This is a genomic window from Deinococcus malanensis (assembly GCF_014647655.1).
GTDB classification, from domain to species: Bacteria; Deinococcota; Deinococci; order Deinococcales; family Deinococcaceae; genus Deinococcus; species Deinococcus malanensis.
Genome location: NZ_BMPP01000019.1, coordinates 9143 through 66813 on the forward strand (window position 1 = coordinate 9143; position 57671 = coordinate 66813).

The window sequence follows — 57671 nt, forward strand, 5'->3', positions numbered from 1 at the left end:
AGTGCCGTTCTACACGGCGGCGGAACCCGCCGACTGAGAATCCTGGGACGGTTGCCCCGGCTGCCGCAGTTTAGCGAGCAGGGGTTCCAGAGGCGCAGCCCGGCCCTGGTTCAGGGCCGCCTCCAGCGCGTCAGAGGGAACGAGCGGACGTAGGGTGTCGACAGCCTGAGTGGCCAGGCGATGCTGGAAGACGCCAGCCGAACGGCGACCCAGCACCACGCCGAGGAGCCGCGCGGCTTCTTCCCACTGGCCAGTACGGGCCCGGACCTCGCCCAGGCCTCGCAGGCCAACCAGAATCCAGGCGGCCGAGTTCCCACTCAGGGACTGCCGGTAGAACTGCTCGGCGCGCCCCAGGTCTCCCAGCGCGAGTGCCGCGTCGCCCAGCACCCAGGCGGCCGCCGCCTGGTGGTAGAGGTCCTCGTCCTTCTCGTTCAGGGCCTGGCCTTTCTCGAGGGCTTGCCGGGCGTCCTGAGTCCGGCCCAGGCGCGCGTAGCACCAGGCCAGACCACCCCAGGAAAACGGCAGGACAGCGTTTGCCTTCTCGAAGGCCGCCAGGGCCGCCTCGCCCGCCGTGAGGGCTCCGAGCACGTCGTCCTGCTCCGCCGCGATGTAGGCACGCATCCCCAGGACGTTCGCGGCGACACGGCCCAGCCCGCTCTGCTCCGCCCAGGCCGCCCACTCGTCAACATGCCGCCTGGCGGCCTCATAGTCTCCTAACCGCAGACACGTGTAGGACAAGGCCGCAAGTGAAGTCATGACCGGCTGGGGTTTGCCCAACTGAATCCGCCGCCGGAGGACCTCTTCCTCCTGTTGCCGGCCGCCTTCTGGGTCGTCATGCCCGAAGGTCTGCACGGCGGCGAGCTGCTCGCGTGCGTCCAGGGCGAGGAACTCGTCCTCTGCCTGGCTGGCCCTGGTCTGGGCGTCCTCCAGCAGGTGTTCGGCGGCAGTCCAGTCGCGCCGCTGTACTGCCAGATCACCCAGGATGTACACGCTGTAGGCGGCCATCCTGGGGTGGCCGGCCTCGCGTGCAGCGTCGAGGGCACGCTCTGCCGCTTCCCTGGCTTCAGGGTGACGACCCTGGCGGGCCAGTGAGGCCGCAAGTTCCCCCAGTGCGAAGGCTGCTTCGCTGACCAGTCCGGCTGCCTGCGCGGTCTCGGCAGCCACCTGCCAGCGGTGGAGGATGGCCGCGAGGTGATGGCTGTCACGGAAATACAGCGCGTTCTGAATGAGGAGAAGAATGTCGCGGCGCTCTGCGGCGTACTCAGGCCGGGCCGGGGTGAGCTCGAGCGCCTGTTCGAACGCCGCCGCCGCCGCCGGGTACGCGCCGAGCTTCATGGCCTCGTGGCCGGCCTGCTGAACTTGCCTGGCCGCCTCGCCCGTCAGCCCGGCCCCAAGCGCATGGTGAGCCAGCACCTCGGGGGACGCGTCGCCTGCCTTCAGGGCATCCAGCGCGCGCTGGTGAAGCAGCATGCGCCGGGGGCCACTCAAGGCGTCCCGCAGGGTCTCCCGCACCCGGTCGTGCGAGAGGAAGGCATCCCGTCTGCCCTCCACTTCGCGCAGCAGCCCCGCCCGGAGCAGTTCCTCGTAGCCTTGCAGCGCGGTGTCCTCGCCCAGGTCAGCCACGGCCCGCAGGCGGCGGAACTCCAGGCCCTGGCCCAGCACCGCTCCTGCTTGGGCGAGCGCGAGGGCAGCGGCCGAGAGCCGGCTCAGCCGCTCGCCGATGACCGCCCGCACGCCCTCGCTCCCCTGGTCCAGACCGGCTTCGAGGCTGGCCTCATTCACCACGATGCCGTTGTCGCCGAGCGTGAGTGCTCCCTGCTCCACCAGTCCACGCAGCGTTTCCGAGATGTAGAGCGGCTGACCGCCCGTCTCCACGAAAAGGCGCGCGGCCAGATCTTCGAGAGCGCCGCTCACGGTCACTCCCGCGAGTCCCTTCAGCAGCCCCAGCGTCTCGGGCAGCTCCAGCAGCCCGAGGTTGAGCCGCGTGACGGGCAGCTCCCTGCTAAGATTCGCCGCCCACCCAGCCAGCCCCGACCCGGGCGTCAGGGCCTCGCCCCTGGCCGTGAGCATCAGCAGGACCGGCGCCTCCTGCTCCGCGGCCCGTCCGGCAAGGTGCCGCAGGGCCTCCAGCGTGCCCGCGTCGGCCCACTGGACGTCATCCACGAGCAGGACGAGGGGTTCGCGCCTCGTTGCCACGTGCCGGGCGAGCGCGAGGATGAGGTGCGTCAGGGCGGCCAGGGGGCGGCCTCGGGAGTCCTCTCCCGGTGAAGGCGGCGTCAGCTGCGGGAGCTCCTCCAGTTCGGGCAGCAACCGAGCGAGTGGGGCGAGGTCGTGCCGTGAGAGCAGCGCCTCGGGCCGGGGTTGCGCGGTCAGCGGGCGGCGCACGGCGTCGATGAGCGGGCCGTAAGGCGACCCACCTGCCTCGAAGGCTCGGCCGCGCAGCACTTCGCCTCCGCGTTCTTGAACCCACTTCAGAAATTCTCCGGCCAGCCGGGTCTTCCCGATGCCGGGTTCGCCGACGATCAGGGCAACACCCGGATGGCCATCCGCAGCGCTCTGATAGGACGCGGCCAGTCGCGCAAATTCCGCGTGACGCCCGACGAATGGCGCCTCGCGCAGTAGCGTGGGAAGGTCCGGCACCACTTCAGGCCGGCTCCGGAGAGTGGAGTCCAGCAACTGTGGTTCGAGGGCTAGCGTCTCAGGAGCGAGCGCGCAATCCACCTCGTCCCGCAACACCCGGCGGCAGGTGTCGAGGGCCTCCCGCGCGAGCGCCCGCTGCCCGGACGTCAGCCGGGCCTGCACGAGACGTCGCCAGGCGGCCTCGTTCAGGCGGTCCACAGCCACCCAGCGCTGAGCCGTCTCTGCCGCGCGGCCCGCGTCGTGCTCCAGTTGAGCCGCGGAGAGCTGGTCGAACACGAGGTTCACCGCGGAGCGTGTCACCTCGCGGCGTTCTTCCAGCCAGGCGTCGAAGCCGCTGCCATCCCCGAGGGTGAATCCGTCGAGCAGATCGCCGCGCCACAGGGACGCTGCCTCCTGAAGCTCAGGCAATACGTCAGCAGGTGGCAGGCAACGCGCTGCCTTCGCCGCACGCTCCAGCGCCGTCACGTCACATTCGTGTGGTTCGGTCACCAGGCAAACCGTGGTCCGGTTGGCTTCCAGGCGGCAACGGAAGGGCCCAAGGGCTTCGCGGGCGTAGACGAGGGTGCTCCGCAGGCTGGCCCGGCCCGCTTCAAGTCCCGCGTCGGGCCAGAACAGGGCGGCCAGCTTCTCCCGGGACTGCCGGCCGGGTTCGAGGGCCAGGTAAGCGACCAGGGCCTGGGCCTTCCGCGTTTTGAAGGTGACGGGGCAGTCCCCCACCCGGCATTCGGGCGGGCCGAGGAACTGGAGAGCGAACATGGTGTGCCCTTCACCTTACCACTTACCCCACCTCGCCCACCGGTACGTTAAACGTGGGACTGAACAACATGGCCGGCGCGGCGCCCGGCCCGATGGATGGGAAGAGGCGCGTTGGGTGACGAAGCAGTCGACGTCGTCTCTGCTCCTTACGGTTAGACCGAGGTGCGCAACGCTTTGCCTTCCTCCTAGCCTTCTGCCTGGGCGTGTGCTGGTGCGGGATACGGGGGAGGAGTGGGGTGGGAATGGGGAGGAGGGGTGAAGGGAGCGGAAGGTGATCCTTCGACAATACATTCTCACGTCTACTAAGACCAACGAAAAAAGCGACCCGGAGGCCGCCTTTGATGCTGAGCATTGTAGCGCGGTATACGCCGGGAGACGCAAGTATGCGTGGAGTCCACACCGCGGCGCGTAGCTACTGAAGCAGCGGCCGCATCCTCACCGGGTTCGTCGGCACCCCCTCACCGGCGAGCCGACGCTCAGGTGTGGGCAGCGCGCTCCTCATTCAGACGGTCGAACAGTGCAGCCACTTCGGGCACCAGCGCCTTGCTTTCCACGGAGAAGGACAGCACCAGGTCCAGGGGAAGTTTGCTGACCCCACTCCCGGGTTTCAGCATTCCCGCCAGTGGCGGGTGCGCCTGAGCGAGCGCCAAGAGTTCCCGGGTGGCTTCCTCGTCATCCCACACGTCAATCAACGGCAGATCCAGTGACAGCGGAGGCAGGGGCTGGCGCGGCGGCTGGTACCCGTACGACCAGTGATGCTCGCCCGCCGTGACCTCCAGCGGTGCGTGTTCCTGACCCGGTAGCGTCACGGTCGCGGTCGTGTTGGGCGGGACAGTCACGTTCAGGGTGAACGTGTTGTTCTCCAGCGTCCACGCCACGCGCGCTTCACCGTAAGGGGTGAGGTGGGTCGCCCACGCGGACGTGAGCCCGCCGCCAGGACGGGGGTGGACCGCGAGCCGCCGGTATCCCGGCTCGGCCGGCGCGAGGCCCGCCACGGTGCGGTGCAGCCAGTCAGCCACCGCGCCCAGGGCGTAATGGTTGAACGAGGTCATCTCACCAGGGTTGATGCTCCCGTCGGGAAGCATGCTGTCCCAGCGTTCCCAGATGGTCGTGGCGCCCATGCTGACCGAGTAGAGCCACGAAGGGCACTCGCGTTGCAGCAGCAGGCGGTACGCAGCGTCTGTCCGGCCGGCCGCGACAAGCGCGTCGCAGATGAGTGGGGTGCCGACGAAACCCGTGAGGATGCGGTACCCGCCGTCCCGGACGATTTTCGCGAGGCGCGCCCCGGCTTCCGCGCGCTGGGTTTGTTCGGGCAGCAGGTCAAAGCTGATCGCCAGGGCGTACGCGGTGGCGGCGTCGTTCATCATGCGGCCTGCGGGCGTGACGTACTGCCGCAGGAACGCCGCGCGAACCTCGGCCGCCAGCGCGTGGTAATGCCGGGCGCGGTCCTCGTGACCGAGCACCCCGGCAGCCTGCGCAACAAGTTGTGCGGACCGCGCGAAGTACGCGGTGGCCACGATTTCAGCGTTGGTTTTCGCGGCGCCCGGCTGGTTGGGTGGAGCAGTCGGATCAAGCCAGTCACCGAACTGGAAGCCCTGATCCCACAAGCGGCGCGGGCCGCAGTGCCGGTCGAGGAAGTCCACCCACGCGCTCATGCTGGCGAACTGCCGGGCGAGAATGTCTCGGTCGCCGTACCGTTCGTACAGCACCCACGGCACAATCACGGCCGCGTCGGTCCAGGCGGCGGCAGGTTTCATGGCCCAGTCGCCCTGAATGTTCGGCACGATGAACGGAGGCACCCCGTCCTCGTTCTGCTCGGCAGCGAGATCCGCCAGCCACGACGCGAGGAAGCCGCTGACGTCATACAGGAAACTCGCGGTGGGCGCGAACACCTGAATGTCCCCGGTCCAGCCGAGCCGCTCGTCCCGCTGAGGGCAGTCGGTGGGCAGATCGAGGAAATTGCCGCGCATGCCCCACACGACGTTCTCGTGCAGCTGATTGACCAGCGGGTCCGAGCAGCCGAACTGTCCGGTGCGCGTCAGGTCACTGTGTACCACGACCGCCACGAGATCGTCGGTGGTGAGAGCGCCGGGCCAGCCGTCCACCTCGACGTACCGGAACCCGTGAAACGTGAAGGTCGGCTCCCAGGTTTCGGTCCCGCCGCCGCGCAGAACGTACCGGTCGGTGGCTTCGGCGGTGCGCAGGGGCCGGGTTCCGAGTTCACCGTTCTCCAGCACTTCCGCATGCCGCAGCGTGATGGTGTGACCGGCTTCACCGCTGACCGTGAGGCGCACCCAGCCCACCAGGTTCTGGCCGAAGTCGACCAGCGTTTTGCCGGTGGGGGAGGAGGTCACGCTGAGGGCCGGGACGTCCTGCGTGCGGCGCACCGGCGGACCGTCCGGCGCGACGAGCGTGGCGAGGTCACGCCCGGTCACCTGCACGGCCAACCAGGTCCGGTCATCGAATCCGGCGGTCGACCAGCCGGGCTGTTCGAGGCGCGCGTCATACGTTTCGCCGTCGTACAGGCTGGAAGTCACAACCGGTCCGCTTGAGGCGCGCCAGGATTCGTCGGTGATGACGCGTTCGACCGTGCCGTCGGCGTACGTGATTTCCAGCTGCGCGAGCAGGGCAAGGTGGTCGCCGTAAATGTTGCGCTGCCCCCCGCTGAACCCGAGCCGGCCGCGGTACCACCCGTCGCCGAGGGCGGCACCAAGCGCGTTGGGGCCTTCTTGCAGCAGTCCGGACACGTCGAAGGTCTGGTAGCGCAGTCGGTGATGGTAACTGGTCCAGCCTGGAGCGAGCACTTCGTCACCGACCCGCTGGCCGTTGAGATGCGCCTCGTACACGCCGAGGGCCGTCACGTACAGCCGCGCGGTGGCAACGCCGGGCCGCACGATGAATTCGCGGCGGAACAGTGGCAAGGGGCCGTCCGGCACTTCAGGCGTGACGAAGCGGGCGCTCCAGTCGTCAGGACCCAGCAGCCCAGCTTCCACGTCCAGTGGAGCGCTCCAGGGGGTGGGGACGTCGTTGGTGTCCCACGCACGAACGCGGATCTGGACGCGGGCGCGCGACGTCAGGGCGGCGAACGGCCAGGGCAGCTGCACGGAATCCCGGGACGCCACCCGTCCGGTGGTGTGCACGCCGTCCGCGCCACGGCACTCGATCTCGTAGGCCGATTGCTGCCAGCCTGGCGCTGCATCCGTGATCTGCCAGCTCAGAGGCGGCGTGGGCGACGCGACCCCGAGCGCATCGTCGCGCCGCCCGGCCCGGAGGTGCGAGACGGTCGCGGCGTTGACGGTGGTCGATTCGGAAGGAACAGCTGGGTAGGTCATGACAGGACTCCTGGGGGCCGCGGGACGGTCCGCGTGGACGTGAGCCGGGCTGGGTGGGGGTGAGGGGAGGCCGACAGCCGTGGGGCCGTGGGTGCTGCGTGGCTGGAGCAACGTGCCTTCACTGCTGGACGAGCCTCGCCAGACCCGGGCGCAGGGCCGAGGCGGCGTCCACCGGGCTGACCCCATGGAAGGGCTGCTGACCGGTCAGGGCACGCACGACCGCTTCCTGTACAGGCAAGACTGCGGAGTAGGCGTTGACGAGCGTCTGACAGCGAGGCGCCTGATACGCGTAGTACGGCGTACCCAGCGAGATGATCGCCGTGGGCAGCACGTCCCAGAAGCGCTCCATGGCCCGGAAGGGGCTGCCGTGCAGTTCCGTCCAGTTCAGGCGCAGGTCATCACGGACCATCAGGCCTTCCTCAGCCAGCACGTACAGCAGCACGTCGAACTGCTCCGCGCTCACCTGGGTCTGCGGGGTGTACAGCGTGACCTCGAATCCCGCTTGTTGCAGCAGTTCAGGAATCCGCAGGTCCGCGAGCGGGAAGCCCAGACCGTTGGTACGGCGCGGCTGACGGATGATCAGCACCCGGCGCTGCCGGGACGGATCGAGCGGCAGGAGGCGCTGGGTGTCGCTGACCAGCGTGACGGCCCGCTCGGCGCATTCCTGCGCCCATGTCAGGTGGTCCGGAGCGCGCAGGGCATCCGCTCCAGGCAGTTCGGCACTCACGTGTAGTCCGAGGGACGCTTTGAGCGCCAGGACCCGCGTGACCGCTTCGTCCACCCGCGCCGTGCTCAGGCGCCCGTCGAGCACCCCCTGGCGCAGGAACTCCAGATCACGCGCCGCGTCGGTGGGGAACAGCAGGATGTCGCAGCCGGCAGCGATGACCTGCGGCACCAGATCCTCGCGCCTGCCCTGCGAGGTGAAGCCGCCCATCTCGGTGGCGTCGGAGACCACCACGCCGTTGAAGCCGAACTCGCCGCGCAGCAGGGTGGTGATCAGCAGGGGGGAGAGCGTGGCGGGCAGGTGCGCCTCGTCTGGCCTGTCCTGGGCGTGCGCGTAAGCGGGAAAGGTGATGTGGCCCGGCATGATGGTCTTCACGCCTGAGGCGATCAGCAGGCGATACACCTCCCCGTAGCTTGCTTCCCAGGCGGGGAGATCCAGCGTGTTCTCGCTGGTGACCAGGTGCTGGTTACGGTCGTCCACGCCGTCACCTGGCCAGTGCTTGGCGCAGGCCGCCACGCCTTCTGCCTGAAATGCCGCGATGGTCGCTGCACTGAACGCCGTGACGCGCGTCATGTCGCTGCCGAACGACCGGGTGTTCACGATGGGGTTGCGGGGGTTCAGGTCCAGATCCGCCACGGGGGAGAACGTGCAGTTGAAGCCCACCGCGCGGCCCTCCCGGCCCATAACCTGTCCCAGGCGCCGGGCAAACAGAGGATCGGCTGTTGCAGCCACCGCCATCTGATTGGGGTACGGGGTACCTGCGGCACCGCCGACGGAGGCCAGTTCCCCGCCTTCCAGGTCGGTGCTGAGGAGCATCGGCACGCGGCTGCGTTCCTGGAGATAGGTGGCCGAATCCCGCAGGGCCTGAGGATCGAGGGTCGCAAAGCGGGACACGCCCCCGACGCCGAGTTCAATGAAGCGGTCGAGCTCCTCACGCTTGAGGAACATGCTGAGGGGCACCAGCAGCTGCGCGAGTTTCTCTTCAAGGATCAGGGCGTCGCGGGTGTCGTGAACCCAGTTCTGCGCATCTTCATCAAGAAAAAAGGGGGAGGCACTTAAATCAGGAGCTGTCATGAACGACCTCTTGGAACCTGGGAGAGAGTCAAGGCCGGCATGAAGGGGCGTCATGCCGACCGGGGAAGAGGGGTCGCTGGTACTCAGCCCTTGACGGCTCCACCCAGCACGGCGGACGTGAAGAGCCGACGGGCGAAGACGAACAGCAGCAGGACCGGCAGCGTCGTGAGGGACACGCCCAGCATCATCGCGCCGTAATCCACGGTATTCCGGTTGGACATGGCGCTGAGGTACAGCGGCAGGGTGAAGCTTTCAGGCGTGTTCAGCACCACCAGCGGCCAGAAATAGGAGTTCCACTGAAACAGGAACACGAACACCGCCAGCGAAGCCAGGGTAGGCCGCACGGCAGGCAGGGCGATATGCCAGAACACCCGCCACTCGTTGGCACCGTCGATCCGGGCGGCTTCCGCGAGTTCCTGCGGGAAGCTCAGAAAGCCCTGGCGCATGTAGAACAGCCCGAAGGGTGAGGCGATAGCGGGAAGAATGACGGCCCAATAGCTGCCCAGCAGTTGCATGCCGGCCAGCAGTTTGAAAATCGGGATGATGGTGACCTGAGCAGGCACGAACAGCGTGATCAGAATGATGCCAAACAGAAGTCCGCCCAGGCGGGACTTGAAGGTCATGGCGTAGCCGCCCAGGGCGCTGAGTAGCAGCGTCAGTACCGTCGTGAAGACCGCCAGCAGGACAGAGTTGAATGCCGCGCGCAGGAAGCCGTCCTCGAGCAGGGTGCGCAGGTTGGGCAGCAGCGAACTGCCGATATTCCAGCGTGGCGGGATGGCCAGCACGTCACTTGCTGGACGGGTGGCGGACGCGAACATCCAGAAGAAGGGAAACAGGGCCGCCAGAGCGCCGAGGGCGATCACGATGAAGAGCACCCACTGCGCCGGGCCGTACCGTCTGTGGCTCATGCGTTCCTCCGCGCAGCCAGCCCCTGGAGGCCAGCCACCAGGCCCGCGATCAGCACGATCACCCAGGCGATGGCACTGCCGTAGTTATGGTCGAAATTCTGGAATGCCACCCGGTACAGGTACAGACCGAGGGTGAGCGTGCCGTCTGCCGGTCCGCCTCCAGTGAGCACCATCACCTCATCAAACAGGTTGATGGTGGCCAGCGTCGACATGATGGCGGTGAACAGCAGCACCGGCCGGACGGCGGGCAGGGTGATGTGCCAGAACTTCTGACGATCGGTGGCTCCGTCAATTTCGGCAGCTTCGTACAGTTCCTTGGCAACGCTCTGGAGTGCGGCGAGGTAGATGATGACGTTGAAGCCAACGGCGCGCCACAGCAGCACGGCGCTAATGGACACCTTCGCCCACCACGGATTGGACACCCACGGAATTCCGGCCAGCCCCATCGCCCCGAGCATGTAATTGATGATGCCCAGGTCCTCGTTGAGCAGGGTGCGGAACAGGATGCCGGCGGTCGCGAGACCCATCACGGTCGGCAGGAAGAACGCGCTCTGGAACAGGCCACTGAGCGGGAAGCCCGGGCGGTTGAGGACGTACGCGATTCCGAGCGCGATGGCCAGGGTCAGTGGAACCTGCATGATGAAGAACAGGGCGGTGTTCACGGCCGCCGTGCGGAACACCTCGTCATTCGCGAGGCGCTGGTACTGAGCCAGACCCGCGAACTTGTCCACGCCGTCAAGGTTGCGCTGGAATGACAGGATCAGCGACTGCGCGATGGGGTACAGCATGAACAGCGTTAGCAGCACCAGCACCGGTAGCGCGAAGAGCCACGGGGCCATGTTGAAACGCTTCCTGCGGCGTGGGGGTCGCGTGGGGTTGGCCTTGAGGGACAGGTCAGTCATGACAGGCTCCTGTGAGTGAGGCGGGACCGCTGAAATGCGCGGTCCCGCCTCTCCCGGGGGTTACTTGGCGATGTCGCGGCCGGTCTGGTTGGCGACGTCGCGGGCTGCCTTGTTCAGAGCGTCCGTCAGGGAGGCGCCGTTGAGGACCGCACCCTGAGCGGTCATGACCGCCTGGCGCGCAGCATTGGCATCCGAGGTGTAGCGCAGGTACGGCAGCTTGCTCTGGCCGCTCTGGAATGCCGCCGCGTAGTTCGGGGTGGCGAAGTAGCTGTTGCGCAGGTTGAGCTTGTCACTGCCGGGCAGGTAGGCGTTCAGTGCGCCAGGGTTGAAGCCGCGCCGCTGGCCGCCAACGGTGGCGAGCCATTCCGTGAAGGCCCAGGCAGCGTCTTTGCTCTTGCTGGCCTGCGCGATGGTGGCGTAGGTCGTGCCGAAGTCGGCCGGCTGGGGCTTCCCGAAGCCGGGGAGGGGCATGACACCCCACAGGCCTTTCTGCTCAGGCACGATGACTTGCAGCAGGCTCGCCATGAAGGCCGGGGCGATGATGGTGGCGGACCGGCCAGCTTTCCACGCGCCGACCACTTCAGGAATGGCCTGGGCTTGCAGGATGAGCTTCTTGTCCCACATCTCCTTGAGTTTCGCGAGTGCGCGCTGCGAACCGGGGGAGTTGATGGTGATGTCGCCGTCCTTGTTGAAGTAGTACCCGCCGTTGGCCTGCTGCATCAGGGCGCGCAGCATCAGGTCGTCGGAGAAGACGTTGGTGGACGTGATCTTGATGTCCGGGTTCATGGCCTGGAGCTTGACTCCGGCGGCGATGTAGTCGTCCCAGGTCTTGATCTTGGAGGGATTGATGCCGGCCTTCTTGAACAGGTCTGTCCGGTAGAACATGGCGGCGGTGCTGTTGTCCAGCGCGAGACCGTAGACCTTGTTGTTGACGGTGCCGCCCTGCCAGTGGGCCTGCGAGAAGCCACGCTGGTACTTCTTCGCTTTGGACGTCAGATCCATCAGCAAGGTCGGGAAGCGGCGTGCGATGAACTCGAGGTCAACGCCTTCGATCTGCATCACGTCGGCCGGCATCTGATTCCCGGAGGCGGAGGTCGTGACCTTCTGGCGGAGGTCAGAGGCGGCCACCGGAATCAGGGTGACTTTCACTTTCGGGTAGAGCTTCTGGAAGGCGGGCAGCCAGTCTTTCATGACGTCACCTTTGTTGGTCATGTAGGTGATCTCACCAGTCAGGTTGGGGTTGCCTTTGATGGGGTCGGTGGTCTGGGCCGCGGCGACGCTCAGCAGCAGGGTCAGGGGCAGGGCAAGCACGACATGCTTCATAGTTTTCTCCTGGTTTTGATGGGTGTAAGCCATCGAACGTGGGTGGTGGAGGTGCCCATCAGGCACATGACTGTTAACGCTTGAGGTGTGAGATGCGGTGGGACTAAGAGTCAGTTCGAGATCAAGGTCACGGGCAGTTCCCGGTACTCGGTGGTGTTGGATTGTGCATGTAATCTAACATGATCACTCAAAAAACCGCAAGCCCTTGTAAAGTTATGTTTGAATGGTGTTAGATTCAGGTATGACCACAGACACCCTCAAGGTAGGCAGCGAGCGCCAGCACCAGATCCTGCGCCGCGCGCTGTCAGAGCGCGTCGTGAAAATCAAAGACCTCTCCGCCGAACTCGGCGTCCACGAAATGACCGTCCGGCGCGACATCGACCAGCTGGCCGAACAGGGCCTGCTCGAACGCATTCATGGCGGCGCCCGCATCCTCGAGAAAACCAGTGAGGAAGTCGCCCACCAGCTGCGCGCCACCAAAAACACCGAAGCCAAGGACGCCATTGCCCGCGCCGCGTTGAACCTCATCGAAGACGGAGACGTCGTCGCCCTGGACGCCAGCACTACCGCCCTGGCCCTGGCGCGCATCCTGCACGCCCGCAACGTCAGCGCCATCGTCAGCAGCCTCGACGCCGCGAATGTCCTCGCCGCGACTGGCGTGCCCTTCCTGATGGTCGGCGGGAACTTCCACGCGCCCGCCCGCTCCTTCGTCGGTGCCTTCTTCATGGACACCATGACCCGCCTGCACCCGGACAAAGTGTTCTTCTCCGCCAAGGCCTTCTCGCCCGACACCGGCTTCACCGACCCGCACCTGCCGGAAGTCGGCGCCAAACAAACCCTGATCCGCTCAGCCGGCACGGTGATCGCCCTGCTCGACAGCTCCAAGGTCGAACGACGCGCCCTGGCCACCATCGCCACCCTTGATGAGGTCGATGTGCTGATTACGGACCAGACCCCCTCCGATCGCATCCGTTCCGCCACCGAGTCGGCGGACATCCTACTTATCGTCACCCGGGAGGACCAATGAACCAGGACCTGTACGACGCCCTCAGTACCCAACGCATTGAAACGCCCTCCTGGGGATACGGCAACAGCGGCACCCGCTTCAAGACCTTCACCTCCGCCGGCGCCGCACGTGACGTGTACGAGAAAATCACGGACGCCGCCGAAGTACAGCGCCTCACCGGCATCGCCCCCAGCGTCGCCCTGCACATCCCCTGGGACGAAGTCGACGACTACGCCGAACTGCGCCGCTTTGCGCAAGGACGCGGAGTCACCCTCGGCGCGATCAACCCGAACGTATTCCAGGACGACCGGTACAAGCTCGGTTCGATCGCCCACCCCGACGCTGAGGTTCGCGCCCAGGCGGTAGAGCACCTGCTCGACTGCGTGTCGATCATGAAGCAGACCGGTTCGCGTGACCTGAGCCTGTGGTTCGCCGACGGCACCAACTACGCCGGACAGGACGACCTGCGATCCCGCAAACGCCGCGTCCGCGAAGCCCTCGCCCAGGTTCACGACGCCCTTCCGGACGGCAGCCGCATGCTGGTGGAGTACAAACTGTTCGAACCGGCCTTCTACGCCACCGACCTGTTCGACTGGGGGGCGGCGTACGCCCACTGCCTCGCCATCGGCGACAAAGCGCAGGTGCTCGTCGACCTGGGCCACCACGCGCAGAGCGTGAACATCGAGCAGATCGTCGCGTTCCTCCTCGACGAAGGCCGCCTGGGCGGCTTCCACTTCAACGCTCGACGTTACGCGGACGATGACCTGATCGTCGGCACCACCAACCCGTTCGAACTGTTCTGCATCTACGCTGAACTCGTCGCGGCCGCACGGGCCGAGGACGACCTCACGCGCACCACCGCTCAACAGGTGGCGTACATGATCGACCAGAGCCACAACATCGAACCCAAGGTCGAAGCGATGGTGCAGAGCGTCCTGAACTGCCAGGAAGCGTACGCCAAAGCCCTGCTGATCGACCGGGAACGCCTCGCGGCCGCCCAGCAGGCCGGTGACGTCCTGGAAGCCCACCGTACGCTGACCGACGCTTTCCGCAGCGACGTCCGTCCCCTCCTCGCCGACTGGCGACGCTCCAAAGGCCTCCCTGAAGATCCCATCGCTGCCCACCGCGCCAGCGGTTACCAGCAGGACGTCGCGCGCGAGCGTGGCACCGCTACTGCCGGTGGTGGCTTCCCCGTCAAAAGCTGATCCCGTCGTCCCCGAAAAGCCCGGCCCACAGCCACCCCTCACCCCTGTTCCCGGAGGACCCCATGACCGCAACGCAATCCAAGACCATCATCACCAACCGCTGGAACGACACCGACGCGCCCCAGAGTGACGGACTGGCCGCGCTCACCTACCGCTCCAACCTGCTGGGCGCCGACCGCACCCTTGTGAACATCTACGGCGGCAACACCAGCACCAAAAGCGTCGAGAAAGACCACCTCGGCCGGGACGTGACCGTCCTGTGGGTCAAAGGCAGCGGCTCGGACATCGCCAGCATCACCGAGAAGGGTTTCGCCGGGTTGAAACTTGACGAGGTCCTCCCCCTGTTCGACCGCCCGGAGATGTCCGACGAGGAAATGACCACCTACCTCGAACGCACCACCTTCGAACCCGGCCGGCCCCGGCAGAGCATCGAGACGCTGCTGCACGCCTTCGTGCCTGCCAAGCACGTGGACCACACGCACCCGGACGCCATCATCTCCATCGCCTGCACCCCGAACGGCCCGGACATCATGCGTGAGATCTACGGCGACCGCGCCGCCTGGGTCGACTACATCCGCCCCGGCTTCACGCTCTCCCAGCAGATCGGCGCGGCCGTGCGCAACAACCCGAACCTGGAAGCCGTCGTGATGGGCAAGCACGGCCTGGTCACCTGGGGCGACACCGCCAGGGAAAGCTACGAAACGACCCTACGCATCATCGGTGAAGCTCAGGCGTACCTGGACGCCCGTCAGGAAGCGCAGCCGTTCGGAGGCGCCCAGGTTCAGAACCTTCCAGAAGACGAAGCGAATGCCCTGCTCGCTGAAGTCCTGCCGGTCCTCCGCGGCGCGATGAAAGGCGCCCGACCGGTCATCCTGAATGTCGACCGCAGCCCGGAAGTGATGGAGTTCGTGAATTCCAGAGCGGCTGCTGAACTGTCTCAGGTGGGTGCCGCGTGCCCGGATCACCTGGTGCACACCAAACGCACCCCGCTGTTCCTCAACTGGACCCCGGATCAGGGTAAGGAAGCCCTGCTTACCGCGGCGAAAGAGAGCGTCGAGCGTTTCAAAGTCGAGTACGCCACGTACTTCGAGGGGAACAAAGGCGAAGGGGACGTGATGTTCACGCCCAGCCCGCGCGTGGTGCTGATTCCCGGTCTCGGCATGGTGAACAGTGGCCCCGACGCTCAGGGCGCGGACGTCTCCCGGCAGCTGTACGTGCGGGCCATCCAGGTGATGAAGAGTGCCAGCAGCCTCGGCGGGTTCGTTTCGCTGACGGCCCCGGAATCCTACGCGGTGGAGTACTGGCCGCTGGAACTGTACAAACTCGCCCAGAAACCCGCCCCGAAAGTCCTCGAAGGGCACGTCGCCCTCGTCACGGGCGCCGCGAGTGGGATCGGCCGCGCCATTGCGCGTCGCCTCGCGCAGGACGGCGCGCACGTCGTGATTGCGGACCTCAATGCTGAGGGTGGCCAGCAGGTTGCGCAGGAGATTATTCAGGAACGCGGGTACCAGCGGGCGGCCAGTACCGGCATGAACGTCACCAGCGAGGAGCAGGTGCTGGCCGCGTACCAGACGGCGATCCTCCAGTACGGGGGGGTGGACATCGTTGTGAACAACGCCGGCATCGCGTCCAGCGCCCCGATCGAGGAAACCAGCCTGGAGATGTGGAACAAGAACCAGAGCATCCTCTCCACCGGGTACTTCCTGGTGGCGCGCGAAGCGTTCAAGGTGCTCAAGGCGCAGAACACAGGCGGGAACCTGGTGTTCATCGGCAGCAAGAACAGCCTCGCCGCCGGCAAGAACGCCGCCGCGTACAGCACCGCCAAAGCCGCCGAGATCCACCTCGCGCGTTGCCTCGCCGAAGAAGGCGGCGCGCATGGTATCCGCGTGAACAGCGTCCTGCCCGACAGCGTGCTGTCCGGCTCCGCCATCTGGGACGGCAAGTGGCGCGCTGAACGCGCCGCGACGTACGGCATCCGCGAGGATCAGCTGGAGGACTTCTACCGCCAGCGCAACACCCTCAAGGTGAACATCCTGCCTGAGGACATCGCGGAAGCCACCTTCTACTTCGCCACACCCGCAGCGAGCAAAACCACCGGCGGCATCCTCACGGTGGACGGCGGGGTGCCCATCGCGTATGTCCGCTGACGTCTCCCGCCACGTCGCCATCGACCTCGGTGCGTCCAGCGGCCGGGTGGCCCTGGGGACCGTGCAGGCCGGGAAGCTCACGGTGGACGTCCTCCACCGCTTCCCGAACGGCGGGGTCCCCGTGCAGGGCGGGCTGTACTGGGACGTGCTCGGACTGTGGCGGGAAATTCTGCACGGCCTCAAACTCGCCGGCAGCTACGGACACATCGACAGTGTCGGCGTCGACTCCTGGGCCGTAGATTACGCGCTGCTGGACGAGCATGGCCTGCTGCTGGACGGCGTTCACCATTACCGTGATGCCCGCACTACCGGCGTGATGGACGATGTTCATCGCACCCTGCTGAAAGACGCCATGTATGACGCAACGGGCATTCAGTTCCTGCCGTTCAACACCGCATACCAGCTGATTGCCCATGAACGGCAGGCCCCCGGGATCCTGAGTCGCGCCCACAGCCTGCTGATGGTGCCGGACCTGCTGCACTACTGGCTGTCCGGCCGTCAGGTGACCGAGCAGACGAACGCCAGCACCACCCAGTTGTACGACCCGCGGCTGGCCACCTGGTCCCGCCGCGTGCTGGACGCGCTTGATCTCCCCGAGGGGCTGCTTCCTGAAGTCATCGCACCTGGGACGGTGATCGGCGAAGTCTCACCAGGAATCGCGCTTGAAATGGGTCTCAAAGGGACCCGGGTTATCGCGCCGGCCACGCATGATACCGCCAGCGCCGTCGCGGCTGTCCCGGCTCAGGGGCCGCACTGGGCGTACCTGTCGAGTGGCACCTGGTCCCTGGTGGGGGTGGAAACATTAGAGCCGGTGATCACGCCCGCTGCCCTGCGGTTCAACCTGACCAATGAGGCCGGCGTACACGGCACCACCCGCCTTCTGAAGAACATCATGGGCCTGTGGATCCTTCAGGAATGCCGGCGGTCATGGTCGTTCAACACGCCGACGTTCGAGATGCTGTATGCGGAGGCGGAAGGTGTTCCTCCGAGCGGCCCGCTGATTGATCCGGACGACCCGCGGTTCCTGGCCCCGGGTCTGGACATGCCTGCCCGGGTGCAGCAGTACTGCCGGGACACGGACCAGGCGGTCCCTGAGTCGCGGGCCGCCATTACCCGCTGCGTGCTGGACAGCCTCGCGCTCCGGACTGCGGAGGTGCTGACGCAACTTGAAGCGGTCACCGGAAACTCAATTTCTACCCTGCATGTGGTGGGCGGCGGTTCACAGATCCGGCTGCTGAACCAACTGATCGCGGACGCGTCAGGCTGCACGGTGATCGCCGGACCGGTCGAAGCGACGCTCATCGGGAACCTGCTGGTTCAGGCGGAAGCCTGCGGCCGCATTCCACAGGGCGGCGTGCGTGACGTGGTCCGGGCGTCCGAAGCGGTCCTCACCCACCGGCAGCAGACGGTCGTTCCCGCGGAACGGCGTGCCTTGTTCGCCCGGCTGGGCGAGCGTGCGACGGTCCCGTCATGAAGGCGGCGCAGCGGATCTTCCCTGTCCGGCCTGAGTGCCCCCTTCACGCGGTTGCCGGGAGCCAGGAGTGTGGAGGACCAGCATGAAAATCGACCTGTTCATTACCTGCCTGAATGACGCGATGTTTCCCCGCACCGGTGAAGCCACGGTCAAGCTGCTCGAGCGTCTCGGCCATCAGGTGCACTTCAACGACCGTCAGACCTGCTGCGGGCAGATGCATTTCAATTCCGGGTACCAGGGAGAAGCACTCGGTCTGGTGCGCCATTTCGTGGAGACCTTCCGGGATGCCGACGTGGTCGTGGCGCCCAGCGGCTCGTGCGTGGGCATGGTCCGCGACCTGTACCCGCGCGCTGCCGAGTGGGCGGGAGACGATGAGCTGCTCGCGGAAGTGAACGCCCTGATCCCCCGTGTGTTCGAACTCAGCGAATTCCTGGTTCAACACCAAGGCCTCGAGGATGTCGGTGCGTACTACCCGCACCGCGTGACGTACCACCAGACCTGTCACGCCATGCGCGTCCTGCGGGTCGGGAACGCCCCCCTGCGGCTGCTCCAGAAGGTCCGGGGCCTGAGTCTGGTGGAACTGCCTGCCGTGGACCAATGCTGCGGGTTCGGGGGAACGTTCAGCGTGAAGAATCCGGAGACCAGCACCGCGATGCTGGCCGACAAGGTGCAGAACGTCATGAGCACCAAAGCCGAAGCGTGCACCGCAGGAGACAACTCCTGCCTGATGCACATCGGTGGTGGGCTCAGCCGCCTGCAAAGCGGCACCCGCACCGTACACCTCGCAGAGATCCTGGCGAGCACGGAACAGGAAGTGTTCGCGTGAGCGCCGGAGGCATCAGACCCGCCCGCACCTTCCAGGACGCGGCGCGTGACACGCTCTCGAACCCGCAGATGCGCCGCAACCTGCGGCACGCGACCACCACCATCCGCGAGAAACGCCTTCGGGCAGTCGACGAGTTGCCGGACTGGGAAGCGCTGCGTGACGAAGGCGCCGCCATCAAGGACCACGTGATGGCGAACCTCAGCGAGTACCTGCTGGAACTCGAAGCGTCGGTCAAAGCCCGCGGGGGGCACGTGCACTGGGCACGCGACGCGGAGGAAGCCCGGGAACTCGTCGCACAAATCGCCGGGTCCCACGGGGCCCGCGAAGTCATCAAAGTCAAGTCCATCTCCACTGACGAGATTGAGCTGAACGCGGCCCTCGAACGGCACGGCATTCATGCCATCGAAACGGACCTCGCCGAACTGATCGTGCAGCTCGCCGAGGACCGGCCCAGTCACATCCTGGTGCCGGCGATCCACCGCAATCGCGCGGAGATCCGGGACCTGTTCCGCCGCAAGCTCGGCGCCGAGCTGCTGACCGACGAGCCGAAAGTCCTGGCCGAAGCGGCCCGGGTGTACCTGCGGGAGAAGTTCCTCACCACAAAGGTGGCCGTCAGTGGCGCCAACTTCGCGGTGGCAGAAAGCGGCACCGTCTGCATCGTCGAGTCTGAAGGGAACGGCCGCATGTGCCTGACCATGCCGGACGTGCTGATCAGCGTGATGGGCATCGAGAAGGTCCTGCCCACCTGGGAGGACCTTGCCGTGTTCATGCGGCTGCTGCCGAGAAGCAGCACAGCCGAGCGGATGAATCCGTACACCAGCTTCTGGTCCGGCGTGACCCCCGGGGATGGACCGCAGGAGTTCCACCTGGTGCTGCTGGACAACGGCCGCACCGACGTCCTCGCAGACGAGGTCGGACGACAGACGCTGCGCTGTATCCGCTGCTCGGCGTGCCTGAATGTCTGCCCGGTGTATGAACGCGCAGGCGGGCATGCGTATGGGAGCGTGTATCCCGGTCCGATCGGCGCGATCCTCACCCCGCAACTGCTGCACCTGGAGGACAAGAACGCGAACACCCTGCCGTGGGCGAGCAGTCTGTGCGGCGCGTGCTATGACGCCTGTCCGGTCAAGATCAACATTCCGGAAGTGCTGCTGTACCTCCGGGGGAAGATCACGGAGGACAAACCCCTGAACGCTGAAGCCGTGGCGTTCAAGACGGCTGCCTGGGTGATGAGTGAACCGTTCCGTTTCGAGGGGGCTATCAAGCTCGCGCGGACCGGGCAGGGGCCCCTGGTGAAACACGGTGCGATCCACGCTCTTCCCGGGATGCTGAGTGGCTGGACCGACACGCGGGACCTTCCGGCCCTCCCCAGGCAGTCCTTTCGGGAATGGTGGCGCCACCGTCCCGCACCACCAATTCGCGCGACGGATGGGGATGCGCAGACCAGCGAGGGTGAACCTATCGCGCCGCAGCGGGATGACCGGGGGACCGTATGAGCGCAGAAGCGAAACTCGAAATTCTGACCCGCATCAACCGCGCCGGACAGCACGCTGAAGCTTCGTTCGTGCGGGCACCAGTTGGGCTGTCCACGCGTACCCGTCAGGACGTGGTCGAGCAGTTCGCGGAGTACGCCGCGGAGTACCGGGCGAACGTCATTCGTGTGGACTACGCTGGGCTCGCGCAGGCGATTCAGGACCGGCTCGACCTGTGTGGGAGTGAACGCGTCGCCATTCCACAGGACCTGCCGGCCGGGTGGTTGCCGCAGGGAGCGTCCTTCACGGCAGATCAAGCTGGGGTGACGGACCTCACGGACATCCAGTCCGTCATTACCGCCTGTGCGGTGGCCATCGCGGAAACCGGCACGGTCGTTCTCGATCATGGTCCAGGTCAGGGACGGCGCGCGCTTACCCTGGTGCCGGACCACCACATCTGTGTGGTGCGGGAAAGCCAGGTGATGGACAGTCTTCCTGAAGCGGTGGCGCAGCTCAAAGCCAGTGTGGGCCTCGGGTTGCCCCTCACGTGGATCAGCGGGCCGAGTGCGACCTCCGACATCGAGCTCAGCCGCGTGGAAGGCGTACATGGTCCCCGCGTCCTGGACATCATGCTCGTGCACGAACACCCTGACGGCACGGCCTGAGCTCAGTGGTTGACTGACAGGCGATACTGAGTATTCAGAGGAACATCTCACGTGGTCATGAGCGGGCTTGCCTCCGGGCAAGCCCAGCGCCATTCCTGAGTCCGGGGAGCATCTGAAGTCACAGGGGAGGTGGAAACACTGACCTGAAAGAAACAAGGGCTGGTCAGAAACTACAGGAAAGTGGGTTCCTGATCGTGATGGCTTGTCTCCGTACACTGCGCTTCTGCTCGGCGTGCCAGGCGGACGTGGTGCACGGCGAAGCGCAGCTGCGCTACCCGGCACGTGAGGCAGTAGCGCAACGGCGGTAAAGTCAGGAGGTCATGACCAGTCCTGATCGAAAGGCCGCTGACTTGCGGATGTACCGGCATGAGAATGGGTCAACCTCCGGCGCTCCGCTGCGGGAGGGCAGGAATCGGGGTCTCTCCTGCACTGCCGCCCTGTAAACGGAGCAGGGTGGGCGAGAGGAACCCGGCGAGGCCCACCAAGGTGCCCAGCACGCCCATGGCCACGAACAGCCAGCGAACACCGAGCATTTCGCCCAGAGGACCAGCGATCGCCAGGCCTGCGGGCCCTGCCAGCCCCATGACGGTGCTCAACAGCGACAGTGCCCGGCCTTGCAGCTGATTCGGGATGGTGGTCTGAAGGAGGGCGGTCATGGGAGCGTTCGCCATGATGAAGCTCATTCCGCTGACTGCCCACCACACGACGGCCAGCCAGAACATCTGGCTCGGGGCCAGAGCGGTCAGCGCGATGGTCAGACTTGACGCGGCGAGTCCCAGCAGAATCCACGGCATCTGCCGTTTCGGAGCGATGGCCGCGATCAGGAGGCCACCCAGGATCATGCCCGCCCCGGTCAGCACCTCCATCAGGGCCACGTCGCCTACCCCTCTTCCGAAGTGGTTCTTGACCAGCAGGGGCACCATGGTGAACGACGGCATGACCACCAGCACCACGGCGCCGAGCAGGCCATAGAGGCGCCGGAGACCCGGGTGCTGCCAGACCAGCTCGAACCCTTCTCGAAACTCCGCCCACATGCTCGTTTGCTGCTCTTCTGACCTCTTGATCTGGGGAATGCGGAACAGCAGCAGAGGAATGATGCCGAGCAGCGCCGTGACCACGTCGATGCCCAGGGCCAGACCCAGAGGCATCACCCCGATGGCGAGGGCGCCCAATGGGGCAGATGCGACCGTCATGATGCCCATCAGGGTCTGGTTCAGGCCGGCGGCACGGGGCAGAAACGAGCCTGGGACCAGCATGGCTGTGCTGGCAGCGGCGGCTGGTCCCTGGAAGGCCTGCATGGCGCTGCGGATGAACATCATGACGTACACGTGCCACAGCTCGACCCGCTCGGTGAGGAACAGGGTGATCAGTACCAGCATGCACAGGGCGCTGATGAGGTCTGCGGTGATCATCAGGAAGCGGCGGCTGTACCGGTCGGCGAGGGTGCCTCCCAGTGGGCCGAGCAGCGCCTGGGGCAGGAGGGCGGCCATGCCTGCGGTGGCCAGCGCGCTCGCGCTGCCGGTGGTGTCGGTGATCCACCAGATCAGCACGAACTGGGTAAGGGCCGAACCGATCATCGAGAGGGCCTGACCGCCGAAGATGGCCCAGAAGCGGCGTTCCCACCCTGGTCCAGGATCTGGAGGGTGGTGCAGGAGAGGGGACGCTGGTGGGGTTGTGCTCAGGGCCGGGTCCATGACTGCAACTCCTCTTTCAGGGCCGTGCGTTGGGCGTGATTGAGATCAGGCAGGCCTGAATTCCGGCCGGCCCAGAGGCCGTCGCAGGCCAGGCGGATGGCATGGGCGCGTCCGGGCGGCAGGCCGTCGGCTTCGGTTTCGTCGATGAGGAAGCGTTGTGCTTCCTGCAACCCGCGGAGCAGGTCGGGAAGGGTCGCGAGTGGGGCCAGGGCTGCTGTCAGGGCCTCGATTTCGTCGTCCTGAACGAAGGAGAGTTCGATGTAGGCCCTGAGCCAGGCTCCGGGGGCGTCACCGTGCAGGGCGATCTCATGGGCGTGGGCGGCCTGGAGACGGGTGTGGAATTCCTCAATCAGGGCGTACGCCAGGGCTTGCAGTAACTGTTCCTTGGACGGGTAGTGGTGCAGCAGGCCGCCTTTACTCACCCCGGCCGCCTGGGCAACAGCGTCCAGGGAGAGGGTCGCGCCGCGCGTGCGGAGCACACGGCTCGCGGCGTCGAGCAGGGCAGCGCGGGTGAGTTCGGGGGCTTTGGTCCTGGGCATCACTCAATCATACATACCGACTGGACGGTTTGTAAAGAGTGACGTTCAGACCTACGCCACTCCCCCTGTCACCACGCTCCTGCCTTCCAAGAAGAATTTCAACACTGGACTGCTGTCCCCCCTCCGCTCACGAGAATCTCAGCCTGTGCCAAGGGGGAAGCCATCGTTCACCAACGGTAAGCGGGCATCCACTCCTTCACTGCGGCCAAACACACCAGTGCTTGGAGAACGACGGTCCTGCCCCCGACAACGGTGAATCTGGAGGGCGGCACGTGACCTTCGTGGTTCCCTGATGTATGAGTCGGCTATGCCAGGCTGCCACGACCCGGAACGCAGGCACCAGCACGGAAGGGCCCCATAACGGACGGAGCCTGTGCGTCCTTTCGTCGTTCGAGTTGAGCCTGTGCAAAATGCGCTGTGCCATGGGACCGCAAGGAGAGAAGAAAGCTCGAAGAGGGGTCACGCTCCAGGGAATGGTGGTCCACCGTACAGCGCATCGTAGCCCTTATGAACAGTGAACTGACCGAACTGAATAGCCGGGTCTTGTTTCAGGAGATCCTGCGAACGGGCAGGCTGGAGCGTACCGTACATGCTGTTGACCGCCGGGCCACACCGGCAGACCAGTCGGTTTGACCTCTGGAGAAACCAGCGGCTGATAATCAACCGGCGATCCAAGGCAGTTTTTTACCTACCGTCTGACCGGTATGTATGATCATGCCTGATGCGTTCCCGTCCTGCCGCCCTGATCTTCATCCTGCTCACCGCCCTGATCGACATCATCGGCATCGGACTGATCATTCCGGTCCTGCCGGGACTGGTCAAAGAACTCGCAGGATCGGAAGTGGCAGGCACCCGCACCATCGGGCTGCTGACGGCCGCGTACGCGGTGATGCAGTTCATCTTCGCGCCGATCCTGGGCGCCCTGAGTGACCGCTTCGGCCGGCGTCCGGTTCTGCTGCTCGCCCTGACGGGGATGGGACTCAATTACCTGCTGCTGGCGTTCGCGCCGAACCTGGCGTGGCTGTTCGTGGGACGGATTCTGGCCGGCATCACGGGAGCGAGCCTGACAGTGGCGAACGCCTACATCGCTGACGTGTCGCCGCCTGAGCAGCGCGCCAAGAATTTTGGACTGCTGGGCGCCACCTTCGGCGTGGGGTTCATCCTTGGGCCGGCCCTGGGTGGTCTGCTGGGCGAGTACGGCCTGCGGGTGCCGTTCCTGGTGGCAGCAGCCCTGACAGGACTGAACGTGCTGTACGGCCTGTTCGTCCTGCCTGAGTCTCTTCCGGCGAGTGCGCGTGGGAAGGGCATGAAACGCAGCGACCTCAACCCGCTGCTGCCCCTGCGGGCGCTGGGTGAGTACCCGATCCTGCGCAGCCTGGCGCTGACCTTTGTGCTGCTGGGCCTGGCGGGACAGGTGATCTTCAGCACCTGGGTGCTGTACACCGAGAAGGTCCTGAGCTGGAGTCCCGGGCAGAACGGTCTGGCGCTGGCGTTCTTCGGACTGCTGACCGCGGCGGTGCAGGGCGGCCTGATCGGGCCGTTCATCGCTCGTTTCGGGGACCGGCGCACCATCATGACCGGGCTGGTGGCGTCCATCCTGGAATTTCTGGTCCTGAGCGTGGCACGCAATGGCGCGCTGCTGTACGCCTCCCTGGTTGTCGGTGCCCTCGGGGGCCTCACGAATCCCGCCATTCAGGGCCTGATCTCACGGCAGGTCAGCGAGACGGAGCAGGGCCGCGTGCAGGGGGCCATCACCAGCCTGAACAGCCTCGTGGCCGTGGTTGGACCCATCCTGGCGACCACCGTGTACGCGGCCGGCCTCGACTGGGGGTTCCCCGGCGCGGCGTACCTGATGGGCGCGCTGCTGTCGGTGGCTGGCACGCTGCTGATCCTGGGGGTCCTGCGGGGCATTCCCGGCACCGGCCGCGTGGAAGCGAAGGTCTGAGTCGTCGTGGATGCTGCCCTTTGGGTCCGGTCAGCCCACAGTGCTTGTGCTGGACACCGGGCGCCTGTTCCGGCTGGTGGTCGAGCAGATCCCGGCGGGCTCAGTCCTGCATGCCGTCGGTGACCGAGTGTGCCGGGACCTGCAACCTCGCCGAAGTGATCTGCCGCCATCTCACCCTGCCGGTGTCTTGAACTTGAACGCCATAGCATGATAATGATATTTTGTTATCATGTTGTCGGCCAGTCCTGTCCTCTCCGTCCGAGACCTGCGTCTCTCCTTCCACCAGCGGCCGGTCGTCCACAACGTCACCTTCGACCTGTATCCCGGTGAACGCGTCTGCCTGCTGGGCCCCTCGGGCTCCGGCAAATCCCTGACCGCCCGTGCAGTCCTCGGCCTGCTTCCTGCTACTGCCGCCGCGCACGGCCACATCACGGTCCTGAATCATGACGTGAGCACCATCCCCGCCGCCCGGCGAGCACCTGCCACCCGCCTGTCCTATGTTGCCCAGGACACCTTCACCGCCCTGAATCCCCTGGTCTCTATTGGCGCGCAGTTGCAGCGCCCCTTCCAGCAGCAGGGCCTGTCCACCCGCGCCGCACGGCAGGCGGCCGCCGAACTTCTCGAACGTCTGCATCTCCCTGACCCTCACTCCCTCCTGCGGCGCTCCCCGGCTGAACTTTCCGGCGGCCAGCGGCAACGCATCTGCCTGGCCCTGGCCTTCGCGTGCCGCACCCCGCTCCTGATCGCCGATGAACCCACCACCGCGCTCGACACCATCACCCAAGCCCGCACGCTGGACCTCCTGCGCCAGCACACCGGACACCCCGCCGCCCCCGCCCTGCTGTTCATCACGCATGACCTGACCGCCGCCGCGCACGTGTGCACCCGCGCGCTCGTCATGGACCGCGGCACCATCGTCGAACGCGGCCCGCTGCCGGACCTCCTGGCCACCCCCCAGCACCCCCTCACCCGCGAGATGGTGACCCTGAGTGTGGCCGCCACACGCACGCTTCCCGTCCGGTCCGTCCAGCGCGCCGTCCCCGCGTGAGTGCCGCCCCCACGGTCAACCAGGACGGGTCCTTCCTCCGTGCCCAGCGGCTGTCCCGCAGCGTCACCTTACCCTGCGCCTTCCCGTGGCGCGCGCCAGAACGCCAGCCACTCCTGACCGACCTCAGCCTGGCCTTGTTTCCTGGAGAACGGGTCGGCCTGGTCGGCCGGTCCGGATCCGGAAAAACGACGCTGCTGCGTGCCCTGCTGGCCCTCGACCGGCCAGACGCCGGGCAGGTCACCTGCCAGGACCGCCCCGTTCGCCCGGCTTCCGTCGCAGCCCTGCGCTGGTACCGCCGGGCCGTGCAGTTCATCCCTCAGGATCCCGTGTCCACCCTCGACCCCCGCCGGACCGTAGAAGCGCTCCTGATGGAACCCTTGCAGCAGTTGCAGGTGCCCTGCGACCATCACGAGCGCACCCGCGACACCCTCGAGCAGGTCGGCCTGTCCACCCGCTTCCTTCGCTGCCGCCCCGGCATCCTGTCCGGCGGTCAGGCGCAGCGGGTCGCCATCGCCCGGGCCACGGCCATCCGGCCGGCTTACCTGCTGGCCGACGAACCCGTCAGTGGCCTTGACCTGCCCCTCCAGGTCCAGGTGCTCGACGTCCTCACCCGCCTCTCGCGGGAGATGGGCATGGGCCTGCTGCTCGTGACCCATGACCTGAGTGTCGTCGCCCGCACCTGCGAACGGACCCTGGTCATGCACCAGGGCGAACTGGTCGAGGACCAGCCCACGGCCAGCCTGCTCCAGAACCCGCAGCACCCCTGCACCGCGCAACTGCTGGACGCCGCGCACCCCCCCGCCCTGTTCCAGGGGCTTCTGACCGCCCCCTGAACCCTCCAGCCTGCCGGGCCAACGCTGCCTGCGGCTTCCCTGCTGCCTCCAGGAGTCCTGATGACCACCCCCCGTGCCCGCTTTACCGCCACTCTTCCCTTCGCCCTGGTGGTCCTTCTCACCAGCTGCTTCCAGGCTGACCAGTCAGGCGCGGGGGACCGCCTGCGGGTCGTCATGCTGCAACCGCCCCGCGCCGGACTCAGCCCGCTTTCCGACGACGCGTTCAAACTGTCCCGCTGGAGCACCGCCGAGACCCTGGTTCAGCTGGATGCAGACGGGGACCCTCAACCGCTCCTCGCCACCGCCTGGACCCGCCTGAACGCCACGACCTGGCGCTTCGTCCTGCGCCCGAAAGTTCAGTTTCACGACGGCACGCCCCTGACCGCGGACCAGGTCGTTCACGCGCTCACGGCCGCGACCCGCGCCGTGCCCAAACCCCGCATTCTCGATGGGGTCACCCTGAAGGCAGAAGAGACCGGACCGCACGCGGTCCTGGTCCGCACCCAGCTTCCCGATCCCCTGCTGCCCAACCGCCTGTCCAGCCCTCAGCTGGCCATCCTGGCCCGCAAAGCCTACGGGCCGGACGGTCAGGTCAACCCCACCGGGGCCGGCACGGGACCGTTCGTGCTGACTGACATCCAGGGCACCACCAGCGCGCACCTCGACCGGTTCGACCGCTACTGGGGTGAGCAAGCCCGGGTGGCCGGCATCGACGCGGACTACGTGCCGGACGGAACCGCCCGCGCCGCGGCCCTGCGCACCGGAACCGCCGATGTGGTGGAAGCCCTTCCCGTCTCGCAGGTGGCCCTGCTGCCTCCCGCGCTGGTGCATGAAGTGCCCATGCCCCGCACGAACACGCTCTATTTGAACACCACCACCGGACCCCTCAAAGACGCATCCCTCCGGGCGGCCATCCGGGACGCCGTGAACCGCACCTCGCTGGTCAACACCGTGTACGAGGGACGTGCGGACGTCGCCCAGGGCCTGCTGGGACCGGCCCTGCCGTGGGCTGCAACCCTCCGCACTCCAGTTAAATCTCCCACAGTCCGCGCCGTTCCACAGGGCGAAGAGATCACGCTGGCCACCTTCTCGGACCGCGCCGAACTCCCGGAAGTCGCCGTCCTGCTCGCGCAACAGCTGACCCAGGCCGGGTTCACCGTCAGGCAGGACGTCCGGCAGTACGCGCAGATCGAAGCGGACGCGCTGGCCGGCTGGTTTGACGCGTTCATCCTCTCGCGGGCCACGGTGCTCGACTCCGGGGATCCCGTGGCATACATGACCAGCGACTTCTCCTGCGCCGGCTCCTTCAACATCGCGCAATTGTGCGACCCGGCCGTGGAGGCCGCCCTGAAACGCGCCGCGGCTGCCCTTCCCGGACCGGACCGGCGTGCAGCCATCATGGCCGCGGAGGCCGCCATCCTACGCACCAATGCCGCCGTTCCGCTGCTGCATGAACGCGTGATTCAGGGGGAGGCCGCACGCGTCGACGCGGCCGAACGTGACCCGCGCGAGCGGCGCCTGCTGACCGGACAGACGAGCCTTTCGGCCGATGAATAGCCGCTCCCTCCTGGAGACGGGACCAACCTTCCTCCCGACGGTGTCCCGGGTGGTTACAGTCCTCGCGCTGCTGATCCTGGTAGGGCTGCTGCCATGGTTGTCCGGGCGTGACCCCGCGCTCAGCATCCTCCGCGCCCGGTCCGGGGAGCAGGACGCGACCCCTGAAGCCCTGAACGCCATCCGCATCCAGCTGGGCCTTGATCTCGGCCCGGCCGAGCAGCTTGGGCGCTACGTCCAGGGCTGGCTGCATGGGGATCCCGGCACGTCATGGATCTCCGGGGCGCCGGTGCTGCCCGGGCTGCTGACAGCCCTGGGCACCTCCCTCACCCTGATGACGTTCGCCTTGATGGTGGCCCTGGTCATCACCCTCCTGGTGTGCCTCCCCACCCTCCAGGCCGGCCTGAACGGCCGGGTGCGACGTTCCGGCGGCGTGGGCGGCGTGACGATGACGGCCCTGCCGGAGTTTCTGCTCGCGTCGCTCCTGCTGGTGGTGTTCGCGGTGGGTCTCAACTGGTTTCCTGCCTATGGGTGGCGCGGTATCGAGTACGCGGTCCTGCCTACGCTGGCGCTGGGGGTTCCGGCTGGCGGGTACCTGGGCCGGCTGTTCACGGATGGCCTTCAAGCCGCGTTCCGTGAACGCTGGGTGGCCACGTGGGTGGTCGCGGGCTTCTCCCGGGCGCAGATCGCCGCGGCAGTCCTGCGCCGCGCCGCGCCTGGCCTCCTTCCGCAGCTGGGCCTGGTGATGGTGGGCCTGACGGGCGGGGCGGTGGCGGTCGAGCAGGTGTTCGCCATTCCCGGGGTGGGCCGGGCCACCCTCAACGCGGCGGTCGCCCAGGACCTGCCCGCCTTGCAGACCGGTGTCCTGCTGTTGCTGCTGCTGGCAGTGACGTTCGGCAGTGTGGCGCAGGCCGGGCGGCTCCTGCTCCTGGGCCGCGCCCTGCGACTGGGCAGCCTGCCCGTGCCCGCGCGCGAGGACGCCCCCATCCCCCGCCACGCATGGCTCCTGCCAGGAACCGCGGCCGCGCTGCTGCTGCTCCTGGTGATGGTCGGCCTGCCCCGCGATCCCTACACGTCAGCGTTTGACCGCCTGCAATTCCCCATGCCCGGCCTGCCCCTGGGCGCGGACGGCACGGGCCGGGACGTGCTGGCTCGGGTCGCTCACGGGGCCATATCCACTGCCGGCCTGGCCTTCCTGGTGGTGGGGCTGTCGCTCGTCATGGGCGTAGTTCTGGGTCTCGCCTCCCGGATCACCATCGGCTTGATTGAGGTTGCCAATGCCCTGCCACCCGTCCTGGTTGGCCTGCTGGTGACCGCACTGGTCGGTCCCAGTGCGAGCGGCGCGGTCCTCGCTGTGGCGGCCGTGGCGTGGGCCCCGCTGGCCGCGCACACCGCCGCCCTGACCGCGGACGTGCAGGCGCAGCCCCACGTCCGCCTTGCCCCGATGCTCGGTGTGGGCCCGGTCCGGCAACTGACCCACCTGGTGCTGCCCGCCGTGATGGGTCCCGTGCTGCGCCATGCCCTGCTGCGCCTGCCGGGGATTGCCCTGTCCCTGGCTGCCCTGGGGTTCCTGGGGCTGGGTTCCAGACCCCCCGCGCCCGAATGGGGTCTCGTTCTCGCAGAAGGTCTGCCTTACCTGGAACGGGCACCCTGGGCGGTCCTGACCCCCGTGGTCGCCCTCCTACTGCTGTCCGTGCTCGCCGTCAGCCTGTCGTCCCTCTCTCGAGGTCGCGCACCCGGGGAGGTACCCTCGGCAGACTGATGGGTCAGCCGCATCACCACCTTGCAGGCAGGGATGGCGAATGTCAGGTGCGTCGCCGCAGCCAGGACGGCGCGCCACCTCCTGAGGCGGGCAATCCGGCCCAGCAGCGTGCACGTCGCCTGCGCCGCAATCAGGTTGGCCAGCATACTCGCCGTCTACCCAGCCGGGCGACACGCTCAGCACTTGAATCTCCGGCGCCAGGGCGTGGGCCAAGGACCGGGTCATCGGTCCCCGGTAGGGTTCGCATGAATCCACAAGGGCATACGTGCCCATGTCTTCTCCCCGTGCTCACCTCCCTGATGAGCACCGGCCCGTGCACCAAAGCTACGCGGCAATGAACCGGCCGCTGTGTGCGGGGTGAGGTGCCCCACCCCCACTCTCTTGTCGATGTTCCGGCCGGGCCACGCCATCGCAGTGATATTCACGGCCGTCGCGACCATCAGTGAGCTGGCAACGTGGGACAGGGTCCATTCCAGCTAATAAGGTCAGTCGTGCGTGAGCCAATGGTGCAGGTCGCCGCTAATCTCCACGCTGATCTGCGGCCTGTGGGGATCGCACCACGTGTATGCGTGAAGGGTGTACTCGCGGCCGTCATCCAGGGTGCCGGTCTCGGTGCAGCGCTGGTCCGAAAGCTGAGGCGCACGCGGCGGCCGTGGCAATGGCAGGGCGAGGCGGTCGAACACGGCGCACCGCCAGTCGGCCCACGCGTGTTCCATTAGCCGCCGGGACGTGGACAGGTACGTTCGGAGGGTGGTGTCCTCCATGCCGTCCAGTCGACCACGGAGAACGCTGAAAGCAAACTCGTTTCGTGTTGCCAGTGGCTCACTGAGCACCACCAGGCTGTATGGGCCGTCCACCGTTGGCCTCAGTTGAGAGAGGACGTAACGGTACGCGAGCCAGTCAGGAAAATCAGTGAGTATGATGTCGCCGTCATGATCCGGACGCCGCAGGACGATCAGGCCGTTTGCGCCGTGATGGCCAAGGAGGTCGCCCTCATGGCTATGAAACGCGCGGTAGCCGCAGCGGCCGCACAGCTGTTCCGTATGGGTAGCGTGCGTAGTCACCGAGGTCGCCGCCTCGTCGCAGGTGTTGTGGAACCAACCGGGGGTATCGACCAAGCGGGGTGTAGCAGCCGGGGGGCGTGCGCCGGCGCGGGCGAGTTCCTGGTGGATCAGGGTGAGGTTGGCAGAGAGGATGTGCAGGGTCATTGCGTGGATTCATGACATCACGATTTCGCGCTGGGCCAGGCTGTTTTTTCCTCGTGAGAGATTCCGGTATTCCAGTTCATGAACAGGCCAAAACCCGGCTGCGAACAGGTGTCGCTGATGGGAAGGCGAGCTGTTCGTCACCAGTTCTGATGAAAAAACGCCTTAGACGGTTCCGTCTGGGCCGGGACTGAAACAGCCCCGCGTGGGCGGGGCCGGGGAAGACGTTCAGGGTCGAGGCGTCACCTCAAATCTGGGACAGGTTCATCGACTGAGCTCGTACACCTGCCTCCCGTCAACCATGCGCACCACCCCGATCCACTCATAGGACGACATGTTGCGCGCCAACGCATCCGCCGCCGCCTGCGCAGCGCTCAGCGTCATGAACTCCTGATTGAACCAGGGTTTGCCGTCCACGGTCAGCTGGAAGTGGCTGGCTTCGCACGCCTCCACGTAAGCAACTGCGGCAGCAATGGCGTCCTGAAGAGCCTCACCAGCGGCTGGGAAGTCGGCGTATGCGCCCTGCCCCCCGATCGAATTCGTCAGGTGAGCAGAAAAGGCGGTGCGCGCGGGCACGAACCACTGAGGGCCATAACCGCAAGTGGTCAGGGTATAAACCATCTGCCCGTACCGCAGATGCCAAGCGTTCGGCCGGGTTTCGTGAGGGAACTCGTACTGCTTGTAGTCACCCACGATAACGCAAGATCCTGGCGTGTTCAGGTGCTCGCTGCCGCGTTTGATCGTAATCATGACGTGCTCCTTGTGAATGCTGCTGGGGTGGCTGAAGCGATCATGTGCCCCAGCACGCTCCGCAGAGTTTTGTTCCGGGCGTCTCGGTGGACAGACCCGGGCCGATGTCGGGAACCGCAAACACAATGCGGATCAGTGACCGGATGGCGCCGTGCAGGCAGGTTGGGAGCAGGGACCGGCGGCCACAGCGCTTCAGCAGTTCCACTGCTCTGGGCCCCTCTTCGTGTCATAGGTCTCCTTCACGCACGCAAGGATGAATTGCGAGCGCTGATCATGGGTGTTTGATTCGCGGGGCGCACTACGCACTCCGGCCTCCCAGCCGTGTGTTCAGCACTTTGTGCCCCTTATGGCCTCCCTGTGTGGTTGGCCTTCCATTTGATTCTGCCTCAACTGCAAAATGTCTGCTGTAATGAAAATTGCTCTGAAGTAGAAAATCTGAGTGAGTCGTCATCAGATTGCAAGGCGCGGGGTCTGGTCAGACTGAAAGCAGTACGAGAGGTGCATGGGACCTCACGAGCTTTCCCAGTGAGTGACATAGCCAACGTCGGGCCCCACCACATGGGACCCAGCGTGCCCGTTTTGAATTACATCTAATACCTGTTCGATGTAATTCAGCGGGCGGGGCGTGATGCCCAGGGCCCAGGCGGAAGGCCCAGCTCTCCCCCTCCCCGTGCTCACCTTCCTTTACACCAGTGAAATCACGAGGTATGCCGGAGCAGTACATTTCTGACCTGAACCGCAGTCCAACGCTTTCCCTGACAGGTGCGTTTCCCTTCGGAATTGAGCACCTCAGCGATGGCGCGCAACGTCTCTCCATTGCGCCGCATCAGCGCGATGTACCCCGCCACCGGCGCGTATGCGTCGACCGCGCCCTGGAACCGCCGCTGTGCTCCCCGCCGCCTGGCCTCCACCGTCAGGTTTTCTGGCCGGCCGAGCACCTTGCCACGGGCTTTGGCCGCCCGGAGAGCGTCCTTGGTGCGGCGGCTGATCATTTTGGCTTCCTGTTCCGCAACGGCTGCCAGGATGTGAATCGTCAGATCATCTACGTCGGGCATGTCCACCGCCACGAAGGGCACGCGGGACTCCATCAATCCGGATACGAAATGCACGTTTCTCGCGAGCCTGTCGAGCTTGGCAATGAGCAGGACAGCGCCTCCCTGGTGTGTGCGCTCGAGCGCTTTTTGGAGTTGGGGGCGCGTGCGTTTATTGGTGCCCGTTTCAATTTCGCGGTACTCGTCAATGATCGTGAGGTCGTAGCTCCGAACGAAGGCGTTCACAGCCGTGTGTTGCGCGTCGAGGCCGAGGCCGCTTCTCCCCTGTTTCAGGTCACTCACGCGGATGTAAGTCACAACGGGGGTGCCGGGGGTGAGGCGTCGGGTAGCCATATGAGCATTGTAAAGGTCCTTTAACGTCCGATCATGGACCTTTACAAGATGGTCAGGGCTCTCATCTCGCTCACCTTCGGCTGCCACAACCTGCACCCAGGCCCTCTTTCAAGGCTGTCGCTTAATTGGTGGTAAGCAACACCTCCTCATCACAGGAATACAAGCCCCATCAGCTGGAGGACTGAGCAGGGCCGTGGCGCCGGACGCGCGTCGCCGCTGCCTGCACGGGATCCCAGACGCTGTTGAACGGCGGCGCATACGCCAGGTCCAGTTCCTCCAGTTGCGTCACCGTCAGGCTTGCGTACAGGGCGGTCGCCAGCACATCCACGCGCTTGTCCGCCCCGCGTTTTCCCACGGCCTGCCCGCCCAGGAGACGCCCAGTCCGCATCTCCACCACCAGCTTCACCGTCAGGCCCTCCGCGTCCGGCATGTACCCCGCTTGATCCGTGGACTCGAGCAGCACGGTTTCAACTTCGAACCCAGCAGCCTTGGCCTCCCACTCGTTCAGTCCGGTGCGCGCCACCCCCAGGCTGAACACCTGCGCGACAGCCGTCGCCACAATCCCGGCAAACTTCGCCTGCCCGCCCGCCGCGTTCCGGCCCACCACCCGGCCCTGCTTGTTCGCCGTAGTCCCCAGCGGAATCCACACCGGCTTTCTCAACACCCGGTGGAAGTGCTCCGCGCAATCCCCCGCCGCGAACACCCCGCGCACGCTCGTCTCCATCTGTTCATCCACCGCGATGGCGCCGGTCGGTCCGAATGGAATCCCTGCCGCAGTGCTGAGGTCCACGTTCGGCCGCACCCCCGTAGCGAGAATCACCAGGTCCGCGTCCAGGTTCCCCAGATTCGTCTGCACTTCCTGAACTCGGCCGTCCTGCCCGCCGCAGGCCTGAAGGATCCCTTCCCCCAGGCTGAGGTCCACGCCATGCCGTTCGAGTTCCGCGTGCAGCACCTGCGCGAGTTCCAGATCCACCGCGTGGAACACCTGATCCCCGCGCTGCACCAGCGCCACCTTCAGTCCGCGCCGCGTCAGGTTCTCTGCCATCTCCAGCCCGACGTACCCACCACCCACCACCACGGCACACCGGGGCTGCTGCTCTCTAAGGTACGCGTCGATGCGGATGGCATCCTCCAGCACATCCAGGTAGAAGATCCCCTCCAGATCGCGCCCGGGCAGGGGAAACTCCACCGGTGAAGCCCCCGTTGCGATCAGCAACCGGTCGTACGGCTCGTCGAACTCCCGACCGCCTTCCAGATCCCGCACGCGCACCGTCTGCCGCGGCGTGTCGATGCCCACCACCTCGTGCCGCACATGCACATGAATATCCCGACGGGCAAACCCCTCCACGCTGCGGGCCATCAGCTGCTCACGCCGCTCCACCACGCCGCCCAGCCAATACGGCATGCCGCACTGGCTGTACGACACGAAGTTGCCCTTGTCGAACGCGATGATCTCCAGGTGTGGGTTCACCCGCCGGGCTTCACTGGCGGCACTCATGCCTGCCGCGTCCGCGCCAATCACGATGAAACGCGGCCGGGTCATGTGCAGGCCTCCGGCCTCGGCTGTCCGCTGGTGTTCTCACGGGCCTTCCGGCTCTTCCTGCGTTCATGGTGCAGTTCGCTGGTCATATCTGCCTCCTGTATTCAAAAGGTATCCGGAACAAGCGAGCCCAGCCCAGAGAAGCGCAGCCACCAACACCGGCCAGTCCCCCCAGCGGACGAACGTCGTCAGTCCCGTCCGCAGGGCGAACGCGGCTCGCCCTGCCGCGCGTTCCCCGTCCGGAAGCTGGAAGGTAACGCGGCCGAGGGGATCAATCACGCCGCTGATGCCGGTGTTACTTGCTCGCAGCACATACCGGCCGGTTTCGATGGCCCGCAGGCGACCCATCTGGAAATGCTGCGCCTTCCCGACCGTGCCCTCGAACCACGCGTCGTTGGAGAGGTGCGCGAGGACCTGCGCGCCATTCGCGGTCAACGTCCGCGCGGCCTGCGCGAACACCGACTCGTACGAGATGTACGCCCCGACCCGCAGGTGACGGAGGGGCAGGGGCTGGTACGTGGTCCCCGGGGTCACGCCCGTCAGACCTGAGAGGCCCAGCGCGCCGAGCACCGGGGTGTACGCGAACGCCAGCGTCTGCCGCCACGGCAGGAACTCCCCGAACGGCACCGGGTGCACCTTGTCGTACCGGCCTGTCACGCCGCCGTCAAAGGCGTACGCGCTGTTCCAGTACCTCCCCACTCCCGAGGTGGGAGCGCCGGTGACCACAGGCTCAGGCAGGCTCGCCAGTGCGGCTCGCGTTCCAGGGTCAGCAGGTGACCGAGGTGACGCACTTTCTGGCCAGACAATCAGGTCGGCCGGCTCGCCTGCCAGCCCCTGCCGGGTCAGGGTGAGGTGCAGGTCCAGTTCTGTTCCCTGGCGCTGCACGGCCTTGTCGAGGGGGGGCACGGCCCCCTGCACCATCACGGCCGTGCGGTCCGGTGGGGGCAGCGCCGGGCGGGTCAGGCCGTAGACCGTCAGGCCACCCAGCACTCCCAGCATGCCCACGAGCGGCAGACGCTGCCCCCGGTAGCCTGCCACCAGCGCGGCGGCCGTGCCTGTCACCAGCAGGCTGAGCAGGTTCAGGCCACCCAGGTCCGCGGCCTGCACGACAGGCGTGGGCAGCCACGCGTACCCGACGGCCCCCCAGGGAAATGCGAGGGAACCCAGCGTCCGGGCCGCCTCGCCCAGCACCCACACGACCGGCAACGCGGCGAGTGTCCGCCCGGTGGACCGGTGGAAGGCGAGGAACGCGACCAGCGCCCAGCTCAGCGCGATCAACGGCACCACCAGCAGGGTCAGTGCGCCGCCCAGCGGACCGAACAGGCGGGTGAAGGACGTGAAGAGCCACGCGAGATGCACCGCGAAGAACACTGTTCCCGCCACGAACGCGAGCCACGCTGCTGTTCGTCTGGACTGGGCCCGGCTGAGTTCGTGGAACAGCAACGCGAGGGGCAGCGGCACCAGCCACGACCAGGCGAACGGTACGCTGGTGATGGCCAGCGCCAGGCCCGCCGCGCCCGCCCGGACAGCGGCGTTCACCTGGGTGGTGGCTCCGCCGGCGGCCGGCGCGTGGGAATGAGGCACATGCCGAGGCAGCAGACCACGCAGACCAGCCACAGGAGCCGCTTGCTGAGGTCTGTCTCTCGGTTCATTCCAACCCTTCTTCGTAATGTACGCCGCCCAGCGCGTTGTTCAGGCCTTCCGCGAGCGTCGGGTGGATGTGGATCATGTCCTGCAAGTCGGTGTACCGCGCGCCGAGCTGGACGGCAGTCACGAATTCATGCACCAGTTCCGCGCCGTCCGCCATCAGGACAGAGGCGCCCAGGATGCGGTCCGTGTCGGCGTCCGCGATGACTTTGATCAGGCCGCGGGTCTCGCCGATCGCGCGGGCCTTGGCGACCTTGTGCGCGTCGTACTTCCCGACCTTCAGTTTGAAGCCAGCCTGACGGGCCTCCCGTTCGGACAGGCCCACCCGTCCCAGCTGCGGCTCAGTGAATACGCCCCACGGCACGACCCGATCCTTGATGCTGAGGTCCGCGTTCTTGATGACGTTCTGGTAGAGGATGCGCGAGTCATCCCGGGCGGTATGGGTGAACATCGGTCCGCCCCGCACGTCCCCCATCGCCCAGACGCCCGGCGCGGTCGTCTCGAGGCGGTCGTTGATCTGAATAAAACCGCGGGCGTCTAGCTGCACGCCGGTGTGCTCCAGACCCAACCCGTCCGTGTTCGGCACGCGGCCCGCGGCGATCATCAGGTGGGTGCCGGCGAAAGCGCGGTCCTCGCCATCGACCGTGGCGGTGACCTGCACGTTCCCTTCGCTGCCTTCCACCCGTGTGACGCGGGCGTTCACGATCACGTCGATGCCCTCGGCTTCCAGGGCTTTTTTCAACACGGTGGTGATGTCCTCGTCCTCACTGGCCAGCAGGAACGGAGCGCCTTGCAGGATGGTCACCTGGCTGCCAAAGCGGCGGTACATCTGCGCGAACTCCACCCCGATGTACCCGCCGCCGACAATCACCAGATGCGGGGGAATCTCGCGGAGTTCCATGGCACTCGTGGAATCCAGGAACGGCACCGCCTCCAGGCCCTCGATGGGCGGAACGCTGTTGCGTGTTCCGACCGCGATGAACACCTTGTCCGCGGTGATCTCCTCACCGTTCACGACCAGCTGGCGCTCCCCGGTGAAGCGCGCCTCCCCGCGCATCAGAATGACGTTCGGGTTCTGCGCGACGTTCCGTTCGGAGCCACTGCGGACGCTGCGGACCAGTTCATCCTTGCGGTCCACGACCCGGCCGAGGTTCACGCGCACCTCGCTAGTTTCCACGCCCCACTGCTCGCTGAGGTACGCCTGGTGCGCCACGCGGGCGCTGGCGATCATGGTCTTTGTGGGGATGCAGCCGCGGTTCAGGCAGGTGCCTCCCAGCTCTGCCCGTTCGATCAGCGCCGTGCGGAGGCCTTTGTAGGCGAGGCGGTGCGCGAGCGGGACGCCGGCCATCCCGCCGCCCAGCACGATAACGTCGTAGTGGTTGCCTGACCCTGTGGCTGCCTTGTCCTGCGGGGACGCTTGCGCCTCCCCTGCGGGATCACCAGGGCGGGCGACCGCGTCGGATGTCGCCTGGTCACGGGTGGCTTCAAGCTTGCTCACGTCAGGCTGCGTGCTGTTGTTCACGCTGTCCGGCATACGGACCTCCTTGGGGTGAAGCACGTTCGGTGGGGTTGAAGGGTGTGGGTCAGGATTCACTCGTGACCACTCCACCTGATCCCATTCCGCGTTGTTCGTTCAGGTACAACACTCTCGCAATCATGGCTGTCACGACCAAGGCCATGAAACCAGTCAGGATCGGCAGCAGCGTCGCGTTTCCTGTGAGCAACTGCTCGATGAAGCGGGTCTGGTAGTACACCGTGTACGCACCGGCCAGCAGCAGGCCCGCGCCCCCAATGAAATTCACGTACTGACCGGCGTTCTTCAGGCCAACGATCACGGCTTCCTTCCCGAAGGCGCTCGCCAGGCTGACGGTCAGCAGCACCGCGCCCATCCCGGCGCCGTACGCGGCGAACATGCCCACGCGCTCGAGCGGCTCGCGGCTCGCGGCGCCCCCGACAATCATCAGGAACACCGGGAGGGTGCAGCCCAGGCTCGCCAGACCGTAAGCGATTCCGTACGGGTAGTACTCGGACAGACGCTCGCCTTCCGGAGCACGAAGGCCCGGAATGTGGAGCGCCAGGGCGCGGCCGCTGAAGGTGCGCACCGCCAGGACCAGCAGCACCACACCCAGGACCAGGTTCAGGTACGGAATAACCTTGGCGAGGCCGGTTCCGAACACGCTGATGATTAGGCCGAGGACGCTGAAGGTGGTCAGGGTGCCCAGGGTCAGCAACACCCCCAGCGCGAGGCCGTCGAGCACAGGATGGCGACCCGCCGGCCGGGTGACAAAACGGGAGATCACGGCCGGCAGCACGGCGAACCCGCACGGGTTGAGGGCCGCGACGGTTCCAGCCGCGAAGGCGTACGTGAGCAGGGTGATCACAGCAGGCCGTCCAGTTTCGAGCGCAGCTGCCCCTCACTGAGTTCGCCGGTATGGTTCTCCAGCAGGCGGCCCTGCCGGTCGATGAACAGCGTGGTGGGCATGCCCCGCAGGCCGAGCTGTTCCTGAGATACGGTGCCCTGCGCGTCGAGCACGACCGGGAAAGTCAGGCCGAGCTTGTCGACCATGCCGCGGGTGTCGTCCGGGGAACTCTGCACGCTGATGCCGACAACCGCCACGCCCTTGCTGGCGTACTCGCGGGAGACGCGCGCGAAACCGTTGAGTTCGTTCCAGCACGACGCGCACCAGGATGCGAAGAAGTTGACGGTGAGAACCTTGCCTTGGTAATCAGCGAGGTGTAGGGTTTCCCCACTCAGCTGGGGGAGGGTGGCTGACACGGCCTCGCCACCGGAGGCGCTGGCCGTGGTTCCCATACGGGTCTGCTGCTGACGGAGCAGGGCAGCAGCCAGAACGGCGACCACGACGGCGCGCAGCAGAGGAATCACATACTTCCGCGGGCCGCCCTTAGCAGCAGTCATTCCGGCCTTCAGTTTTGGCGTTTGGGGCGGGGCAGGTTTTGTTGCGGGCGAGGAGCCGCTGGCCCATCCAGAGGGCGAAGAGGAAGTAGGCAGTGAGGAACACCAGAACGAGGGTCATGTTCTGGCTGAGGAAGGTGGCCACGGCGCTGCCCCCGACCCCGCCGGCGAGGAGGCCGAGCAGGAGGGGCAGGTGACAGGGACACAGCAGCAGGGCGCTGCCCAGCAGCAGGTAAGCGCGCAGGCTCCTGGCGGGTTTCTTCAGCAGCATCGGGTACCGCCGTGTCCGTCCAGTGTGGAAAGGTGAGCGAGATGACCGATGAAGTCACGGGACAGTCGGTAGGCGTCCTGAAACGTCACTGGAGTCGTGGGAACAGTTGCAGTGTTACTCCAGGCCTGGTAAGCCTCCACGTTCGGGAAGGCCAGCGCGTACGGGCAGAAGCTGCGGTAGACCTTCTCGGCGCTCCGGGTGTCCGGCTGGGTGGGCAGCGCGAGAACAGCGTCAGAAGGAGAGTGCAGCTGACCGTTGCGCACCGTGAACTCCAGGGACTGGGTCGCACCTGGGGGCGTGGTGACGATGTCGATGTTCTCGTCGAGGATCCACGCGGCGAGCAGGGTGTCGAGGGCACAGCGGGTGTAGATACGCACCCCAGCCTGGGTGTGGATGACGTGCGGGGTGGGCGTGAACATCACGAATCCCCGCAGCATGGCTTCCGGTGATTGCCCTTCACAGCAGTTCAGCAGGGCAGCGAGCGGCGCGGGGAGAGTGGTCATCTCAGGCATGGCTGGCCTCCCGCAGGGCGCTCAGCGTGCGGTTGACGTTCCCCAGGCAGCAGCTGCCCTGGGGGTTATTCAGTTCGCACCCGCACCGTCCGGCTTTGATGTGCGCCTGGATTGAGGATGGGATGGTGTCCGCCTGCCCGTTCCGGGTAGCCGTATCGAGGTCCGCCCGGGTGTGGCCGAAGCAGTAGCACACCGGGACCCTGAAGTCCTGGTTCTTCTGGAAGACGGGGACTTTCACGTCCGCCTGCCTGTACACGCGTTTGGAACCGAAGTACACCACGTCGCAGGTTGCGTCCGGGCAGAAACGGTACGCCTCGTCTGGATCTAGGGTGGCGAGCGCCACAGGCGTAAGAAGGGCTTTGAGGGTCACCAGCTTTACCGTTTTGCCGGATGTCCCGCACGCTGGGCACGTGGTGCTGAAGGTGAGGCTGGGCTTGGGGGCACAGCAGTCGAGGGTGCTCATGTCCGCACGGTACGGTCTCCCGTTAGGGGGAGAGTCGAGCCTGTGGGGTGACTTCCAGGTACACACACCCAGCGGAGTCGCAGTCGGGGTCCGGATGATCTTCCGCCCACACGACTTTCGCCTGCAACTGGGCTTCAAGGGCCTGAAGCTGAGCGATCTGCGTTCGGACGCTACTCAGGTGGCTTACGAGGTCTGCTTTCACGTGCGCACAGGGTTTCTGGCCATCCTGGCGAACGGTAAGGATCCGGCGGATCTCATCAAGACTGAATCCGGCAGCCTGTGCAGAGCGGAGGAAGCGCACCTGTCCGGCGGCTTCCTCTGGGTAGGACCGGTAGCCACTGGGGCGGCGCTCGGAGGTGAGCAGGCCGAGGTCCGTCCAGTACCGGATGGCTTTGACCGTCTCGCCGGTCAGTGCCGCGAGTTGACCGATGGGCAGGTCAGGAGAATCCGTCATGCTCTGATCCTGCACCGCCCAGCATCACTGATAGTGACCGGATGTTCAGTTGAGACCACTCTCCGCCGCAATTTTTCATGTCATCAGTCCACTGTGGTCTCAACTTCCAGAGCAGCCAGCGCACGCTCCACGGTCATTGCTGTGAGGGTATCGGCGCCGACACTGATGGCCAGCCGCCGGTAGATGTAATAGCTGACGTCTCCAGCTGGAATGGTTCGCCGGCGCCGCCATGTTTTTGATTTACGCCGTCGGTCTCGTCCGGACTGGATTCGGCATCGACCTGCCCTGGTTGCGCATGACGCGCGCCGGGTCGCTTCTTCAGCTCAGCCTGGCCATCGGCGCCCTCGCCGTGATGGCGCAGGAACCGCCGAAAGCCGTGAGAAGCACCGCCCTGCTGCTGTTATTCACCCTGTGGACCTGGACTGGCTACTGGGGTGTGCGCCGCCCGCTGAGAAAGCGGGGCCTCCTTTTTCAGTGATGCAGCAGTGGGCCGGAGGTCGCCGGAGCACCTTTCGCGCCCGGGTGATGGTCCGGTTGTGGTGATGACCGGCACCACGCTCCAAATGAGAGTTCGTTGCACCTGCTTATCGTGTCAGCGCTCTGTTCGGTTTCAGTAAAGGCGGCGCTCGGCTGGAGGTGAAGTGAGCATGCCCAGAAAAGCGGGCATGCGGACCTTCGGCGTCCAGCGTAAATGAGATCAGTCAGAGCATTGGAGATCAACCCAAACGTTCTTGGCCGCCCTGGAAAGCCTCCCCGATGCGCCTGAGCAGGGATTCGAACGATTCGGTCGAACGTCTGAGGTCCTCCGGGCGTGCAAGGGCAGCGATTGGCCGCGCCAGACTCCCATGCTTGCCCTGGCGGCCTTGACGACGCAACCAGCCGTCCAGCTGTGGAGTCAGCCGCTCAGCCTCCGGCACCTCTATCGTGCCAAAAGGCACCCCCAGCGCCCGCTCAGCCAGGCGGAGAAACTCCTCCCGCTGAAAAGTGTCCTCAATGTCCGCCTGCCGCTCGCCTGTCGGGTGAAGAATCATTTCGTGCTTTCCACGCGCGGCCAGCACGTCCTCAACTTTCTCTTTCGCTCGCCGTACAGACTGATCATCCGGGTTGCTGTCCATCAGGACGGTCACGTTGCATGAAAAAGGGCAAAGCTTCACCAGCTTGTCGATGATGCCGATGGTTTCCGCGTCAATCACCCGTACGTCCGCAGGCATGAGCTGGCCCGTGGGGTCAACCAGGGTGCGCATCATGGTCAGGTAGGTGTGCTCGCTCTGCCCCTCCACGATCAGCAGGTTTTCGTTCTTGCTGATCACCTCCAGCAGCTCCTGACGTTTGGCGTACAGCAGAGGCAGCAGTTCGGACAGGGAGTCCTCATCCGTGATGTCCGACGGTGCCACGCAGGTGATGACCTGTCTGCGGCGCCGGGCAATGCGCAGACTCCCGGGAGGTGCCTGGCTGACCAGGTGATCATTGTGCGTCGTGTACACCACCTGATGCACCTCGGAAAGCCGCAGGAGGGCCTGCCGGATCGTCTGCACTGCGGAGAGGTGCATATGGCTTCCTGGCTCATCCAGGAGGACCAACATGGGCCGGCCGTCATGTTCCTGCCCGGCCACCAGCAGGATGGCGGTGGTGAGTACCCACAGCTGCCCTGAGCTGAGTTCATTCATCATCACCGGCTGCCCGCCGACAATGACAGAAATTTCAGGAAAGCTACCCTCCGGCAGGTCGATATGCACCTGCATGTCCACGGCGGGCCACAAGGTGCGTGCCATTTCGGAGATGGTGAGTTCCACGCCGCGCAACTCCGCAGCGGACCTCCTGGAATCCTGTGCGAGCCGCGCGTCGAGGATGCGCTCCAGGGCTGCGTCAGCAACGTTCCCTACGCGCGCTCCCCTCTCACCGGTGCTGAGCGTCAACCCGTTGGGGATATGTACGACGGCGGGCAGGTACCTGTACATCTCATTGAAGGCCACGGCATGGGCAGCGTCATGCTGCGTGCCGTAAGCCAGCCAAAGGTAGTCAACAGGCAACGCCATCCCCACGTGGGGACCCGCTGGTGTGCTGCTGGATTCGGTGCGCCGCGTCACGGCTGAGAAGGTATTTGGCTCCCTTGCTGGAGGCGGCACCAATTCCACCGATATCAACCCGGTATTCTGAATTTTCAGTCGCGCTCGCCGTGTGTTGGATGGTACGCCTGCCCAGGCCACGTCTGGTTCGCAGGCATACAGGTCAAGCTCAGCGTTCATGTGCTCCGGAGCTGACCTTCGCGCCGCGTCACCATTGCGCGCAATGCTGATCACCTGCTGGAGTTTGCGGACAGGAACCGGCCAGGAGCTCAGGGCGTCAATGAGCGAAGTCTTCCCACTGCCGTTGAGTCCCGTGATGATGGTCAGGCCCCGGTTCAGGTCCAACTCGACATCACGCAGGCCCCTGAAATCAGCAATTCTGACGGACCGTAGATGTACCTTGACCGGCCCGCTGATCATCGCAACCCCATCAGCCCGCCAGAGTCCCAGGGACATTCGCTGAACGCACGGCAGTCGAAGCAATCTGGGCAGGACAACATGCTCACACTGTATCGGCCAGCCCAGCAGCGTCTCTCCAGTGTCTCCGGCCAAGGCCTCCGTGATGGCTGTATCAATGCCCTTGAATTTTCAACCCATGCAACCGCTGCTGGGGTCAGGGGTCTGACTGGTGGGCGGATCGGTGTATCCCGTCTTCAGGTGGCCGAGAACTCGACATCGGCTGCGGCCAGCGTCCGCAGCCGGCGGAACGCCGCGTCGTCTGGCGTCCAGCCAGTGGTCAACAGGTCCAGCGGCGCCGCCCCGTTCAACTGCCTCCGGGCGCGTGTCCACCAGCGTCGCACCCCAGCCTCGGAGTACCCCCCTGTCAGAAGCTGGCATACCCCGGTGACCGCGGCCAGACGTGCGGCTGCCTCGCCCGTCGTCGGTGCGCTCGCGGGGAGGCCGGTCAGTTGCTCGATCAACTCATCGCCCAGAAGTGCCCTTGTGGCTGAGTCATGCGGGAGGAACGGCTGGAGACGGGTGAGCAGCTCCGCCGCCGCCGCCATGGACAGTTCGGAATGCTCCTGTGGCGCCTGGATGGCTTCCAGCATGGCTTCACCAAGTTGCTCCAGGTCCAGCGTGAGGGCCGGGGGCGTCACGTACGCCACCAGTACGCCAGCCACGAGTTCCTCCACAGAACACTCCATCGCCTGCGCTCGTACCTTCAGCTCCTCCAGGAGCCAGCGGTCCACCGGCACCGACAGGGCGCGGGATTCGGGGTCATTCACGTCTACCTCCGGTAGCAGGGGTCAGCAGCTCCACGGTCAGCAGCCACGACCCTTCAGTCTCCTCAACGCAGGCCCAGCCGGTCAGGCCGGCGGCAGCCAGGTCCACAGGACCATCCGCAGGAGTCAGTGTGTCGCTCTGGATGGCCACCTGAACCTCGGCTGGGAGCTGCTCTACGGGCGCCAGGATCATGCCCTTGACCCCGGCCAACCACGCCCCATCCTGGGAGAGGCCCCGCAGCAGTCGGTTCCCCCAGAGCATCAGGGGCGAGGAGGGCGGCATGCTGTAATCCATCCCTGCTTCGCGCTCACGCTCGTCCTGAACGGCCGCGGCGATGATGCCGAGTGGGACCCAGCCGGCTGCCCGAGTGACAGACAGCGCCATCAGCTCCCCTGTGATCGTCCGGTCGTGATGGGGGTCCCCTCCGATGAGCGCCGCCAGCGACACGTCGAGCCCGGCCCGCCGCGCGAGGGTGTCTTGTTGCCAGCAGGCCAGCCGAACCAACTCAGCAGCAGCATGCAGCTGCCGAAGCGCCTGTATTTGTTGTGGCATCAGGTCAATGGCGATGGTTTGGCGTGTGTTTGTTTGTGCGGTTGTCATGGGTACTCCTGAATCGGGGTGGCCAGGGCCACCCCGCAAAGACGTGCGGTCAGCGGGAGAGCTCCATCGCGCGCTGAAGGGTGGCCTCGGCGTAGGTCAGGCAACAGTCGCCACTGCGCCGGCACGGTTGCGCCCAGCGTGCGGGCCGGTAGAGCGCCGACCGCTGCCACAGGCGCATCGCCTGCACCGGGTCGCAGGTCGCCCACAGGATCATCCGCAGCAACGCCAGATCAGCGCGGGACGCATCGCCGCTGTACGCCCGCAGATCACCCTGGAACAGAGCGATAAATTTCGCGCTGTTGCGCGCCCGTTGAAGTTGAAGCAGCACGGCGTCATCGTCGATCTGGCCACCGCAGATTCTTTGGGGAGAGGAGACAACGAGTCTCGTGGCCGCCACCTGCCGTCCTTGGAGTTCGCGCAGGCTCTCTTCCCGCAGTTCGATTGACGTTGGGGTGCCCGGCCACCGTTCACCCGTGAGGGCGACATACCCAGTGGTGATCAACTCAACCCTTCCGCGGCGGCCGTGCGGTGGCAGCTTTCCAGCAGCAACGATGTGCAGACCTCGACCACTGTGAGACACCTCTGTCCACGTATCCATTGTCTGAACCAGCTGTTGAGCAGACTCGGTCAGAACGCCATCGTGTATCACGTCATCCAGGTCAACCACGCATAAGGGCCAACGATCCACCACAGAAATCCGCTCGTCGAGCGCCAGCCCGATGCCGTCAACGCTGCCGGCCCGCAGGAGGGAAAGGGCGGCGTTGAATGTGAGGTGGTAACGTCCGTCTCGGACATCCACCGGCCAGCAGCCACCCGCGAACCGAACTGGTACTTTTCCGAGTTTTCCGGACGTGCGTGGTCGCAGTTGAAATGGCACGAAGCGCGGCAGCACTTGTATTTCGTGCGGTAGACCTCGCTCCAGCTGGTACGCCCGTGCCCCTGGTGACATCAGATCACGCTGGCGCATCATGGCTGCCGGCCCTCCCCTGTCAGGCTGCGCTGCCGGTGCACTGAGGCTGCGTTGATGTCGGCGTGAGCGGTATACCCACAGTGCGGGCAGCGAAAGCGGGCACCCACCCGAGCACGTCGACCGACCCATGTGCACCGCGAGCAGGTCGAACTGCTGTACTGGCACCGCGTGTATTGCACAGTCACGCCGTGGAGGGGTGCGAGCGCCACCAGATGATCCAGTGCTGTGCGAAGGCCCACGCGGGCGGCATACTCCCCAAACCACTGCTGCCGTCGCTGAAATGCGCCCCAGTCGGTGTCCTCGATTACGACGCTCCGGTGTGCCAGCGCCAGGGCATGCAGTTCCGCGTATGCCGGACGCATGCGTTCAATCAGGGCCAGCCGGTGCGCGACTCTTGCCCGAGCCTCATCCTGCATACTCACTGGCACCACTCGCGTAGGGAGAAGCTCTGGCTCCTCCCAGGCTCCACCGGTGGGCCGTCTAATGACCCCACGCAGCGTCCCTGACGCGTACCCAACAACATTCTGGAATCCCGGATCCAGGCCAATCAGGTCGTCGATCGTCCACCGAGGACTGGCAGGTGCCCTGACCCGGAACCGCCAGACCACCTGCCACGCATGGGATTCACCAGGTCGCTCGACACGCTGAATGACGACGCGTTCCGTGACGGCTAGATCACTTGCGTGTGGGGCGTCAATCACCACTGGGTCGTCGAGTGAGATGCCTGCGGCCTGATACCGCGCGCGGATCCGCAGAGCCAGCCGTGACGCCTCGTGATTCCCGCTCTCCAGCCAGGCCTGCTCGGCCCGATGCAGCCGCTGTTGCTCCGAGAGGAGCCTCCGCTGCCGCTGACTCCACAAGGCTCCCCAGTAGGGGTCCGGCAGCAGCCGGACATCCGCGTGCACCCTCCCTACGCGCGCCACCTCAATCGTGGCACCGTCTACGAGCAGCACCCCCTGATCAACATGCAGTTCGACAGGGCGGAAGGGGGACCAGGGAGGGGGAAGCTCGGAAACTCGAACCGATTCATTTCCCACATGCGCTCGCCACTCCCGCAGCGTCTGACGCACCATCCACGCCAGGGCTGACGCTGGAACAACCTCCAGCCAACCCATCGCATCTCGGACCGACCGGAATGAAACAAGGTACTCATTGGTGGTCGGGACTGATACCCGCACATAGGTGTCATGAGGAGGCAACCTTGGGAGAGGCACAGTGGCCTGCGCTTCGCGGGCTGCCCCGGCGACTTCCAGCAGGGTGATGTTGTGGCCTGCGGCCAGCAGTTGCAGGTGCGTGTTGACGGTCGCCTGCGCGCGCAACACCACATCCCAAATCCGGTGCATTCCCGGAGCCGGATACAGCGGCACGGCAAGATCGACAGAAACGACATTGGTCATGATGGCCTCTTTGAGCAACAGGCCTCCAGCGTCATCGCTGGCCGGCACGGATGCCCTTCTGTCCACGAATCCGGCCTCGTTCCTGAGGCCCACCATCCGGGACTCCGAACCTAACTGGGCGCCTGGCGCTCCAGCAGCAATGGGCCGGGTCAGCCCACACCACGTGCCTCGGCCACGGCCCCATCACCGCACCCCTGGCTCAGCACCTGACCCCCCTCCCCGTGCTTACCCTGGCCTGCGCCAGAAGTCGCCTCATAAGCTGACTGGTCGGTCCGAACAAACAACACGTCCGAAGCGACGCGGTGCGCGTACAGTGGGTGTACCAATGAGGGTTCTCACGTTTTTTAACCATTCGGGCGGCGCGGGCAAAACCAGCTTGACGCGCGACATCGGCTATGAGTTGTCCACGCGCGGTCTGAGGGTCCTGTTGATCGACCTGGACCCGCAGGCGAACCTCAGCAGCGCATTGGGGGTCAGCACCACCGACCTGGCGGATACGGTCTACCGCACGGTCATCGAGGATGAGCCCCTGCCCACGCCGGTAGACGCCCACGGGATGGGGATTATTCCCTCGATGATCGACCTTGCCATGGCCGAAGCGCAGATGCCCGGGGTGGTCGGAGCGGAACTGGCCCTGCGCACCCACCTCCAGCTCCTCAAAAGCCAGCAGGACGTGGTGCTGATCGACTCTCCCCCATCGCTGGGCGCCCTCGCGGTGCTGGCCGCCCTGGCTGCTGACCAGCTCATCGTTCCGGTACCCACAAAAGATAAAGGGATTTTGGGGCTTCGGGGCGTTCAGCGGGCGCTGCGCATGTACCGGCGGTTGCGGCCCGACCTCTCCATCGGCCTGTACATCCCCACTATGTACGACCGCCGGGCACTGCACGACCGCGAAACCCTCGATACCATCCGGGCCCAGCTCTCCCCTGTCGCGAGTGAGATGTCGCTGCGGGGAGCCGTGTGGAACGATTCCTGGCGCGCACAAAAACCGGTCCGGTTATTCGACCCCTCCTCCGATGTCGTTACGCAGGTGCAGCGGGTCACCGACGAGCTGATCGCGGCCGTGGGCCTGCCGGATGGGGTGACCCATGGCTAAGCCGCGTCCACCCCAGCGGGCAGGGCTGCTTGAAACCATGCAGGAAGTGAGCCAGGAAGGACAGGCCCACGAGGTCGTGCAACCACTCCCAGTCGCCAGCCTCAGCCCCAATCCGTTCCAACCCAGACGATCATTCGACGAGGCTGGCCTGCGGGATCTCAGTGCCAGCCTGGCGACCGATGGACTGATTCATCCCGTGCTGGTCCGAAGGCACCCCACCAAGCCCGGCCAGTACCAGCTGGTCGATGGCGAGCGACGTTTCCGGGCTCTCCAGCACCTCGGCTGGAGTACCATTCCAGCCATTGTCCGGACGGTTACGGATGACCAGCTGGGGTTGCACGCCGCGGTGGCCAACCTCCAGCGTGAAGATCTGAACGCCATCGACGAAGTTGACGCCACCGTAACCCTCGTGGCCCAGGCCCTCGGTGTCGGCCGTGAGGCCGTGGGCGCGCGCCTCGCGGCCCTGGAACGGACCCCGGACGACGATCAGGTGAACCACCTCAATGAACTGTTTTCGCGTTTGGGCCGTGGCACCTGGACATCGTTCGGCAAAAACAAGCTCAGAATCCTGTCGTGGCCACCCGAGGTCCTGGAGGCCATGCGCCACGCCGGCCTGCCGTTTTCGCATGCCTCTGTCATTGTGTCGGCCCGCCAGGAGCCTCAGCGCCGGCATCTGATTGACTACTGGCAGGATCACCGGTGCACCGTCACTGAGCTCCGTCAGGAGTTGGGGCGGCAACGTCAGCGGGATCAGACGGTCCAACCACCTGCGCAGGTCACGGACGCCGATTTTGTCATTCAGGTCGCCCGCAACCTCACTTCGAAGACGGCTCTAACCCAGTTGTCCGAAGAGCGCCGACAACGTCTGCGACAGCTGATGGACCAGGTCAGCCAGCTGCTGCATGAATCCCAGAACGAGGGGCAACACCGCAGGGCTGCGAAAAAAAGTAGCCGCACGAAATCACAGGCTGGATCAGCGAAAACAAGCAAAAAGCAGCGGACCTGAAGCTGCCCTTTTCGTAAAGGGCAAGCGGCGCCAGGATCATTCCGGTGCCGCTTGCCTTATGTTGACCACCAGACTCAACTGGCGTGCGCCCCGCTCAGTAACGGCACAAGGGCAACCGGGCTGTGGCTGGTTTCAGCACCTGCACATGACACACCGCAGGCAACAGCGTCCAGGGTCTCGCAGACGTTTGCAGGGCGTGCGTGTACATCAGCCGCCCCGGCATCGTGAACCACCACAGGGCGGTCAGCATCACGGCCGCACACACCAGGAGCGTGCCCCCATGCCGCCGGACATCGCGGCTAAAGCCCCACCACCGCGCCCGCAACGAGAGGCCAGCAGGCACCATCATCTCCGCTTGAAGGCTCTTTACGTCCATGCGCAGTGAACGAATGTCAGCATGGAGGACCCCCACCCGGTTCGCGTCGAATTCAAGCGCCAGAACCTGGAGAGCCGCCTGCAACCGATCAGCCTGGTCGTACCGGCGTTCGAGATCATCTAACCGTTGATGCTGCTGAACCCGGTCCGCCGACAGTTCAATGACACCAGTGGCGATGATCTCAGCCGCCCTCGACGTGACCATGAGATGCGTGACCGATTCGGCGTGAAAGGTCTCCCGGGTGGCCAGCGCCGGGAGGAGCTGGGTGACCATCTTCTGGTGGTCGGTTGCCTGGCTCTCCACGGCACGTGTCAGGTAGACAGTCTGCTGGTGGGCAGACTCCTGCTGCAACCGCAAGGCGCGCACCTCTGCGGCGATCTCCGCAAGCGCATCACCTGGCACCGCCTGCGGGACCATGCCGACGCTGCCTTCAAACAGCGGACCCACGTCTGGATCCTCCGCCAGGGCAGCGCGCAGGGCGCGGGCATTGCGTAATTCACGTCCCTCAAGCTGCGGAGCGATGTCCTTGATCGCCCGCTTGAACACCCGGTAGACCACAGGCGAAAATTCGTACTGGCCTGTGGCGTCACGGGGAATCGACTGGTCGATCAAAATCTCGAAGGGCCGCAACCAGTCCTTGCGCAAATTTTCCTTGGTGATGCCCATCTCGGCCGCCAGAGTGGCCGCTGAAGTGCTGGGCAAAGCCACCAACCATCCAGGAACAGTGCTCTGGGTCATGCGCAGCGCCATCCCGTTGTGAATGCGGGTCGGCTCGCCGCAGGGGCGAGTTGGTGCGGCCGGTTGGTGGAGATGGTTGGCCTCACGCGTCCCACCAGCAGGACAGCAGCGGGTAGAAATTCATGCGTTCCGGGTACAGCGCCTGCCAGATAGTGAACAGCTCGCGCTGCCGCTGCCAGGTGCCCGCCACCCAGATTTGCGGGCCTACCCTGGCGTAGGTCATCATGTGCTCCTCGACTCTGCCGCGCTCGTACTCACCACTGTCATCCTCTACTGGGATGATCAGGAGACGCCGGCCGGCCGGCGTGCTGACCTCACACTGGTAGACCGCGTCGGCGATGGACGCGCCTGCGCTCCCGGCACCGGAAGGCTTCTGGTGAGCCTGCACCTGCCAGAGCACCGGCGTCTCTGGCTCGACGCCAGGCGTTGGGTTGGCGGGACAACGGAGCATGTACCGGGCCTCCGCCAGCGCCAGCAACGACCGCACAATGTGCTTCTCGCGGATTTCAGGCGTACGGCTGAGGCTCAGGTAGGGCACACTCACCTGCTGTCCGTATCGCTGGGCTGTCAGCCCAACATACCGGTGCACGTACAGGCCAAGGGTACAGCTGGCCAACAGGATAAGGTCCGCCGGCGTCGGGGCGGAAGGGATCCCAACCAGACGGTGGGCGGTGGGGAGGCTGATCAGTACATCCGTTCTGAGAGCCTGCTGGAGGGCAGGCAACTGGGCAAGCCAGGGATGGGCGGGGGTCATCCCCTTCATATTGCGCCGCAAAACCGGCATCGCCAGCAGTTTTTTTTATGAGGGCGGTTGGTGTGCCAATTCGGTCAAAGCCCCAACTGCGGAGCTTACGTCAACGGCAAACGGCGGTACCAACGGAATAACGTCCCAGCCGTAAAGTTATCCCGTCTGACGGTCAGCAGTGCCCACTCCCTGTCCGGACTGGTGAGGGCCCGCGGGCGGGGCTCAAGGGTCAGCCAGTCGGGTCCGGCGCCAACTTCGCTAGAACACGGCCCCTCACCGCGTGCTGAGATCCGGCCGACAGGGGAGACTAAGGGCAGCAACTCGCTGGGTCAGGGGGTGAGCTCACCCGCCAGCGCCTGACGCAGGAGGAGTGAACCGTCTTGGCGCAGGGCAACAGCCTGGACAATGCGGCGCGCGAGCTCGTACAGATCCACGCCAAGGTCCAGCAGCGTCCGGACATCGTCCTGGGTGACCCGGATGTTGAACAGGCGGACCCGACCCATAAACCGCTCGGCCAGTTCCTCTCGGTCCAGACCGTCCCACTCACGTTGGGTCGCGACTTCCTCGACGTCCGGATCCAGAACGGGCACTCCGCGTGCAGGCACCGGTCCTGGTTTCGCCGCTTCAGGTACTTCCATCGTAGCCTCGTATTTCGCCGGATTCCGTACTGCGGCGGCCAGCAGGTTCCGGGGATTGTCCACTGACCGGCCGCGTGACTGATACGTCTTCAGCATGATGCGGAAGACGCGCACACCACGCTCGATGTTGTTCGGAAACTTCAGAGCCAGTTGCCGGGCGCTGGCCTCCGCCAGGCCTTCCTGCGTCAACAACCCCACGAGCGCCGGGTCCGCGATAGCCTCCAGGACCTGGCAGGGGAAGGTGAAGGTCACCCGACCCGCCAGGCCGCGGCCCGTAAACGCGAGGGCCTCCAGGTACTTCGCCGCCAGCAGCGCCTCTCCCATGTCCTGGAGAGACCGGCGTACATTGCCGGCGCGTACGGTACCGGTCGCGGTCAGGGCCAGCAACTGGGCCAGATCGCTCAGCACGAACGAGAGCTCCAACGGCACTTCACGGTGCTCTCGGCGGTGTCGTTCGCGCTGCCCTTCTAGAAAGTGATACAAACTGCGGGCCGGGGCATCTCTCAGGGCCTTGAGGATGTTCGGGTCTGGCAGGTGAACAAACCCTGCCTGAAGCTGCTCCACCAGATCCTGGCTGAGGACGATAACGAGAGGCTGCTGAGGAGTCAGATGCGCCTCAGCATCATCCAGGTCCTGCTCTTCCTGGTAGCGCACCTTGTCGATAAACCGGAAACTCTCGGACTCGAACGTCCATTTGTTGCGCTGAGCATCGAACCAGCCGTCACGGATCATGTAAGTTGCATGGAACAGACGCAGCAAACTGGTGCGCAGGCGCTTGTAGTAGTCACCATTGCTGGACAGCATGGCGGTGGTGAGCAACTCGTGAGGTGTGGTGTGCAGCGTCCGGTCTTCGGGCACACCGTCGATCAGCGCCAACGTGATGATGGACGTCATGACGTCGTTGTCGATTCCATGCGGCAGGGGGTAACGGCTCCCCGCATCCAAATTGTAGCGGCGGTTATTGATCGTCACATCAACCTGCCGCTCGCGAACGTCCCAGGTTTTCACGGGCGAAATCAGCGCCATGGCTGAACGATTGATCTCGTTTCGGTAAGGCTTTTCTGCGGGTGCCTTCTGTTCGCCACTGGACACAGGTTTTCGTTTGACCGCCATGTATGCTCCTGGTGCCATGCAGTTTCGCACATCGTCGCGGCCCCACCGATGTTGCCCTGGTGGGGGTGGTCTGCTTTTCCTGATAGAAAAAATCTATCTAAAAAAATCTATCTAAGGCCCTCTCTCTGTGACGGAAAAGCTCGTCTGGTACGCCAATTCCGCCAGAAAACGACTCACAAAGTGCGAACTTTGACTCACAAAGTGCGAATGGAGACTACTCACAAAGTGCGAACCTTGACTCACAAAGTGCGAACTTCTCAGCGTCAACAACTCGAATAGTGCGAACAACGGCGATGAAGTCCGGATGTGCGATGTGGCGCGGGCTGAGAACACCGATGACTCGCAAAGTGCGAACACCAATGACTCTCAAAGTGCGAATCAATTCGGGCAAACTCAGGTTTGCGTCCTGAACGCTGAAAATCTTTGCGACGACTCACAAAGTGCGAACTTCATCGCTTGGCAGGAGCAGGCGCTCTCCAGACTGGTACCACTGAAAAGAGGGACCCTCCCGGCGTTGGCATCCTCAGGGTGTGCCCGCCGGGAGGGTTCGTAGGTGAACGCCTGTTGGCCTGCTCCAACCAAGTGAGGCTGCTTCGCACTTTTCGAGTGATTCATTGCCTGGTCACATTTGGAATGATTGCCGTCGACGTTCGCCTTGCTTGAACCGCCTCTCTTGAACAGACCCGTCCCCAACAATGAGGAAGTATAGTTTTATTGTCCAGGACGCGCTTTCTCATAGAACATGCCTTTTTCCGGTTTGTCCTTCTTAGTGCCTGGCGAATCTGGCTGGGAACACGTGTCCGGACAGACCAGGGTCAGCGCAGGAACCCCTGCACGGCGCAGCTAAGGCAAACCTCTGAAGTCCACCGTAGCGTCTGTTCTCTCACTCTCCCTGACCACCTAAACCTCGGACAGCCAGGCCTGGACCCCAGTACCCTCACTGGCGACCAGTCCACCTACCCGCACCTGCCTGACGGAAGCCAGACGCTTGTGCAAGGCAGGCTGTGACGGCCTGATTGCCCCCAGCGCGCCCTGCTCTCCAGCAGATGCCACCCGTACCAGTCCGGGGAGATCCGCATCGTGGACGGATCACGCCGCGGCGACAGGCAGGTGATCGTGGTGTTCGGCAATCACACCGACCTGCCCGGCCCAGACAGGTCACACCATCGCCTGCTCACCTGAAACGGGGGACGCGTACGCTGACAACGTGGTTATTCAGGCGATGCCGATGATGGGGGAGACCGCGCAGGCGAACTTCCTGACTGGCGGGCAGTACGACATGCGCCCCTGAACACCCGAGGTCCTGGTTCGTCCGGTGCGCGAGAGAGGTCGGTGGCGCGCAACGTTCATGGCGGAAGTTCTCCGGCTGTGGATGCGCTCAGTAGCGCTGTCGGCTGAGCGTTGCTTCCAATGTACAATTCCGCACTTTCAAAGTGCTAAAATGTTGACAGCGGAGAATGCGTCCCGCACGTTCGCACTCCCCAGCACCCCACGCCTGCACCGGAGGTCACCCCCCATGACAACCGCCCCACGCCCCGCACGTCCGCCGTTTATTCCCACCCGCACCGCACCGCCACTGCCCGGCGCGACTTTGCTGGGTATCAACGCAAAATCCATTATTGAACTCAGCGAGGTCCTCGATCAGGGCTTCACCGTCAGCTGTGCCGAACGCGTCATCCACCACCTCGGACTGCCGCTCAACGCTGCCCTGAAAATCATGGGCGTCAGCCCCACCACCTTCCACTCCTACCGCCGCGAAGAGCGTCTCCTGCGGCCTGAAACCAGCCGCGCCCTGTACGAACTGGCCAGCCTTGCCGAAACCGCCGAAGCGTACTTCGAGGAGGACGACGCGGCCCACCGCTGGCTGCGGACCCCCAGCGCGTCCTTCGGAGGCAAAACCCCCCTTGAATACGCCGGGGTGCCTGGGGGCGCCGCGTACGTCGAAACCTTGCTTCACCGCCTTGAACACGGCGTCTACTCCTGAGGGCTTTTGATCCTTCAACGCGTCAGCAAATGGCAGCATGCCCAGTACGCCACCCTTCCCGAACATGGCAACGGCGCCGCGAAGTACGGCGGACGCTGGAACAGCGAGGATCCCACCCTCAAGCATAACCGGCAACTGATCTACACCAGTGACAGCCTCCCGCTGGCCATGCTCGAAGTGTACGTTCACGCCGGCAATGTCATTCACAACGTCCCTCACGGCCTCGTGAAGTTCGAAGTGGATGAAACGGCCATCCAGGATCTGGACCTGCACAGCCTGCCCGGCACCTGGAATGCCCGTCCTGAAACGCCCGACACGCAAGTCATCGGTGACGAATGGTTCGACCAGCAGGCGTCACCGATCCTGCGCGTACCGTCCGTCATCCTGCCCCTCAGCGAATGCCGGTCCGGACAGAGCAACTACCTCATCAACACCCGTCACCCGGAAACGCCCAACGTCGTTCGAATGCTGAGCGTCAACCGCCTGACTTTCGACACCCGGATCGGCCAAACCTGAGAAGAACTCGGCGAACAGGAAGCAGAGCGGCGCGCTGTCGGCGGATGCCCAGGCGTTCGCGGACCTCATCGGACACCCTGACCTGGGCCAGCATGCGCGAGACCGTGCCACTGACGTATACCAGGGGCATTGTTCCAGTCATGCAGGCCCGTGGTGCTCTACGTCGCCTGGGCGCTGTGAAGCCAGGTGGCCACCGGCGCGAGCATCGCCGCACGCGAGCCCTCACCACTCAGTTCATCCCGTTTCCGCAGGTGCGCAGGCCGGTGTTTGCGATGAACGGCTTGGGGCGACCCGCCAATGATGTGAACTTAAGCGCTGGCCTCCGTCGGAACAGGCTTCAGCCGGCCGTAATCGTCCGAGTTCCGCGTGACTTTGATCGTACCGTTTTCTTTGTCGTACAGGTCCAGGTATGTCTCTGTCAGCGCCTCGATGGTGTATTCGTAGCGCGCGAGCAGCACCCTGTCACCAACACGCCACACATGCGGAGGACGGTTCGGAGAACCAGCACCGGAGACTTCATTGTTGATGACCGCGCCGATTTCCTCGTCGAGTGCCCGGATGATGCATGTCCAGGCCGACTTATTGGTTTCAACGCTCTTCGCCTTGGCTGTCAGGATGATGTCTTCGAGACGGACAGGCGAAACGTCCAGCCAGCAGTCCCGAGTGAGGCCTGCCTGCCGCAACGCTGTCGGAATCTCAGCCATCAACTTGTGAAGCTTTTGATGCCCTCCCAGTTCACGGCTCAGGATCACGTTAGCCTGGGCCCGGTTCGCCGCGGCCGCCGGAACATTTTCAGTGTTCGTGGTCTGGTCGAGCTGACGTGCATGTGGATGGGTTACGGACTGATCAGGGAAGTGCGTTGTAGCAACGGCCGCGTGAGCGGTCCCGCCGGTGGGCGGTTGTAGGTGTTCAGTCCTGCCCCTGGCGTTTGTGGTGGTGTTTGTGTCGGCGGGCTCACCACCACTTTCTTTTCCAGTTCCTTTCCCATTTCCTTTATGTGCCCCGGAATCTGGGGCAGGGCTGCCCGGAATTCCAGGGGAGGGCTGCCCGGAATTCCAGGGCAGGTTTTTGGCAAAAAGGCTACCGAAGGTGGAAAAACCTGCCCTGGTTTCCTGAGCAGGTTTTTTTGGTCGACCAGGACCGCGTTTTTTGCTCTCCACTGCCTTAACACGAGCGACGTAGGCGTCATGCAGTTCTGTCAACGCGTCCAGATCGACCCACCACGTCTCCGGCGTGCTGGTTTTTTGAACTCCAGGCACCCTGGTAAACACATTGTCCAAGCGGGCCAGCAGGTCAGTTTTTGCACTCTCCGTACGGTCCTCGCCCCACCGGATGTGGTTTTTGAAGTACCTGCTGCTGAGCCGTGCGCCTTTCGGGCTGTTGCTGTAACTCAGAATGATGTAAGCCAGGAGTGCCGCGTCGCTGCCGACCAGCGGGATCCACTCGTCGCGGAGGATGTTGCTGGTAATCGTGAATGAATGCTCAAAACGGCCTCGGGTCCTGACGGCCATGTCGCCTGTTGGACTGGTTGGATCGTGACTCACACGTGTCCTCGGACGGCACCCACCTGAGGTGGCAAGCGGCCTCCGCTCGCGCGGGGTCCGGTCATACGATTGACCGGAGCACGTAGGCCGTCATAAACTACGTGCAGGCCGTTCGACCTACGTGAGGTCGCATTCGGTTCAGAGCCTCTTCAAAACTCTGGTATATGAACGCTCGGTGTTTGCAGACGCCGGGCGTTCGCCTTTCCGGCAGATGTGATCGGTGCCGTACCGGGGTAGTAGGAGATTACCACGCTCTGAATGGTTCAGCACATCCTTTTCCCCAATTATGAGAGAGGCACGGCGCCGGCTAAAACGGTTGACGGAGAAGCCAAATTGCATGAAGAGGGAGATCACATCTCACAAGTAGACTCGAGAATGTACAGTCTATTCAACATCAGCCCAGGCGAACGTGGGTGCGCCGGCACTCATTCCTGCCGCTCTGCATGGGCGTGTGCTGGTGCGGGTAGGGGAGAGGAAGGTGGGGGGTGGGTAGGGGTGGGAGACCGGGGAGTGGGACGAATTGCCTCAGATTCAGCTCTGCTGTTGTTATTGCTCATGTCTGAGTAGTGGAAAAGCGGTAGCAACGGCACAACGTGTTCTGGATTCGGACAACTCAGTCAGGTGGTTTGTGTACCTGCCCTGTGAGCGGAGGAGGGCATAACACTAAACGCAGCATCCTCAAGATTCG

Annotated in this window: 46 protein-coding genes; 17 read left to right on the forward strand and 29 right to left on the reverse strand. The window is 65.1% G+C overall.

Annotated elements, in window-relative coordinates:
* Nucleotides 1–9 precede the first annotated feature (9 nt).
* From IEY49_RS17765 to IEY49_RS17790, 6 genes are all read right to left on the reverse strand, one after another.
* A complete protein-coding gene (locus IEY49_RS17765; protein WP_189011216.1) occupies nt 10–3396 on the reverse strand; it encodes an ATP-binding protein in 3387 nt (1128 codons plus the stop codon).
* Nucleotides 3397–3872: 476 nt separating this feature from the next.
* Nucleotides 3873–6728 (reverse strand): family 78 glycoside hydrolase catalytic domain, encoded by a 2856-nt coding sequence (locus IEY49_RS17770; protein ID WP_189011218.1) that lies wholly within the window; start codon nt 6726–6728, stop codon nt 3873–3875.
* A 118-nt stretch (nt 6729–6846) separates the two neighbouring features.
* Nucleotides 6847–8526 (reverse strand): glycoside hydrolase family 3 protein, encoded by a 1680-nt coding sequence (locus IEY49_RS17775; RefSeq protein WP_189011220.1) that lies wholly within the window; start codon nt 8524–8526, stop codon nt 6847–6849.
* A gap of 83 nt (nt 8527–8609) precedes the next feature.
* The gene (locus tag IEY49_RS17780; protein ID WP_189011222.1) at nt 8610–9434 is read right to left on the reverse strand and encodes a carbohydrate ABC transporter permease; all 825 of its coding nucleotides are present in this window, start codon (nt 9432–9434) and stop codon (nt 8610–8612) included.
* The gene (locus tag IEY49_RS17785; protein ID WP_189011224.1) at nt 9431–10336 is read right to left on the reverse strand and encodes a carbohydrate ABC transporter permease; all 906 of its coding nucleotides are present in this window, start codon (nt 10334–10336) and stop codon (nt 9431–9433) included. The genes IEY49_RS17780 and IEY49_RS17785 overlap by 4 nt, the downstream gene beginning before the upstream one ends.
* Before the next feature lie 60 nt (nt 10337–10396).
* Complete coding sequence (locus IEY49_RS17790) at nt 10397–11659, reverse strand: ABC transporter substrate-binding protein (RefSeq protein ID WP_189011226.1); 1263 nt, start codon at nt 11657–11659, stop codon at nt 10397–10399.
* 241 nt (nt 11660–11900) lie between these two features.
* Here IEY49_RS17790 and IEY49_RS17795 point away from each other — a divergent pair, with 241 nt between their 5' ends.
* The 7 genes from IEY49_RS17795 to IEY49_RS17825 all read left to right on the forward strand — a co-directional run bounded on the left by IEY49_RS17795 (nt 11901) and on the right by IEY49_RS17825 (nt 20454).
* A complete protein-coding gene (locus IEY49_RS17795) occupies nt 11901–12686 on the forward strand; it encodes a DeoR/GlpR family DNA-binding transcription regulator (protein WP_189011228.1) in 786 nt (261 codons plus the stop codon).
* A complete protein-coding gene (rhaI, locus tag IEY49_RS17800) occupies nt 12683–13870 on the forward strand; it encodes an L-rhamnose isomerase (RefSeq protein WP_189011230.1) in 1188 nt (395 codons plus the stop codon). The genes IEY49_RS17795 and rhaI overlap by 4 nt, the downstream gene beginning before the upstream one ends.
* A 62-nt stretch (nt 13871–13932) precedes the next feature.
* Entirely contained in the window at nt 13933–16017 is a 2085-nt protein-coding gene (locus IEY49_RS17805) for a bifunctional aldolase/short-chain dehydrogenase (RefSeq protein WP_189011233.1), read from the forward strand.
* Entirely contained in the window at nt 16007–17491 is a 1485-nt protein-coding gene (locus IEY49_RS17810) for a rhamnulokinase (protein ID WP_189011234.1), read from the forward strand. The genes IEY49_RS17805 and IEY49_RS17810 overlap by 11 nt, the downstream gene beginning before the upstream one ends.
* 82 nt (nt 17492–17573) lie before the next feature.
* On the forward strand, nt 17574–18317 hold the full coding sequence (locus tag IEY49_RS17815) for a (Fe-S)-binding protein (protein WP_189011235.1): 744 nt from the start codon (nt 17574–17576) through the stop codon (nt 18315–18317).
* Complete coding sequence (locus tag IEY49_RS17820; protein ID WP_189011236.1) at nt 18314–19813, forward strand: LutB/LldF family L-lactate oxidation iron-sulfur protein; 1500 nt, start codon at nt 18314–18316, stop codon at nt 19811–19813. The genes IEY49_RS17815 and IEY49_RS17820 overlap by 4 nt, the downstream gene beginning before the upstream one ends.
* Nucleotides 19810–20454 (forward strand): LutC/YkgG family protein, encoded by a 645-nt coding sequence (locus IEY49_RS17825; protein ID WP_189011237.1) that lies wholly within the window; start codon nt 19810–19812, stop codon nt 20452–20454. The genes IEY49_RS17820 and IEY49_RS17825 overlap by 4 nt, the downstream gene beginning before the upstream one ends.
* A gap of 377 nt (nt 20455–20831) precedes the next feature.
* On the opposite strand, the gene IEY49_RS17830 is transcribed toward IEY49_RS17825, so the two are convergent.
* Together IEY49_RS17830 and IEY49_RS17835 are read right to left on the reverse strand one after the other, a co-directional pair.
* On the reverse strand, nt 20832–22148 hold the full coding sequence (locus IEY49_RS17830; RefSeq protein ID WP_189011238.1) for an MFS transporter: 1317 nt from the start codon (nt 22146–22148) through the stop codon (nt 20832–20834).
* Nucleotides 22133–22687: a TetR/AcrR family transcriptional regulator gene (locus IEY49_RS17835; RefSeq protein WP_189011239.1), complete on the reverse strand. Its 555-nt coding sequence runs from the start codon at nt 22685–22687 to the stop codon at nt 22133–22135. Before IEY49_RS17835 ends, IEY49_RS17830 begins: the two co-directional genes overlap by 16 nt.
* Nucleotides 22688–23408: 721 nt before the next feature.
* On the opposite strand from IEY49_RS17835, the gene IEY49_RS17840 reads away from it, so the two are divergent.
* From IEY49_RS17840 to IEY49_RS17860, 5 genes are all read left to right on the forward strand, one after another.
* Complete coding sequence (locus tag IEY49_RS17840; RefSeq protein ID WP_189011240.1) at nt 23409–24632, forward strand: TCR/Tet family MFS transporter; 1224 nt, start codon at nt 23409–23411, stop codon at nt 24630–24632.
* Nucleotides 24633–24861: 229 nt separating this feature from the next.
* Nucleotides 24862–25680, forward strand: a complete 819-nt coding sequence (locus IEY49_RS17845; RefSeq protein ID WP_189011241.1) for an ATP-binding cassette domain-containing protein — start codon at nt 24862–24864, stop codon at nt 25678–25680.
* Nucleotides 25677–26513 (forward strand): ABC transporter ATP-binding protein, encoded by an 837-nt coding sequence (locus IEY49_RS17850; protein WP_189011243.1) that lies wholly within the window; start codon nt 25677–25679, stop codon nt 26511–26513. The genes IEY49_RS17845 and IEY49_RS17850 overlap by 4 nt, the downstream gene beginning before the upstream one ends.
* A 60-nt stretch (nt 26514–26573) precedes the next feature.
* The gene (locus IEY49_RS17855) at nt 26574–28070 is read left to right on the forward strand and encodes an ABC transporter substrate-binding protein (RefSeq protein WP_189011245.1); all 1497 of its coding nucleotides are present in this window, start codon (nt 26574–26576) and stop codon (nt 28068–28070) included.
* Complete coding sequence (locus IEY49_RS17860; RefSeq protein WP_189011247.1) at nt 28063–29829, forward strand: ABC transporter permease subunit; 1767 nt, start codon at nt 28063–28065, stop codon at nt 29827–29829. The genes IEY49_RS17855 and IEY49_RS17860 overlap by 8 nt, the downstream gene beginning before the upstream one ends.
* Before the next feature lie 485 nt (nt 29830–30314).
* Here IEY49_RS17860 and IEY49_RS17865 read toward each other — a convergent pair whose 3' ends face one another.
* The 12 genes from IEY49_RS17865 to IEY49_RS17920 all read right to left on the reverse strand — a co-directional run bounded on the left by IEY49_RS17865 (nt 30315) and on the right by IEY49_RS17920 (nt 40970).
* Nucleotides 30315–31037, reverse strand: coding sequence for a hypothetical protein (locus IEY49_RS17865; protein ID WP_189011249.1), 723 nt, complete (start codon nt 31035–31037; stop codon nt 30315–30317).
* Nucleotides 31038–31298: 261 nt separating this feature from the next.
* On the reverse strand, nt 31299–31784 hold the full coding sequence (locus tag IEY49_RS17870; RefSeq protein ID WP_189011251.1) for a hypothetical protein: 486 nt from the start codon (nt 31782–31784) through the stop codon (nt 31299–31301).
* A 698-nt stretch (nt 31785–32482) separates the two neighbouring features.
* Complete coding sequence (locus tag IEY49_RS17875; protein WP_189011253.1) at nt 32483–33169, reverse strand: recombinase family protein; 687 nt, start codon at nt 33167–33169, stop codon at nt 32483–32485.
* Nucleotides 33170–33338: 169 nt separating this feature from the next.
* Nucleotides 33339–34712 (reverse strand): FAD-dependent oxidoreductase, encoded by a 1374-nt coding sequence (locus IEY49_RS17880; protein WP_189011255.1) that lies wholly within the window; start codon nt 34710–34712, stop codon nt 33339–33341.
* A 63-nt stretch (nt 34713–34775) separates the two neighbouring features.
* The gene (gene lnt / locus IEY49_RS17885) at nt 34776–36293 is read right to left on the reverse strand and encodes an apolipoprotein N-acyltransferase (protein WP_189011257.1); all 1518 of its coding nucleotides are present in this window, start codon (nt 36291–36293) and stop codon (nt 34776–34778) included.
* Nucleotides 36294–36357: 64 nt separating this feature from the next.
* Nucleotides 36358–37890, reverse strand: a complete 1533-nt coding sequence (lpdA, locus tag IEY49_RS17890) for a dihydrolipoyl dehydrogenase (protein WP_189011259.1) — start codon at nt 37888–37890, stop codon at nt 36358–36360.
* A gap of 49 nt (nt 37891–37939) precedes the next feature.
* On the reverse strand, nt 37940–38737 hold the full coding sequence (locus IEY49_RS17895; protein WP_189011261.1) for a cytochrome c biogenesis CcdA family protein: 798 nt from the start codon (nt 38735–38737) through the stop codon (nt 37940–37942).
* On the reverse strand, nt 38734–39273 hold the full coding sequence (locus IEY49_RS17900) for a TlpA family protein disulfide reductase (protein ID WP_189011263.1): 540 nt from the start codon (nt 39271–39273) through the stop codon (nt 38734–38736). Before IEY49_RS17900 ends, IEY49_RS17895 begins: the two co-directional genes overlap by 4 nt.
* A complete protein-coding gene (locus IEY49_RS17905; RefSeq protein ID WP_189011265.1) occupies nt 39260–39541 on the reverse strand; it encodes a hypothetical protein in 282 nt (93 codons plus the stop codon). The genes IEY49_RS17900 and IEY49_RS17905 overlap by 14 nt, the downstream gene beginning before the upstream one ends.
* Nucleotides 39532–40053 carry an organomercurial lyase gene (gene merB / locus IEY49_RS17910; protein ID WP_189011266.1) on the reverse strand — a complete coding sequence of 174 codons (522 nt, stop codon included), beginning with the start codon at nt 40051–40053 and terminating at the stop codon, nt 39532–39534. Before merB ends, IEY49_RS17905 begins: the two co-directional genes overlap by 10 nt.
* Complete coding sequence (locus IEY49_RS17915) at nt 40046–40516, reverse strand: putative iron-sulfur cluster-binding metallochaperone (RefSeq protein ID WP_189011268.1); 471 nt, start codon at nt 40514–40516, stop codon at nt 40046–40048. The genes merB and IEY49_RS17915 overlap by 8 nt, the downstream gene beginning before the upstream one ends.
* A 22-nt stretch (nt 40517–40538) precedes the next feature.
* Nucleotides 40539–40970, reverse strand: coding sequence for a heavy metal-responsive transcriptional regulator (locus tag IEY49_RS17920; protein ID WP_189011270.1), 432 nt, complete (start codon nt 40968–40970; stop codon nt 40539–40541).
* A 229-nt stretch (nt 40971–41199) separates the two neighbouring features.
* Between IEY49_RS17920 and IEY49_RS17925 the strand changes: the two genes are divergently transcribed.
* Nucleotides 41200–41448 carry a hypothetical protein gene (locus tag IEY49_RS17925; protein WP_189011272.1) on the forward strand — a complete coding sequence of 83 codons (249 nt, stop codon included), beginning with the start codon at nt 41200–41202 and terminating at the stop codon, nt 41446–41448.
* 238 nt (nt 41449–41686) lie between these two features.
* Here IEY49_RS17925 and IEY49_RS17930 read toward each other — a convergent pair whose 3' ends face one another.
* The 5 genes from IEY49_RS17930 to IEY49_RS17950 form a co-directional block, all read right to left on the reverse strand.
* On the reverse strand, nt 41687–43456 hold the full coding sequence (locus tag IEY49_RS17930; protein WP_189011274.1) for an ATP-dependent nuclease: 1770 nt from the start codon (nt 43454–43456) through the stop codon (nt 41687–41689).
* 233 nt (nt 43457–43689) lie between these two features.
* On the reverse strand, nt 43690–44262 hold the full coding sequence (locus IEY49_RS17935; RefSeq protein WP_189011276.1) for a hypothetical protein: 573 nt from the start codon (nt 44260–44262) through the stop codon (nt 43690–43692).
* On the reverse strand, nt 44255–44860 hold the full coding sequence (locus IEY49_RS17940) for a hypothetical protein (protein ID WP_189011278.1): 606 nt from the start codon (nt 44858–44860) through the stop codon (nt 44255–44257). Before IEY49_RS17940 ends, IEY49_RS17935 begins: the two co-directional genes overlap by 8 nt.
* 49 nt (nt 44861–44909) lie before the next feature.
* Nucleotides 44910–45752, reverse strand: coding sequence for a hypothetical protein (locus tag IEY49_RS17945; protein WP_229780895.1), 843 nt, complete (start codon nt 45750–45752; stop codon nt 44910–44912).
* Nucleotides 45753–45826: 74 nt separating this feature from the next.
* Nucleotides 45827–47275: a zinc ribbon domain-containing protein gene (locus IEY49_RS17950; RefSeq protein WP_189011282.1), complete on the reverse strand. Its 1449-nt coding sequence runs from the start codon at nt 47273–47275 to the stop codon at nt 45827–45829.
* 277 nt (nt 47276–47552) lie between these two features.
* Between IEY49_RS17950 and IEY49_RS17955 the strand changes: the two genes are divergently transcribed.
* Complete coding sequence (locus IEY49_RS17955) at nt 47553–48323, forward strand: ParA family protein (RefSeq protein ID WP_189011284.1); 771 nt, start codon at nt 47553–47555, stop codon at nt 48321–48323.
* Nucleotides 48316–49329, forward strand: a complete 1014-nt coding sequence (locus IEY49_RS17960) for a ParB/RepB/Spo0J family partition protein (protein WP_189011291.1) — start codon at nt 48316–48318, stop codon at nt 49327–49329. The genes IEY49_RS17955 and IEY49_RS17960 overlap by 8 nt, the downstream gene beginning before the upstream one ends.
* A 94-nt stretch (nt 49330–49423) precedes the next feature.
* On the opposite strand, the gene IEY49_RS17965 is transcribed toward IEY49_RS17960, so the two are convergent.
* The 3 genes from IEY49_RS17965 to IEY49_RS17975 all read right to left on the reverse strand — a co-directional run bounded on the left by IEY49_RS17965 (nt 49424) and on the right by IEY49_RS17975 (nt 52852).
* Nucleotides 49424–50443, reverse strand: a complete 1020-nt coding sequence (locus IEY49_RS17965) for a hypothetical protein (protein ID WP_189011293.1) — start codon at nt 50441–50443, stop codon at nt 49424–49426.
* Between the two features lie 82 nt (nt 50444–50525).
* Nucleotides 50526–51197, reverse strand: a complete 672-nt coding sequence (locus tag IEY49_RS17970; protein WP_189011295.1) for a hypothetical protein — start codon at nt 51195–51197, stop codon at nt 50526–50528.
* A 320-nt stretch (nt 51198–51517) separates the two neighbouring features.
* Complete coding sequence (locus IEY49_RS17975; RefSeq protein WP_189011297.1) at nt 51518–52852, reverse strand: replication initiator protein A; 1335 nt, start codon at nt 52850–52852, stop codon at nt 51518–51520.
* A 1603-nt stretch (nt 52853–54455) separates the two neighbouring features.
* Here IEY49_RS17975 and IEY49_RS17980 point away from each other — a divergent pair.
* Together IEY49_RS17980 and IEY49_RS17985 are read left to right on the forward strand one after the other, a co-directional pair.
* Nucleotides 54456–54923, forward strand: coding sequence for an Xre family toxin-antitoxin system antitoxin (locus IEY49_RS17980; protein WP_189011299.1), 468 nt, complete (start codon nt 54456–54458; stop codon nt 54921–54923).
* A 6-nt stretch (nt 54924–54929) separates the two neighbouring features.
* Entirely contained in the window at nt 54930–55439 is a 510-nt protein-coding gene (locus IEY49_RS17985) for an RES family NAD+ phosphorylase (protein WP_189011301.1), read from the forward strand.
* 308 nt (nt 55440–55747) lie between these two features.
* Here IEY49_RS17985 and IEY49_RS17990 read toward each other — a convergent pair whose 3' ends face one another.
* The gene (locus IEY49_RS17990) at nt 55748–56950 is read right to left on the reverse strand and encodes a hypothetical protein (RefSeq protein WP_189011303.1); all 1203 of its coding nucleotides are present in this window, start codon (nt 56948–56950) and stop codon (nt 55748–55750) included.
* Nucleotides 56951–57671: the final 721 nt, after the last annotated feature.

Coding starts and splice junctions, on each gene's coding strand:
- IEY49_RS17765 (WP_189011216.1), bottom strand. CDS start 3,396: ATGTTCGCTCTCCAGTTCCTCGGCCCGCCCGAATGCCGGGTGGGGGAC.
- IEY49_RS17770 (WP_189011218.1), bottom strand. CDS start 6,728: ATGACCTACCCAGCTGTTCCTTCCGAATCGACCACCGTCAACGCCGCG.
- IEY49_RS17775 (WP_189011220.1), bottom strand. CDS start 8,526: ATGACAGCTCCTGATTTAAGTGCCTCCCCCTTTTTTCTTGATGAAGAT.
- IEY49_RS17780 (WP_189011222.1), bottom strand. CDS start 9,434: ATGAGCCACAGACGGTACGGCCCGGCGCAGTGGGTGCTCTTCATCGTG.
- IEY49_RS17785 (WP_189011224.1), bottom strand. CDS start 10,336: ATGACTGACCTGTCCCTCAAGGCCAACCCCACGCGACCCCCACGCCGC.
- IEY49_RS17790 (WP_189011226.1), bottom strand. CDS start 11,659: ATGAAGCATGTCGTGCTTGCCCTGCCCCTGACCCTGCTGCTGAGCGTC.
- IEY49_RS17795 (WP_189011228.1), top strand. CDS start 11,901: ATGACCACAGACACCCTCAAGGTAGGCAGCGAGCGCCAGCACCAGATC.
- rhaI (WP_189011230.1), top strand. CDS start 12,683: ATGAACCAGGACCTGTACGACGCCCTCAGTACCCAACGCATTGAAACG.
- IEY49_RS17805 (WP_189011233.1), top strand. CDS start 13,933: ATGACCGCAACGCAATCCAAGACCATCATCACCAACCGCTGGAACGAC.
- IEY49_RS17810 (WP_189011234.1), top strand. CDS start 16,007: ATGTCCGCTGACGTCTCCCGCCACGTCGCCATCGACCTCGGTGCGTCC.
- IEY49_RS17815 (WP_189011235.1), top strand. CDS start 17,574: ATGAAAATCGACCTGTTCATTACCTGCCTGAATGACGCGATGTTTCCC.
- IEY49_RS17825 (WP_189011237.1), top strand. CDS start 19,810: ATGAGCGCAGAAGCGAAACTCGAAATTCTGACCCGCATCAACCGCGCC.
- IEY49_RS17830 (WP_189011238.1), bottom strand. CDS start 22,148: ATGGACCCGGCCCTGAGCACAACCCCACCAGCGTCCCCTCTCCTGCAC.
- IEY49_RS17835 (WP_189011239.1), bottom strand. CDS start 22,687: ATGCCCAGGACCAAAGCCCCCGAACTCACCCGCGCTGCCCTGCTCGAC.
- IEY49_RS17840 (WP_189011240.1), top strand. CDS start 23,409: ATGCGTTCCCGTCCTGCCGCCCTGATCTTCATCCTGCTCACCGCCCTG.
- IEY49_RS17845 (WP_189011241.1), top strand. CDS start 24,862: ATGTTGTCGGCCAGTCCTGTCCTCTCCGTCCGAGACCTGCGTCTCTCC.
- IEY49_RS17855 (WP_189011245.1), top strand. CDS start 26,574: ATGACCACCCCCCGTGCCCGCTTTACCGCCACTCTTCCCTTCGCCCTG.
- IEY49_RS17860 (WP_189011247.1), top strand. CDS start 28,063: ATGAATAGCCGCTCCCTCCTGGAGACGGGACCAACCTTCCTCCCGACG.
- IEY49_RS17865 (WP_189011249.1), bottom strand. CDS start 31,037: ATGACCCTGCACATCCTCTCTGCCAACCTCACCCTGATCCACCAGGAA.
- IEY49_RS17870 (WP_189011251.1), bottom strand. CDS start 31,784: ATGATTACGATCAAACGCGGCAGCGAGCACCTGAACACGCCAGGATCT.
- IEY49_RS17875 (WP_189011253.1), bottom strand. CDS start 33,169: ATGGCTACCCGACGCCTCACCCCCGGCACCCCCGTTGTGACTTACATC.
- IEY49_RS17880 (WP_189011255.1), bottom strand. CDS start 34,712: ATGACCCGGCCGCGTTTCATCGTGATTGGCGCGGACGCGGCAGGCATG.
- lpdA (WP_189011259.1), bottom strand. CDS start 37,890: ATGCCGGACAGCGTGAACAACAGCACGCAGCCTGACGTGAGCAAGCTT.
- IEY49_RS17900 (WP_189011263.1), bottom strand. CDS start 39,273: ATGACTGCTGCTAAGGGCGGCCCGCGGAAGTATGTGATTCCTCTGCTG.
- IEY49_RS17905 (WP_189011265.1), bottom strand. CDS start 39,541: ATGCTGCTGAAGAAACCCGCCAGGAGCCTGCGCGCTTACCTGCTGCTG.
- merB (WP_189011266.1), bottom strand. CDS start 40,053: ATGCCTGAGATGACCACTCTCCCCGCGCCGCTCGCTGCCCTGCTGAAC.
- IEY49_RS17915 (WP_189011268.1), bottom strand. CDS start 40,516: ATGAGCACCCTCGACTGCTGTGCCCCCAAGCCCAGCCTCACCTTCAGC.
- IEY49_RS17920 (WP_189011270.1), bottom strand. CDS start 40,970: ATGACGGATTCTCCTGACCTGCCCATCGGTCAACTCGCGGCACTGACC.
- IEY49_RS17925 (WP_189011272.1), top strand. CDS start 41,200: ATGTTTTTGATTTACGCCGTCGGTCTCGTCCGGACTGGATTCGGCATC.
- IEY49_RS17930 (WP_189011274.1), bottom strand. CDS start 43,456: ATGATCAGCGGGCCGGTCAAGGTACATCTACGGTCCGTCAGAATTGCT.
- IEY49_RS17940 (WP_189011278.1), bottom strand. CDS start 44,860: ATGACAACCGCACAAACAAACACACGCCAAACCATCGCCATTGACCTG.
- IEY49_RS17955 (WP_189011284.1), top strand. CDS start 47,553: ATGAGGGTTCTCACGTTTTTTAACCATTCGGGCGGCGCGGGCAAAACC.
- IEY49_RS17960 (WP_189011291.1), top strand. CDS start 48,316: ATGGCTAAGCCGCGTCCACCCCAGCGGGCAGGGCTGCTTGAAACCATG.
- IEY49_RS17965 (WP_189011293.1), bottom strand. CDS start 50,443: ATGACCCAGAGCACTGTTCCTGGATGGTTGGTGGCTTTGCCCAGCACT.
- IEY49_RS17970 (WP_189011295.1), bottom strand. CDS start 51,197: ATGACCCCCGCCCATCCCTGGCTTGCCCAGTTGCCTGCCCTCCAGCAG.
- IEY49_RS17975 (WP_189011297.1), bottom strand. CDS start 52,852: ATGGCGCTGATTTCGCCCGTGAAAACCTGGGACGTTCGCGAGCGGCAG.
- IEY49_RS17980 (WP_189011299.1), top strand. CDS start 54,456: ATGACAACCGCCCCACGCCCCGCACGTCCGCCGTTTATTCCCACCCGC.
- IEY49_RS17990 (WP_189011303.1), bottom strand. CDS start 56,950: ATGGCCGTCAGGACCCGAGGCCGTTTTGAGCATTCATTCACGATTACC.